Here is a 57,671-nt window from a genome sequence, read left to right as displayed (position 1 = left end):
CTGCTGCGCCAGCCTTTCTTTGGCTCCCTTTGCCTACGCATGAGTCCGCATGAAGACCGTACATGTACCGGAGTATGGACCGATGGTAAAACACTGGCATACAACCCTCATTTCGTGGACAAGCTATCTCATGAAGAGTTGCAGGGAGTGCTGGCCCATACGGTCATGCACCCTGCCTGCCAGCATCACAAACGACGTGGCAACCGAGATGTGCGGCTATGGAACATGGCCTGCGATTATTCTATAAACTGGATTTTGCTGGAAGCTGGCTTCAAACTTCCTGACGGCTTCATGGACGATGAAAAATACCACGGCAAAAGTGCCGAGAATATTTTCACCGACCTGACCAAGGATTTCGATCAGGCCGGAAACCCAGAGATCGGCAAAAAACAGGACGGCCCTAAGCGCATTGATATCGAATATGAAAACGGCAAAGGCGAAGGCAACGACCTTGAATCCGGGGATGACGATGAACGTTCCCAGACCGGAGATGATGGGGAATCTTATGCCGACGGCATGGATTCAGATGAAATAGAAGACTCCGAGGGTGAAACCGAAGAGGAGCAGTCAGCTGATCCCGGAGGAACCGGGGAAGTGCGCGATGCTGACAACGCAGAATCAGGCAGTGGCGACAGTGGAGATGAAACGGATAAAGACTGGCTGCAAGCTATGGCACAAGCGGTTAACCATACCCGCGATTGCGGCGATCTGCCCGGTGGCCTTGAACGGCTGATACAAACCCTGCTCTATCCAAAAGTGGATTGGCGGGAGTTACTGGACCGATACATAAGCGCCCGCGCCCGCCATGACTATGCATGGACTCCGCCCAGTCGCCGCCATCTGCACATGGGCATGTATCTGCCCTCTCTTTCCACCGAGCAACTTCCTGAAGTTGTTCTGGCTGTTGATACTTCCGGCAGCATCGCCCCGGAAGAGCTGGAACAGTTTGCAGCCGAACTTTCATCAATTCTCGAGACCTACGATACAACTATCAGGGTTTTATGGTGCGATCTTGAAATTACCGGCGAGCAGCTTTTCACCCGCGCTGACCTTCCTCTTGAGCTGCAACCGCAGGGAGGAGGCGGGACTGATTTCCGCCCGGTGTTCAACTGGATTGAGCAAAATAATATTGCCCCGGCCTGCCTTGTCTATCTCAGCGATATGGAATGCGGACAATTCCCGGAAAATGAACCGGATTATCCAGTACTCTGGGCCAGAACCGGAGGCAGCGGTTATGCTCCGCCATTCGGTGACATGATTGATGTTTGTTGAAAAATAGCCTCAAGGAGGGTTAAATGATCATTGAATGGAACATAAACAAGAAACGGGGAAACTTCCGCCCGGTGCTGAGCTACAGCATCAAACTAGAAGAATTTGAAAAAGAACTCGGATTGCCGCAGGTCGTTATGGAATCCACCATCCCCGAACCTCCCAATTCGTGGTCCGCGAGCTGTCTGCCCGAAAAATGCGAACGGTCCGGTGAAACCTGCTCCACTTACCGCTTATACACCCCGAACCATAAAAAAGGTGAAGTCGAAGGAAAATTCACCCTGCCATGGCGCACAGACTCCGATTATCCCGAAATTCAGGATTCATTCACCAGATTGCGAGATCACTTCGAAATAATACTCAAAGAAGCATACAACAGCCACCCGGTAGACTTGAACGGCAGGCTTGAACTTTCTGAGGAAACACGGAAATACATTGCCGGCGGACTGATATCACAACGTTTTCTCGAAGCTGTCGGATTTTAATCTTGCGTATTGCAAACTCAATCCCCTCTAACATCAAAAAGGTATGCACTAACATGGTCATACCTTTTTTTTCAGGTTCTTTATGCTTAACAAACGGCCCCACTAAATGTAAGAGTATCCCTCAACACTAATCATAAAGACCGGATACTTATATGCCCTTTTACGAAATTTTCATCATCTCCGTGGCACTTGCCATGGATGCCTTTACCATAGCCGTGGCCTGTGGCCTGTGCATGCCGGAAGTGAACAAACGCCAGAATTTCCGCCTCTCTTTCCACTTTGGCCTTTTTCAAGCACTTATGCCCCTGCTCGGCTGGCTGGCCGGACTTACCGTCAAATCCATGGTCGAAGTCTATGCCCCTTGGATTTCATTTTTCCTTCTGGCCTTCGTAGGTGGCAAGATGATTCAGGAATCATTTGAAACTGACGATTCCTGCGACACACACAAAGATCCGACTAAAGGTTTTTCTCTTGTATTCCTTTCTGTTGCCACAAGTCTGGATGCACTGGCTGTCGGACTTTCCTTTTCAATTATGGACTACCCCATTGTTTTTCCGTGCGTCATGATCGGTATTACCGCCTTGATTTTAACTTCCTTCGGACTATGGCTTGGTAAGTCTTTTGCCAAAGCCTCGCGCTACAGCCATATTGCCGAAAGAGTCGGCGGGGTGGTCCTGATTCTGATAGGGGTTAAGCTGCTGCTACAGTAAACACTTGACTATCCACCGAAGGATCTTAATTACTCTGCACATAACTGTTTTGACAGCAGACCTCTGACGGTATATTCTACTTTTGGTTCTATATTCAAATAATTTAAACAGGCTTCAATTAAGTAAGCCAAAGGACGGATATTTTTACCAAATGCCTTTATTGCAAGCCCCTCCCTATAAACCTAAATTTCCTCTCCAGTCCGGTCATATCCAAACAATATTTCCTCGTCTTTTCAGAAAAGTAAGCCTCCCGCCTGTAGTAAAAAGAAGAATTGAAACTCCTGATGGCGACTTTCTGGATATCGACTGGCATCTCGCAAGCAGTTCTCGCCTTGCAATCATCGCCCACGGCCTTGAAGGTAACTCACGTAGAGCTTATGTTCTTGGTATGGCCCGCGCCCTTGTACTCGCGGGATGGGATTGCATTACCTACACTTTTCGCGGTTGCAGCCGTGAAGCAAACAAAAAGCCCGGCATGTATCACAGTGGAGACACCCGGGACCTGCATACTGTTCTGAAATACGGCCTTGACCACGGTATTTATGAGGACGCGGCCCTTATAGGATTCAGTATGGGCGGAAACCATGTACTTAAATACCTTGGCGAAGATCCTGAAAAAGTTCCGGCCAAAGTAAAAAGAGCAATCGGAATCTCCGTACCCTGTGATCTTGAAGCTTCCGCTATCAGGCTTTGTGATAAATCCAACTTCATATACAGTAATTATTTTTTGCGATCATTAAAGCAGAAAGTAAAAATGAAAAACAAACAATTCCCTGATTTATACCCCCTTGAGAAGCTTTCTTCCATCAAAAACATCATTGATTTCGACAACGCTTATACTGCGCCCATCAACGGTTTTGCAGATGCCGGCGATTACTACCGCCAATCATCCTGCAAGCAGTTTCTAAGCAATATAAAAGTCCCCTCCCTCATCCTGAGTGCTCAGGACGATCCATTTCTGACTCCTGAATGCTATCCGGTGAAAGAAGCAGAAAACAGCCAGATTATATCCTTGCAAATCCCTAAATACGGTGGACACGTCGGATTTGCCGACTTCCCCATGGAAAAACAGCTCTGGTCTGAAAGCAGAACTGTAAGATTTCTGAATACCTAAAAAAAATCCCGGAACAAAGTTCCGGGATTTTTTAATTCTTGGCATAATCAAGCAGTGGCAAAAGATCCCTGCGTAGTCGCATATAATAGCAGCTCAAATACAGAGGGGAAGTGCTGGAAGCCGCTGTTTCTATATTACCGGCAACCATGCTGAGCTCTTCCAGCCCCCCAAGGACAAGCTTCTCTTTAAGCGTCCGGGCACTGGAAACCACTACTTCAAACTGACCTTCTTCGATGGCCTCATCAAGAGTATCCAATAATTCCAGAAGTGATGTTGAAAATTCCGCCAGAAGCTCTGCTCTTTTTTCAGCAGGGACAGTGGAATCTTCAGCCATGTACTCTTCAACAATTTCAACTACTCCTGTTTCCATGAAGCCTCCGGTTAAATTAATTGCAAGGGAGGAAATATCCCCCCTTGCAAAGCACGTTACTCTTCACTGCGCAATTCTTCAACCAGATTCAGAAGAGCCTGTACTTCCGTTGAAAGTGAACGGGTTCCTTCTGCCGCCATCTGACTGTTATGCGCATTCTCTTCAGTCATGGAATCAATCTCACCTACGCTACGGTTGATTTCATCTGAAGTGGCTGACTGCTCTTCAGCTGCCGTTGCAATGGAACGCACCTGATCAGCAGAATTTCTGGCCAACTCGACAATCTCACCCAGCATTTCACCCGAAGAGCGAGACAGGCTGGTTGCATTTTCCACAGCGTCAACCGTAGAATCCATACCCTGAACATTCTCACGGGCAAGCTTCTGAATTGAACTGATGCTGGCCTCAACTTCTTCAGTTGCACCAATAGTCTTTTCAGCAAGCTTACGGACTTCATCTGCTACAACGGCAAATCCGCGTCCGGCATCCCCAGCACGCGCAGCCTCAATGGCCGCATTAAGTGCCAGCAGGTTGGTCTGGTCTGCGATATCATTAATGACACCCAGAACATTACCGATGTCCACAGCCTGAGTATCCAGATGCTCCATGGACTCCTTCAGTCTCGAAGTACGCTCCTGAATATTACCCATAGCATCAATTACATCCTGCACCACCTTGGCTCCCTCACGGGCCTTCGACATGGACTGTGCAGAACTTTCGTTGGTTTCAGTAGCATTCTTTGCAACTTCAAGAACTGTCACGTTCATTTCTTCCATGGCAGTGGCTGTTTCGGTCACGCGCTGCTTCTGGAATTCGCTACCACGCTGAATTTCTTCTGCGTTACTTGATACCTCTGCGGAGATAGTTGAAACACGCTCAACAACACCTTGCAGCTTGTCTGCGGCTGCGAGCATGCCTTCCTTCTTGGCACCTTCAGCCTTGATCTGAGCTTCGCGAGCCTCAGCAGCGGCCTGCTCAGCAATACGGGCCTGATCCTGAGCCTCAGCCTCCTTAACCTTGATACTATCAAGGTTGGTGGCAAGCGTCTTGACCATCGTATTCAAGGCATTCTGCAGGGTAGCAATTTCATTGCGACCTTCAGGGTTGAGTGAAACATCAAGGTTACCCTCGGCAACTTGGGTTGCTGCCTCGGTAGATTCAGTTAGAGGATTGACAATCGAACGGATCAGGTAGATCGACAGCGGAAGAACAATAAGCAACAGAACAGCTCCTGCGCCTATAATTATCTTCATAGTGAAAGCGTTGGCACTTTCGCGCATGGAATCACTCATCTTTCCGGTTTCGACTTCAATATTATCAATATAAACCCCAGTACCGATCCACATATCTGTGCCGGGAATCATCATAGCAAAACTGATCTTAGGCTGAACGCCTGCTCCGGGCTTTTCAAAGTAGTACTTTACGTAGCCACCACCGGAACTGGCAACCTTGCTCAGTTCGCTGATCAGGTACAATCCATTCTTATCCTTCAGCCCGCCAAGATCCGTACCCTGCAAGGACTTCTTGGGCGGCATGACCATATTCACAGTTCCCCGGTAAACAAAAAAGTAACCGGAATTATCCTTTTCAAAACGCACCGGATCAAGTGCCTGCCTGATGAACTCCAAACGTTCGTCAGGGTCGGTGAAGTGCTTTATCTCCTCACCGATAGACAAAGCCATGCTCTTGGTAGCAACCTCAATCTTGTCCTTCTGGTCCTGAAGCATTATCTCAGCGGTATTACTAACCCCATATGCGGTGATATTCTTAATAGCTCCGAGAAAAAACATCCCGGTACCTACAAGAAAAACCACCATTAAAGTCAGCAACAGGAAAAATCTGGCACCTATCGATAAATTCTTTAACATAAACCCTCCCCTTGGTTACGGATTGGGAAAAAACTTCCAGCCTTAATAAAAATATACATCTTTGGTGTAAAATTACAAAGAATTTAGTGAATTTTTTTAAAAAAATAATCGTTAATACATACACTACTGAATTTAAAGTACAAGACAATTTAATCATTTATAATATAATAATCATTAATAAAGAGAACACCAGCAATAAAAAAGGCCGGAGACGAACGCCTCCGGCCTTTTAAAGCAGTTTTTGCTATTACTAGATCACATAATCAATAGCATCACGGGAACTTACTACTTGCTTGATGAAAGCAACACATTCCTGATGCAGGGGATGCACCGCATAAGTATGCAGATCTTCTTTGCTGTCGAATTCAGAGTAAAGCACCATGCCCCACTCCTGTGTAGCCTCAAAAATATCCACACTGACTTCAACATGCTTCAGCTCAGCAATCTTACCGTTCAGAGCTTCAATCATTTCTTTAACTTTAGCTCCGTTTTCAGCTGCAGGTGCACCGGCAGCTTCCTCTTTCAGATTCCACATTACGATATGTTTAATCATTTTCCCTCCATTCCTTAAGTGCATATGAAGAATAGGACAATGGATTCCTTATTCAGGAGATGTATTAAAGCCTATTTTAAGTTGGTGTACAAGTTAAAAACAACTTAACTTCTAAGTTCTTCAACTAAAGAAACAAGTGAGTCAACTTCACGGGAAAGATTTGTTGCAGCCTCTGCTGCAAGCATGCTGTTACGTGCATTATCCTCAGTCATAGAATCAATTTCTGCAATACTACGGTTAATCTCATCGGAAGTAGCGGACTGCTCTTCAGCTGCTGTAGCTATAGACTGAACCTGCCCCGCAGCGTTAGATGCCAACGCAACAATCTCAGCCAGAACTTCACCGGAAGAACGAGAGTGTTCAGTTGCTTCGCCGATAGCTCCGACCGCTGTACGCATGCCCTCAATATTCTGCTTGGCAAGTCCCTGAATTGAACTGATAGACTTATCAACTTCATCAGTAGCCCCGATTGTCTTTTCAGCCAACTTGCGGACCTCATCCGCAACGACAGCAAAACCTCGTCCGGCTTCACCGGCACGGGCAGCTTCAATTGCAGCATTTAGGGCAAGAAGGTTCGTCTGGTCCGCAATATCATTAATTACGCCCATAACGTTTCCAATTTCAATGGACTGGGTGTTGAGCTGATCCATAAGCCTTTCCAGCTCGTTGGTCTGCCCCTGAACACTGACCATGGATTCAATTGTGCCTTGGACCACACTCTGTCCTTCAGTTGCCTTGTTTTTGGTCTGGTCAGTATCTTCATTGGTCTCGGTGGCATTTCTGGCAACTTCGAGAACAGTGGCGTTCATTTCTTCCATGGCTGTTGCTGTTTCAGCAATGCGTTCTTTCTGAAATTCACTACCATTCATAATCTCATTAGTAGATCTCTCAACATCCCGGGAAATCTTCACTATATTATTGAGGACGCTTTCCAGCTTATTCGCAGCTGTGAGCATACCATCACGCTTAGCTCCTTCAGCCTGCTTGCGGGCTTCTTCAGCCTCAGCAGCCATATTCTGGGCAACACGAGCCTGCTCTGCTGATTCAGCTTCCTTGCGTTTAATGTCACTAAGGTTCGTATCAAGAGTGGTAGTCATGGTATTAATAGCGCGTTGCAAAGTGGAAATTTCACTTTTACCGGTAGGATTCAGGCTGATACTAAGATCCCCTTCAGAAACCTGCACCGCTGCATCAGTAGCAGCCTGAATTGGACGCACTATGGAACGAACAATGAATATACACAACGGAGTAAGCGCAAAGATCAAAAGAGCAAGCATGATCAGAATGATTCTGGTTGTGTCGCTGACAACTTCATCATCAATAACATTCTTGACACGCTCTCTCTCAGCTTCAATATTATCGATATATACCCCGGTACCAATCCACATATCAGTTCCGGGAATCATGGTGGCGTAAGCAATCTTCGGCTGGAGACCTTTGCCTGGTTTATCAAAAATATATTCTACAAATCCGCCACCGCTACGGGCTTCTTTATCCAGTTCACGGACAAAATAAACACCATTTTTATCCTTGGCACCGCTCAAGTCTTTACCATGCAGCGACTTCTTAGGAGGAAGAGCGACATTGACTGTTCCTTTATAAACAAAGAAATAACCGGATTTGTCATTCTCAAACCTGAAACTATCAATGGAGTTACGGATGAATGCGATCTTGGCATCATCGCCCTCAACTTCTTTCAACTGAACACCAATAGACTCCGCTGCGGCTCTTGTAGCAACTTCAACCTTGTTCTTTTGGCCCTGAAGCATAACATTTTCAATTTCACTTAGGCCAATATGCTCTACATCGCGAATTTCGACCAGAAACATTGCACCACAGACAACCAAAAATACAAGAACTGAAGCCAATAGTAATACAAAACGTCCAGCAATAGACAGATTTTTCAACATACCTTTCTCCCAAGAGTCAAACCAATTATCCCAGCACACACATAAGCAACCCTGATACAACCATGTGCCATTCCCTAAACCTTACAGATTAAAACATCCTACACATGTATCGACAACATAACAACAAAAGTTAATATTTTATCCTTATACAGATCCACCTATTTCAAATATATACAAGATTACAAAAAAAAAGGCTTTTCCATCGGGCGAGCGAATGGAAAAGCCTTAAATGTGCGGCCTGTAACCGGTGTTTTCAGTTGCGAGGTGAAGGGTACCGGGTTTGGAGGCATTATTACATGCCGCAGCTTAAACCACTGTCCGCGACCGGCAAACAAAGTCGCGGACAGTGAGCGTGTGTCGTATTTTATTTTCTGCGTTCAGCCATATATTCAGCAATGTGCTTGACTTCGAGGTCTGCACCCTGCTTCTTGGCACCACCACGGATCTGCATTACGCAACCAGGGCAGTCGGTCAGCAGCACTTTAGCACCGCTTTCCTTAGCATTATTGATTTTCTTTTCAAGAAGCTGTTCGGAAATCTTGGGGAACTTCACAGAGTAGGTTCCACCGAATCCACAACAAACTTCTTCTTCAGCACTTTCTTTGTAGTCCAGACCGGCTTTGACCATCAGCTCGCGAGGAGCGGCTTTAACATCCAGCCCACGGCAGAGGTGGCAGGGAGCGTGATAAGTCACAGAGTCACCGGCGGAATCAAGGAAGTCCTCTTTTTCAACACCGAGAACATCGTTCATGAAAGAGCTGTAGTCGATGACTTTATCAGCGAAAGTCTTAACACGCATAGCGTATTTGGGATCTTTGCCGAGCATCTTCATATAGTTGTGTTTCAGGTGTGATGCACAGGAAGCACACATGGTAATGATGTAATCGCAATCAACTTCTTCAAAAGCCTTCATGTTCTGAAGAGCAACGTCTCTGGCGCTTTCAACTTCACCCATCATCTGCAGCGGCAGACCGCAGCAGGACTGATCCATGGGGTATTCCATGTCGACACCTTTGTTCTTCATGGACTCAACGGTAGCAACAGACTGTTCAGGGTATACGAAATCCTGAACGCAACCGGAGAACATAGCTACCTTGAACTTGGTTTCCGCAGGCTTAGCAGGCTTAACTTTGGCCCACATGTCGCGGAAAGGCACTTCTGCCACGGTAGGCAGTGCGCGGAAGTCATGATCAGGTGCGAAGATCATCGGCAGGTGGCGCATGAAACCGTCTTTACCTTTCACAGGCTTCTGAGCATGCTTAGCAATGCGCAGGAACTTATGGAAAAGTTTGCGGTTTTTCATCATTTTAGCAAGGAAGGAGGAGTACATAGGATGTCCTTCTTCTTCCAGAATGCGGGCCTGAATGTCTTTAATCAGACCGGGCAGGTCAATTCCACCTGCGCAGATTTCCTTACAAGCACCACAGTTAATGCAGTTCTGTACAAGGTTTTTAGCCTTATCAGTACCGTGGTAGAAGTAGGTAAGGATGAGGCCGATAGCCCCGATATAGATATGGCCCATCTTGTGGCCGCCGACCATACGGTAGACAGGACAAACGTTGGCGCATGCGCCACAGCGTACGCAACGGTGAACCTGAGAGAACACCGGGTCCTTTGCGAGAGCGCGTCTTCCATTGTCCAAAAACACGAAGTGCACTTTCTTCCTGTCATCCTCAGCCGCAGCGCACTCGTTGGACCCGGTGATCCAGGTAACATAAGAAGTGATCGCCTGACCGGTAGCATTACGTGGCAGAGCTTTGATCACACGCAGAGCGTCATGAAGTTTGGGAGTCAATTTATCAAGACCCATGAGAGCAACATGCACTCTGGGCAGAGTGGTAACCAGACGGGCGTTACCTTCGTTGGTAACGAGACCGATGGAACCGGTTTCGGCGATAGCAAAGTTACCGCCGGAGATGCCCATATCAGCATCAACAAATTCCTGACGAAGCTCGCGGCGAGCAACCTTCACGAGAGCCTGAACATCATCACCCTGCTTCTGGCCGGTAACATCGGAAAAGAGGTCGCTGACCTGATGACGGGAAAGGTGAATCGCAGGCATAACCATATGCGAAGGACCTTCCTTACGCATCTGAATAATCCACTCACCGAGGTCGGTTTCAACAACCTTCAGATTCAGATCGTCTTCGAGATGATGGTTGAGCAGAGTCTCTTCCGCAGTCATGGACTTGGATTTGACGATGGTCTTACAGTCTTCCTCTATTGCGATGCGGCCGATAATCTCATTGGCTTCTTTCGCATCCTTGGCAAGGTGGACAACTGCACCGCGCTTTTCTGCTTCTTCTTTAAATTTATCGAAAAGTTCGTCGAGCCTCTGGGCAGAAGCATCTTTAGCTGCGGCGATGTCCGCGATCAGCGCTTTTTCGTCCATATCCTTGAACGCGTTGGCACGGCTGGCACGGTAGGCAACAGCAAAGTTGTCCATTGCAGTTCTGAGGAAGTCGTTATCAAGGGATTCCCTGATCTCTTTTCTGTATTCTTTAAGATTCTTAGCGTCCTGCATGATTAGTCCTCCAGGAGAAGAATATGAAGTTCAAGGGGACCGTGTACGCCGATGGCAAGAACACGCTCGATGTCGGCTGTACGGCTGGCTCCGGTGATGAATGCAGTGTAGTCACCTTTCATCATGTTGCCTTCCATCCATGACTCAATGTCGTAGGAGTTATCCACAAGCTTGGACTTGGGCAGAACTGCTACATGCACTTCACTAATCATGGTGGCCAGTCTCAATTCTTCACTGGGACAGTTGAGGACGATAGTTCCGGTCTCGGCAATGCCGTAATCGGCGTAAGTAAATGCGATATCAATACCGCCAAGGTGGTTACGGACGCTATCTTTAATCAGGGTAAAACCATTATCGTCACACTGCTTTTCGAATGTTGCTGCTTCCTTTTCTCCAAGCGCAGGTGCTACGATAGTTTTGCCGGTTTTGGTTGCACAAAGTTTCTCAGCACCGCTGGAAAGATTCTGTTCACAACCGGAAATGAGCATTTTACAGGCTTCTTTTTTTCCGCAGAGATCCATTGTGTACTTGTAAGCTTCATCCAGAGAAGAAATCTCTGTCACTACAGCAGACACAAGCTCAGCTTTATCGGTAAAAAGCTTTACACTTTCAGGTTTAGCTGTCATTTTTCCCCCAAATACGATGGTCGATGTTATAAATACATCTTCCGTTAATATTTCCGTATTCACCGCCACATCCCTTCCACAAGACTGGCGGTACAGTCTCTTCCTTCAAGACTGTTACGGACCGTTTCCTTCAGACTGTCCTTCCGGTAAAGCGTCTATTGAATTAGTCGTCATACCCAAGCAGGAGGCCTGTCCATTCTTCTACCGGGGTGAAGCCTTCCACACTTCACCCCGGTTTTTTCAATATATACTTTCTACAGTCCGAGAACTGCTACAGTATCGTTTGCGATTTCGAGTTCTTCATTAGTGGCGATAATAGCAACCTTTACAGCGCCTTCATCATCACTGATGTAAGAGGGAGTTCTATCCCAGTTATCGTTCTTTTCTTTGTTGATGGTAATACCGAAGTTTTCGAGGCCGGAGAGGCAATTCTCACGGTAGATTTCGTCGTTTTCACCGATACCTGCGGTGAATACGATAGCATCTACGCGGCCGAGTTCGAAAGCGTATGAGCCGATGAACTGACGTACACGGTGGCAGGCCATGTCCAGAGCGAGTTTAGCTTTTTCATCGCCTTCTTCGATACGGGCGTGGATGTCACGCAAGTCGTTGGAACCGCAGATGCCTTTCAGACCGGATTCGTTGGTCAGGGTTGCTACAACTTCAGCAGCGCTCTGCTTGGTTCTTTCTGCAATAAAACCTACAATTGCGGGGTCAATGTCACCGCAACGGGTACCCATGATGATACCGCCGAGAGGAGTCAGGCCCATGGAAGTGTCGTAGCACTTGCCGTTCTTGACTGCGGAGATGGAAGCACCGTTGCCGAGGTGAACAGTGATGATATTGCACTCTTCAAGGGGCTTGCCGAGAAGTTTAGCGGTCTCACGGGCAACATACTTATGGGAAGTGCCGTGTGCGCCGTATCTTCTGAGGCCCCAGTTTTCGTAGTACTCGTAAGGTACGCCGTACATGTAGGCTTTGGGTTCCATGGTCTGGTGAAAAGAAGTATCGAAAACAGCAACCTGTCTCACACCGGGGAACAGTTCCATGGAAGTTTCAATGCCGATAACGTGACCGGGGTTGTGCAGAGGTGCGAGAGGGATACAATCGCGGATGCCCTGCAGAACTTTTTCGTCGATTTCAACAGGCTCGAAGAAAAGCTCGCCGCCGTGAACGATGCGGTGGCCGATAGCTGCGATTTCAGCTTTGTCTTTTACAACGCCTTTGTCGGCATCGGTGAGCAGGTTGATGACTTCAACCATACCTTCCCTGTGAGTGGGGAAAGGCTGTTCGGCAGTGTATTTTTCGCTGGTTTTGTAGCTGATGCTACCCATTTCTTCACCAATGCGCTCTACAATACCGGATGCGAGATCATTGCCGGAAGCCATGTCCAAAAGCTGATATTTAATAGAAGAGCTACCAGCATTAATTACTAAGATTTTCATTTATAATTGTCCTTTTTCGGCTGCTGCCTGAATTGCTGTGATTGCGACAGTATTAACAATATCCGGAACAGTGCAGCCCCTTGAGAGGTCGTTCACAGGCTTATTAAGACCCTGGAGCACAGGGCCGATCGCAACTGACTGTTCGGCGGAGCGTTGTACAGCTTTGTATGTATTATTACCAGTATTAAGATCAGGGAAAATAAAAACGGTAGCCTGACCCGCTACTTCACTGTCAGGAAGCTTGGTCTTAGCGACAGCAGGATCGATAGCAGCATCGTACTGCAAGGGGCCTTCGAGCTTCAGATCTGGATTACGTTCCTTAGCGATTTTAACAGCTTCCTTAACCTTCTCAACATCTGCACCCTTACCGGACTGACCGGTGGAGTAAGACATGAGAGCCACGCGAGGCTCAATACCGAAGATCTTGGCAGTCTGAGCAGAGTTCAATGCGATCTCGGCAAGCTGTTCGGCGTTGGGGTTGGGGTTAACCGCGCAGTCACCGAAGACCAGTACGCGGTCTTTGAGGCACATCAGGAAGACGCTGGATACAATAGATGCATCAGGCTTGGTCTTAATGAACTCAAATGCAGGGCGAATAGTCTGTGCTGTAGTGGTAACAGATCCGGAAACCATACCGTCGGCATCACCTTTGTGCACCATCATGGATGCAAAGTAAGTGGGGTCGAGCATGCGGTCACGGGCATCGGACATACGAATACCTTTGTGTTCGCGCAGCTTGAAGTAAGTTTCGCAGTAATCGTCAAACTGAGGAGCGGACTCGGGATCGAGGATACGCACATCATTCATCTCAAGACCGAGCTGGGAAATCTTTCCTGCAACTTCGTCAGCTTTACCAAGCAGTACGATGTCAGCTACGCCGCGGCGTGTAAGGATATCAGCTGCACGCAGAACCCTTTCACCTGTACCTTCAGGCAGAACGATGGTCTGTTTGTTGGCTTTAGCTTTCTGAACCAGCTTGTACTCGAACATTTTGGGAGTAACTTTGCTGGACTTGCTGGTGACCAGACGGTGTCTGAGTTCATCAGTTTTAACGTTTGCTTCGAAAGTACCCAGAGCGGAAGCGGTTTTACGCTGATCTTCAGGATCAATTCTTCCGTACAATTCACTCAGCAGCTGTGTAGTGCGGTAAGTGTTAGTGGACACGGAAAGGATGGGAGTGGGAACACCGGTCCAACCTTCGATCAGGCGGTGAACGCTTGCACTGGGCTGCAGGCCACCGGTCAACAGGATACCGGAAATATCCGGAAACGAACTGGAAAGACGGGAAGCCAGTGAGCTGAGAATGATGTCGGAACGGTCACCTGGAGTGATGATCAGGCTGCCGTCTTCAATGTACTCAAGAAAGTTACCGATACGCATTGCTGCGATAACATAGTCATCTACGAGAGTATCGAGTCTTCCATGTCCGTAAAGAACAGATCCGTTCAACCATTTGCGAACGTCGTTCATGCTGGGATTACCCAGACTTTCATTTTCATCAATACCGTAAACGAGGAGTTCCTGGGTGCATCTGGCTTTGCACTTGATGCTGGAAAGGATTTCATTTTTCTCTTCGTCGGTAGCAGTAAGCCTGTTGATTACAGCGGCTACGGTGTCTACGCCTTTATCTTCGAGAGCATCGATAACAAGCTGGGTAGATGCGATGATGTCGTCAGCACTTTTCCCTCTTCCGTTTGCAACGAGAAGCACGGGGCAGCTGAGGTTAGCGGCGATTTCCGCATTGATGTCAAACTCGAAGTTCTGGTCTTTACCCTGAAAGTCGGTTCCTTCGCAAAGCACGAAATCGTACTTCTCTTCAAGCAGGCTGTACTTGTTGAGAATATTTTCCAGCAGCAGGGAGTGTTTGCCGCTGTTGATGAGTTCCCGTGCTTCCTTCAAGGTGTAGGCATAGGTGTCCTCATAATTGATGTCCAGATTGAAGTGCTTCATGATCAGGTTGATGTCGTGATCACGGTCTCCGCTCTGACTATCATTAATGATGGGTCGGAAGATAGCGACGTGTTGCAGGTCTCTCAGCAACAGTTGCATCACGCCCAGAGCAATTGCAGATTTACCGCTCTTCTCTTCGGTGGCAGTGATGTAAAGGTTTTTGGACACTGGGATTATCTCCTGTGTAAAAGCGCGAACGGCTGGAACCTTCAGAGCCGCATTTGAAGAGTCCACGCTATTTCATTAAGTTGATCTTGGGCCGGATCTGACTAAAAAGATCCTACAAACCCGGAAAATTGTTTCCAGCCAATCCCTATTTGAACTGTTTTTAGTGAAGTAGTCCAGAATGAAATCATTCTGGACTACTTTCGTATACTACTTGAGGGAATCGGCGTAGATTTCGAGAACGTGCTTAACCTCTACTCCACCACCAGTCTGGGACAGCATGTCACCAAGCTGCATCATACATGCAGGACAACCGGTTGCAGCAATATCGGCACCAGCATCACGGACATTACCCGCTTTGCGCTCACCGATGCTCTTGGAGAGGTCGTAGTGGTAAAGGTTGAAAGAACCACCGCAGCCGCAGCAACGGTTGGCTTCGTTCATTTCCTTGAATTCCACTTGATCACTATTTTTCAGCAAGGTACGGGGCTGAGCAGTAACGCCAAGGGATTTAGAGAGGTGACAGGGGTCGTGGTAGGTAACGACCTTTCCGCCCTTCTTGGGTTCTGCAGGAGCCTTAACGCCCACGATGTCAACGAGGAATGCGTTAATATCCATAGTCTTAGCTGCGAGATCCTTAACTTTTTCAATAAAAACAGAATCTTCGTTGTCGCACATTTTAGGCCAGGTTTCATGCAGGGTTGCAGTACAGGTAGCACAAGGGGTAACCAGATAGTCAAAAGTTCCGTTTTCGAAAGCTTTGATGTTCTGCTTCATAAGTGCAACCATGGTATCCTGATCACCGGAAGCCAGTGTGGGGATACCGCAGCATGCCTGTCCTTTGGGCAGAAAGATTCCAACGCCGTGGTGTTCAAGAATCTTAATTGCCGCGTGGCCGACATTGGGGAACATTTTGTCCACAACACAACCGGGATAGAAAGCCACTTTCAGACCGCTCTTGCCGCGGGGGGTATCCAGTTCAGGATAATCCTTACGGAAAGGCTTTTTCGCCAGTGGCATGAAGTGACGTTCGCCGAGAAGCGGGTTCAGCATGGCACAGCTCGCTGCACCAGAAGCCTGGTCGGCAATCTTTGCAAACGGCCCCTGAAACTTTGCACTCATCTCGGTCAAAGTGTTGAAGAGTTTGGGACGGGTAAGGAGTCCCTTGAAGATCATCTTCTTAGCCGGGGAAAGACCTTTGTAGGAAGTAACGATAACGCGCGCCTTCATGAAGATATCCATGATCTTCACGCCGGACGGACAGTTAGCTGCGCAGGAGCCGCAAAGCAGGCATCTGTTCAGCTTATCGTTAACCTGATCAGCATCTTTAACCATTTCGTGGGCAAGCTTCTCGAGAAGAGCGATCTTGCCGCGGGTTACGTCTGCTTCCTGCATAGTTTCGGCGAAGACAGGACATACTGCCTGACACATACCGCACTTCATGCAGGCGACCATCTGGTCGTCCAGCTCCATGAGGTTTTGTGCTAATTGCTTGAGATCTTCCATCCTAAACGTCTCCGATGATCTTAGTGGGGTTCAGGATGCCTTTCGGATCGATAGCACGCTTCATTCTCAGGGAGTACTCGAGAGTAGCCTTGGAGGTCTCTTTTTCCATCCACTTGGATTTTGCCATGCCGATGCCGTGCTCGCCGGAAAGGGTTCCTTTGAGGGAAAGGGCAACTTCGAAGATTTCGTTAACAGCTTCCTCAACACGGTGGAACTCTTCTTTGTTACGGTTATCGCAGAGGATGGTGGGGTGAAGGTTACCATCACCGGCGTGACCGAAGGTTCCGATGTCGAGTTTGTACTTGGCAGCGATCTTTTCCAGACCTTCCATCATTGCAGGAATCTGGGAACGGGGAACGGTAGCATCTTCAAGTACGGTAGTCGGTTTTGCACGTGCAAGGGAAGGCAGTGCGTTACGGCGAGCGAACCAGAGAGCGTCACGCTCTTCAGCGGTTTCTGCCATCTTAACTTCGTTAGCGCCGCACTTCTTACAAATGTTAACAACCTTTTCAGCATCTTCAATAACTTCAGCCTGATGGCCATCAACTTCAATAAGCAGGATAGCACCTGCGTCGGTGGGCAGACCGGCTTTGGTGAAGTCTTCAACATAGCGGATAACAGAGTTATCGAGGAATTCCAGAGTACAGGGTACGATGTGGTTGGAAATGATGGAAGCAACGGTTTCGGATGCTTTGTGAACATCGGGGAAAACAGCCATCATCGCTTTGGATGCCTTCGGCGGAGGAACGAGCTTGAGGATGATGTTGGAGAACACACCCAGAGTTCCTTCGGAAGCAACCATGAGGCCGGCAAGGTTGTAGCCGGTTACACATTTAACGGTGCGGGAACCGGATTTGATCAGGTCACCGTTTACATCATAGAAATCCATGCCCATGACGTAGTCTTTGGTAACACCGTATTTAAGGCCACGGAGTCCGCCTGCGTTCTCAGCAACGTTACCACCGATGGTGGAAACTGCCTGGGAACCCGGATCCGGGGGATAGAAAAGTCCTTTTGAGGCAACCTGTGCTGCAAACTGTGCGGTTACAACACCGGGTTCAACAACTGCGTAGAGGTCTTCTTCGTTGATTTCGAGGATTTTGTTCAGACCGTTGGTCAGTACAACAACACCGCCGGGGTGGGGAATGGTTCCACCGGAAAGGTTGGTGCCTGCACCACGTACAGTCATGGGAAGACCGTGTTCGTTACAAAGTGCGGTTACGGGGCCGAGCTGTTCGGTTGAAGTCGGCTTTATTACGAGTGAAGGTACCTGGGGATCAAGTACTGCAGAATCGTAAGAGTATGCATGGAGGTCAGCTTCTTCGTGCATGACATTTCCTGCACCTACAATCTTTTCAAAGTCTTTGGCTAATTTAGCGTTGGACATGTTTTTTTGCTCCTGAATCTAAAAAACAATCTTGGTATATATTAATCCGACTAATTAAAACTCAGGGCCGGAGCCGTCTCCGGCCCTGAGAGGACGTATTTAATTAGAACAGAGTGGGGTACATTACGAAGGAGAGTACGCAGGCTACGATACCTACAACCAGACCGTAGAGCAGGAAGGGCCATACGGTACGCTTGAGGATCTGACCTTCCATACCGGAGAGACCAACAACCGCACATGCCGCAACGATGTTGTGGATGCAGATCATGTTACCCATTGCACCACCAACAGCCTGTGCTGCTACGATGATCTGACGGGGCATGTCGAGTTTAGCGGCTACGCCCCACTGGAATTCAGCGAAGAGCAGGTCGGATACAGTGTTGGAACCGGTGATGAAGGAACCGAGACCACCAACGAAGGATGCGAACATGGGCCAGGTCTGACCGGCGAGACCGGATACAGCTTCAGCCAGTGCCAGAGGCATGGACATGTAGCCGTTGGGGTTCAGGGCTGCATCAGCAATACCGGAACCGCGGAAGATGGATACCAGAGCTACGGAGAAGAACAGTGCGATGGTGGGGTTCTTCATTTTTGCGATTGCTTCTTTCCAAGCGGTCGCTGCTTTATCCATGGGCATGCCGTGGATGAAGATGGTCAGTACTGCAACCAGTGCGAAAGGAATGGTACCGGGCAGGTACAGAATCTTGATGGAGTTGTTAACAGACTCGAAACCGAGGATGTTTTTAAAGGGGATAGCAACGCCTGCGAGCATGCCTTTGAGGCCGAGCTCGGGGATACGGGTAACAACAAGGATGAGACCGATAAGAATGTAAGGGGTCCATGCTTTCAGCTGGCTCATGTGAGCTTTGAATTCACCGGAGTTTTCAGCGGAAACAGTACCGGTCCATTCAGCATCCCAAGTGGAGGGAGCACCGAAGTCCCAAGATTTTTCGGGTACGCAGAAACCGTTTTTAGCACCGAGTACAGCAATACCGAGACCTACGAGACCACCAAGCAGAGAGGGGAACTCAGGTCCAACAAACCATGCGGTGAAGAGGTAAGGTACGGAGAAAGCGGTGGAAGCGAAAAGGGAGAATTTCCATGCGCCGAAACCTTCAGACCAGCTCTTGTTCTCACCGAAGAAACGGGTCATGAAACCAAGCATGAAGATGGGCAGAATGTAGATCATGGGAATGTGCATTACAGTCGCCCACTGACCTACCAGAGCGTCGAAAGCTTCCATGGAATTGAAGTTCAGGCCGGGAACTGCTGCGGCAATAGCCTGATCAACATAAGAAGTCAGGTATTTCATACCGAGAATAACCGGAGTACCAACCGCACCGAAGGTTACCGGGAAGGAGTTGTAAACAAGGCACATTACAACTGCACAGAGAGGGGGGAACCCAAGGCTGAGGAGCAACGGAGCTGCCAGAGCTGCGGGAGTACCGAAACCTGCAGCACCTTCAATGAATGCTGCAAACAGGTAACCGATGATCAGAACCTGTACGCGGCGGTCACGGCTGATACCCTGAAATCCGTACTGGATGGTTTCCATACCGCCGGAATATTGCAGGGTGTAAAGAATGATAATCGCACCGAATACGATGATAAGAACGCCGATAGCGGTAATAAATCCGTGAACAGTAAGAGCTGCTACGTAACTTGCAGGCAAGTTCCATACGGCAATTGCACCTGCGACAGCAGACAGCCATGCAACGGGCATAGCTTTAGTAGCGGGCCAGCGCAGACCGACCATCAGTACCATTGCCAGTACGATCGGGATGATCGCAACAAGGGCTAAAATTCCTACAGACATGTTTCCTCCTTAAGCAAAAGAAATGCTTTTGTTCTTGCCACCCTCTGATGAAAACGCATTCATCATACCACATAAAGGCGACACAGGCTCAACGTTTTTTTAAAAGTCTGTTGAAGGACTTCTACCCTGCCCTCCTCATGCTACGATACACCTTCCAATCGCAGTTAGAGGGGGTGCTGCGGACGGGCCACCTGTGCAGGCCCGTCCGCAGGCGCGGGTGGTGCTATTTGCTTCCGCTGAAATCAGCGTCAGCCATGTATTTCAAGATTTCGTACCTTTCGTTATAATCTTTTTCGATTTTAGCGCGGTACTCTTTGGATGCTTCGGGGTTCATGCGCTCAAGCAGACCGTAGCGGTTTTCGCCGGCCATGAATTCCTGCATGGTTCCGTCAGGAGCTTTGGACTCCAGCACGAAGGGGTTCTTGCCTTCGTCAGCAAGCATGGGGTTGAAGCGGTAGAGCGGCCAGTAACCGGAATCTACTGCCAGCTTCATTTCGAGCTGGGTCTTACCCATACCCTTACGGATACCCTGGTTGATGCAGGGAGCGTAGCAGATTACGAGAGAAGGACCGGGGTAAGCTTCAGCTTCCTGGATTGCCTTCATGAACTGCTGCTTGTTAGCGCCCATGGATACGGAAGCAACGTATACGTAACCGTAGCTCATCATCATGCGGCCGAGGTCTTTCTTACCGGTGTTCTTACCACCAGCTGCGAACTTGGCGATGGAGCCGAGAGGGGTAGCCTTGGAGGACTGACCACCTGTGTTGGAGTATACTTCAGTATCCATTACAAGGATATTAATGTCGCGACCGGAAGCGAGCACGTGGTCAACACCGCCGAAGCCGATGTCGTATGCCCAACCGTCACCACCGAATACCCAGAGGGATTTCTTGGTGAACAGATCTTCCATTTCTGCGATCTCGCCGAGAAGTTCGGTCTGGGGAGCACCGTAGATGCCGTCCACAACTTTCTGACCGTACTCTTCGGAAAGAGCTGCGTTATCTTTGTTTTCCAGCCATGCTTTCATGTCGGCTTCGAGTTCAGCGGGAACGCCTGCTTCGACAGCTTCGCCAACGAGGTCGGCCAGTTTTTCACGGCGATGGGAAATACCCATTTCAATACCGTATCCGAACTCAGCTGCATCTTCGAACAGGGAGTTGCCCCAGGAGGGACCGTGACCGTTCTTGTTGGTGCAGTAAGGAGTAGTCGGAGCGGAAGCACCCCAGATGGAGGAACAACCGGTGGCGTTTGCAATGATCATGCGCTCGCCGAAGAGCTGGGTGATAGCTTTAACGTAGGGAGTCTCACCACAACCGGAACATGCACCGGAGAATTCCATCAGCGGACGCTGGAACTGGGAACCCTTAACAGTGGTTCTGCTCATGAGGCCATCCTTTTCAGGAATAGTCTGGGCAAAATCAAGGTTGGGTACTTCAGAGGTCAGCTGGGAAGCGATGGGCTTCATAACCAGAGCGGACTCTTTAGCGGGGCAGATGTCTGCGCAGTTACCGCAACCGAGGCAGTCCTGTGCGTAAACCTGCATGCGGTACTTGAGACCTTTGAGCTCTTTACCTTTTGCATCAAGAGTTGCGAAGGTATCAGGAGCGTCTTTCAGCTCTTCTTCAGTTACGAGAACGGGACGGATAGCTGCGTGCGGGCAAACGAATGCACACTGGTTACACTGAATGCAGTTTTCAGGCAGCCATTCGGGAACGTTGATAGCAACGCCGCGTTTTTCGAACTGAGCAGTGGAAAGAGGGAAGAGGCCGTCAGGCTCAAAAGCGGAAACAGGCAGGTTGTCACCTTTCTGAGCAAGGATGGGACGGACAACATCGGAGATGAATGCCGGCTCATCAGATACGGCCGCTTCGTCTTCAGTGAGGTTTTTCCAAGATTCGGGAACACTGATTTCAACAAGGTTGGCAACAGCCTGGTCAACAGCTGCGTTGTTCATGTTGACGATCTTGTCGCCTTTCTTGCCGTAAGCCTTTTTGATGGATTCTTTGAGGTACGCAACAGCGTCGTCAAAAGGAATAACATCAGCGAGCTTGAAGAATGCTGTCTGCATTACCATGTTGATGCGACCGCCGAGGCCAACTTCAGCTGCGATTTTAACAGCGTCGATGGTGTAGAACTTGAGGTTCTTCTCAGCGATAGTGCGACGCAGTTCTACGGGAAGTTCCTTCTCCATGTCTTCGGCAGACCAGGGGGAGTTGATAAGGAAGGTTCCGCCTTCTTTAATGCCTTCGAGCAGGTCGTACTGGTGTACGTAGCTGGAGTTGTGGCATGCAATGAAGTCTGCGCTGGTTACGAGGTAAGTAGACTGGATGGGCTCATCACCGAAACGCAGGTGGGACATGGTGATACCGCCGGACTTCTTGGAGTCGTATGCGAAGTATCCCTGTGCGTACATGTCGGTTTTGTCACCGATGATTTTAATAGCCTGCTTGTTTGCGCCAACAGTACCGTCAGCTCCAAGACCCCAGAACTTACACTGAACAGTGCCAGCGGGGGTAGTATCAAGTTCAGCACCAACTGCGAGAGAAGTGTTGGTAACGTCGTCTTCAATACCTACGTTGAAGTGGTTCTTGGGACCGGCTGCCTTCATGTTGTCGAACACGGATTTAACCATGTTAGGACGGAACTCTTTGGAACCGAGACCGTAACGACCAGCAGTAACAACGGGGCTCATGCCGCTTTCAACAAATGCAGTACATACGTCCTGGTACAGGGGATCACCAAGAGCACCAGGCTCTTTAGTGCGGTCCAGAATTGTGATGTTGGTGCAGGTTGCGGGCAGAACATTGAGGAAGTACTCAGTAAGGAAAGGACGGTAGAGACGGACTTTGATCAGACCGACTTTTTCACCGTCAGCTACGAGCTTATTAACTACTTCTTCAATTGCTTCACAACCGGAACCCATTGCTACGATGACTCTTTCAGCTTCTTCGTGACCAACGTAGTCGAAAGGTTTGTAGTAACGACCGGTCAGGTCGCCAACTTTCTTCATGCAGTTGGTAACGATAGCAGGAAGCTGATCGTAGAAACCATTGGCTGCTTCACGAGCCTGGTAGTAAATATCGGGGTTCTGAGCGGTACCGCGGATTGAGGGATTCTCAGGATTCATGCCTCTTGCGCGGAAAGCTGCAACCGCATCCCAATCAACGAGAGACTTCATGTCTTCGTAATCGATAACTTCGATCTTCTGGATTTCGTGGGAGGTGCGGAAACCGTCGAACATGTGCAGGAAAGGCACACTTGATTCGATGGATGCAAGGTGGGAAATGAGAGCGATGTCCATACATTCCTGTACAGAACTGGAAGCCAGCATCGCGAAACCGGTCTGGCGGCAAGCCATTACGTCCTGGTGATCACCGAAGATGGAAAGTGCCTGCGCAGCGATTGCACGGGCGGAAACATGAAAAACGCCGGGAAGGAGTTCACCGGAGATTTTGTACATGTTGGGGATCATAAGCAGGAGACCCTGCGATGCAGTATAAGTAGAAGTAAGAGCGCCAGCTGCGAGAGCACCGTGTACAGCACCTGCAGCACCAGCTTCAGACTGAAGCTGCTTTACGTTGAGGACCTGGCCGAAGATGTTCTTACGGCCCTGCGCTGCCCACTCTTCAGCAACTTCACCCATGGTAGATGAAGGAGTGATGGGGTAGATGGCTGCTGTATCACTCATCGCGTAGGAAACGTGAGCGGTAGCTGTGTTACCATCCATAGTTTTCATGTTCTTAGCCATTAAAAAAGCTCCTTAAGAGAATTAATGTAAAACCTCACCGAGTAATAAAAACCTTGCTGAAACAATCGGAACCCAAGGCGCAAGGTTGAACACTCACATAAGCCTCAGTTTACAATTTGTGTGCCAAACATTATATCGCGGACAAAGAACTGAATATTCAACTAGTTAACGAAGTCTTCCCTTTGCGACCAATATCAACAGTTCAATCTTGTCCGAAATTTAAGACAATACAGATGCCATTAAATATGCACTCTATCGTGAACAAACTGAAACATTGGAGAAAAAGCCCGCATCCCAACGCTTTCGGCCTGCAGCACACAAAAAAAGCCTTGTCTTCAAAAAAAGACAAGGCTTAGTCTTAAAAACCAGACTGAACACTTATTCAATGATTATCTTAAAGAAAACCGCTCACATGAACTACTCACTTGTATTAATCATTGATCCCATGCTTCTTCAAAAGAGCATAGAAATGAGAACGGGAAAGTCCTGAAATTTTTAAGATAGATGCAGTATCTCCTTGATGTCTTAGCAATAGCTCTTCAAGGTATTTTTTCTCGGCCATACCCTTAAAAACTTTTAACGGGGGGAGCTCCCCGGTAAGGATATCTACCACTGCATCGTCAAAGACTGAATCTTGATTCAGTTTGAGTAAGTCTTTTTTTTCAGACACCTTTCCAGATGACAGTGCAGAAGTAGAAGTAGATGCATCCTGCAGAGTCTGCAGAAGATCTTCCCCCTTCTTCAGATTGGATTTTGCCATCTTGATCCGCAGGGCATCAGAGAGATGCATGGCATAGATAGTGTTGCCTGTTCCTGCAGCAACAAACGCCTGCTCCACGACATTGAAAAGCTGACGCACGTTCCCCGGCCACTCGTAGTTGTCCAACACATCATAAAAATCAGAACTCGCAACTTTGGGCGGCACGCCATACTGAGAACTAAGCCGTGAAAGGTGAAACGAAGTCAGCTCGCGGATATCTCCTCCCCTATCACGAAGGGGCGGCAGGTAAATATGGATAGTCTGGATACGGTAAAGCAGATCCTGTCTGAAATCACCACGGCTGACCATGGCTTCGAGATCGCGGTTGGTTGCAGCTACCAGCCTAAAATCACTTTTAAACTCCCTATTCTCGCCTACCGGGCGATAAGTACGCTCCTGCAGCACGCGCAAAAAGGACTTCTGCACGGCCAATGGCATCTCCCCTACTTCATCGAGAAACAGGGTTCCTTTATCAGCCAACGGGATAAGGCCCTTCCGGTCTGCCTGAGCTCCGGTAAATGAACCGCGCTTGTGACCGAAAAGAGTGGATTCCACCAGAGTCTCCGTCAGAGAAGCACAGTCAACGACCACGAAATTATTATTAGCCCGCTTCGAATTCTCGTGGATAGTCTGAGCGAAAAGCTCCTTCCCTGTTCCGGTCTCACCGTTAACCAACACGTTGGCATCTGACCCCGAGGCATGAGCTATAAGATCGTAACAAGTTTTTATTTCTGTACTTTTTCCGACGATATTATCAAGATTCAGGGCTACACAGTGAGCCTTGTTCTGCTTTTCAGCATGGAATTCCAAGGCCCGACGCATGGAGAGGGTAATCTGCTTCACGGATGAAGGCTTAACCAAAAAATCCCAAGCCCCGCCCTGAATAGCAAGCTCAGCCCCGTCTGCATCGCCTTTACCGGTGAGGATGATCACCTCAGGACTACCTGAGGAGTCCTTAACCTGCTGCAGGTAATCCAGCCCATTGCCGTCCGGCAGGGAAATGTCCAGAAAAACGAGGTCATATGCAGCGTTGTTGACTTTGGCAAGGCCATCATTCAAATTGTATGAGCTAACCGCCTCATGTCCTGCACGGGCGATAAGACTCTCAATTGTTTCGCAAACCTGCACATCGTCATCAATAATCAGAATTTTACCCATCTATATTCTCCGTGGAAGCAAGTACTTCCCGAATTGCGTCGGCGATAATTGTTTTATTGTAAGGTTTCATCAAAACTTTGCGGACACTCTTCACATCATATTCGGCATCAGCCACGTAACTGAGCACATTACGCCTGCCGGAAACAACCAGAATTGGTAGATCCGGAGCCACATCCTGAACCATACGGGAGAGTTCCAGACCGTTGGTTTGCGGCATGTCGTAATCTGTTATCATAATATCAAAACGTCCCGGCTCATCCACAATCATATTGAATGCCTTTTCCGGGGAAGCAAGGGCTGTGACGTCATAACCAAGGCTTTCCAAAATGCGCGGTGTGGTTTCAAGCTGATCTTCATCATCCTCTACAAAAAGGATGTTTTCCTGCCCCATAGGCAACCCGCCATAACTTTTGCGAACAACATCACGCAGCTGGCCCTGTACCGGGAGAAATATCTCGAAACAGGTCCGCACATCCGGGGTACTGTTCACAGAAATTCCGCCACCGTGCCCTTTAATCAATCCATGCACAACCGCCAGCCCCAGCCCCGTCCCCTCAGCTTTACCTTTAGTTGTAAAGAAGGGATCAAAAATCTTGTCAAGAATTTCAACGGAAATCCCCGGCCCATTATCAGTAATTTCCAAACGCTGATAAACACCGGGTGCTACCCTCATGAACTGCGCCTGCTCATCTTCTACCTCAACAGTCGTCAGTGAAACATTAATACGCCCTCCCCTGCCCTTCAAGGACTGAAAGGAGTTCGTACAAAGGTTCATAATAACCTGATGAATCTGGGTCGGGTCGGCCATGACCAGCGGCGCACCTTCAGGGACCTTGGCTGATACCCGAATATTTCGCGGCAGGGAAGCTTTAATAAAATCGACAGTTTCCTTCACAACCTCACCGATATCAGTGGGCTTAAACCCTTCCTGTGAAGGACGGCTGAAGGTCAGAATCTGTTTAACTACACGGCTGCCGCGCTGGGCGGCTTTGATGGCCCGGTCCAGATCTTTCCACGTAATGGTGCCTTCTTCGATATCGCTTAATGCCAGCTCCACCGAGTTCATGATAGAAGTCAGGATATTGTTAAAGTCATGGGCAATTCCGCCTGCAAGTGTCCCGATAGCTTCCATTTTCTGAGATTGCAGGAGCTGCTTTTCAAGGTTGACCTTCCGGGTGACATCTTCAGCAGTGGACAGCGTACCGACAACTTCCCCTTTTTCATTGTAAAGCGGAACCTTGTTGATTTCCAGCCAGACCGGATCTTCTCCTTCACGGATAAGAGACCAGTTGATGCCCATACGCGGCTTACCGGTCTGCAAAACCTTCTTATCCCAGACTGCAGCCTGCTCGGCGAATCTTTTGTGAACGTCAATCTCGGAATCCGTCAGCCCTACTAGCGACCACGGAGAACCAAGCCCAAAAAAATCTGTAAAGGAGTGGTTAGCTCCGAGATATTGCTGTTTTTTATCCTTCCAACAAATCAAAAGCGGTATGGTATCCATAAGGATTTCCTGAAAGGATAGCTGGGCCTTGATACGCTTTTCAACTTTGCGGCGCTGGAGAATGGAAATAATCAGCATGACCAGAATCATGCTCAGTCCGAGAATAGAAACTATAATGGTCCAAAAAACCTGCTTATCTAATTTATAGAAATAATCCGGTTCGTTGATGATTACGCTGTCATCGGGAAGCAGGTCACTGTTAATCTTAAATCGCTCCAACACGTTATAATCAAACATGTAATATTCATTGGTGACCTTGATAACCCGCGGATCAGGCATCTGTCCGGTATCAAGTACATGCAGAACCATCTCAGCGGCCTTGCGGCCCTGATCAGTACCGGACAACAGCTTACCACCCACAATACCGTGTCCTAGTAAGAATTCCCAGACGCTGAAAATCATAACAGGAGAATTTTGATAAATAATATTCAACACTTCTTCCGAAGAAAACAATTCGCCATGCGCGCCCTTATAAAAAGGAGTAAAAAGTAAAATCTCATTTTTGCTCATGTTGCGGGAACGGGCCAACAACTCAACCAACGGCAGGTCATTCCAATGTTCAAATTCAAGAACGCCTTTGAAAAGGGGTTCAGCTTTCTTAATCTGTGCCCTGATTGCCCGTGAGGTTACCGACTGGTCACCGACAACTACAACCCTTTTCAGCGAGGGATTAATTTTTAGGGCAATATCCAAGTTATCTTTGGTGCCAGGATTTTCAAGAACCCCGCAATAATTATCCAGCCCTGCAATCAACTCAGGCCGGAAGTCATTGATACCGCAGAAAATAACAGGAACACCGGGGAAAAATGTTTCCCGGTAACGCAGCATGAAATTCAGAGCATTGTTATCCGAAACAACGATAGCCGAGAATTTGTATTTCTGGTACTTGAATACATAATACGAATGTAGAATTTCCATAAATTCTTCATCCTTAAACCTTTTGGTATCCATGTATTCAATGTGCAGGTCGAGATTAAGACCGCTTTCCAGAAAACTATTTCGCAACCCTTCCAGAATATCATCGGACCACTTGTAGCCGTTCTGATACGAGTTTAGGTACAGGATATTGCGTTTTTCACTTTCCGCAAAAGCAAGAGAAGACAAAAATACGCTAATAATAAGTATAGTTACAGCAATTAACTGTTTCACTTTTCAGTAACTCCGGTTTATATGCAAAGCGAATCAGGCGTGCTGCAAATCGGGCGCAATTTGTCTGAAGCAACCAAACCTGTTCGACTATAAGCTATACAAGAAACGTACCGTAGCAACATTTTTCACCTTACTTAAATTCTGATAATTCTAAAAAATTCCACTTAAGGACTGGCTATGAAAAAAATCATACTCTTTATTCTCATCCTTTGCTGCACTCCAATCTCATTTCTATTTGGAGCATCAAGCAAATTGGTCAACCCTGCACAGCCAGAGATCAATCCGGTCCAGACGGCCCTGCTCAGTGAACAGGTCGGACCGGAAAACCCTGAAAAAGTTGTTCTGCCCAATCCCAAACTAAAATACCGGGGAACACTGCTCTTAACCAGCCCTCATCCAGCTTTTGGTGGATTTTCCGACTTCTTGATCAGCAAAGACCGCACTACGTTTCTAGCTGTTTCAGACATGGGCTTCTGGCTAAAAGGAAAACTTAACTACACCCCTTCAGGCTTCCTTAAAAGCGTTGAGCGTGAAGCGGAACTGGGCCAACTGCTCGATACTAAAGGCAAGACATTCAGCATCAAGTATAACGCTGATGCCGAAGGGCTATGCCGTGCCCCGCAACTTAATCACAGCGACACCTCCGATTCAGGATATCTTGTTTCCTTCGAAAGGGTCCACCGCATAAATCACTATAATTCAGGTAAACACCTGGATCTTTCAGGTAAAGCGACTACTGTACCTCTGCCGGAGCTAATCAGGAAATCGCCACTTAACGGAGGCATCGAAAGCATGCTTCTGCTTCCCGACAATACCCTTTTCGTTCTTACCGAAGACGGTAATTCTGATGATGCAATCTCTGCAGGAGCACTGCTTAATAACGGAGAATGGCTTACCTTTAAATATAAGCGTAATTCGGATTTCCGTCCAACTTCCGCCGGCAATCTAAACAATGACAAAATCCTTGTGCTTGAACGCCGCTACAAGGGCCCCGGAACCCTCGGAATCCGAATAAACACCATTGAACGCGATAAGATCGTGCAGGGCAAAACAGTCTTCCCTGACCTTTTTTGCAACATAATCCCGCCCATCCCCCGCGACAACTATGAAGGCATGGATACCGTTATGGGCCCCGGTGAAACCATCTGGATTTACATCATTTCCGACGATAATTTCTCCCCGGCGCAACACACATTGCTAACTCTCTTTGAACTTGATCTCTCGGCAGAAAATTAATCATTATATATCGTATCATTAACTCAGAAAATAAAACAATAAACAATTATTTCAGACATTTAAACAAAAACACAAAATACACTTATAATCCGGATGGATTGCTGTTTTACACATTTTTTTTACCTGTAGCCATTGTTTTGTTTCTCTCCAGAGGTTATATTCTTATTAGGAATAGCCTAACTATAGCCATTGGAGGACCCCATGAAAAAGCAGAAGAAACAAGTAAAAAAGACAGAAAAGAAGACTTGCCCGATCATAAACCTTAAAGACAAGAATGATCTCTTCATGCTCTCTCCTGAAAACTGGAACACTCAGGACCGCAACTTCATCATCAATGCTGATTTTCGCCAGATGGACTCAGCAAGAGACAATAAATAAATGGCATGCTGGTCCCCCCTTTGACCAGATCACAAAGGGGGGTGGGGAAGGCATAAAAAAAAGCACCCTGACCCAGAGGTCAGGATGCTTATGTTTTAATCCGATTTTATAAGAACTAGAAATTATTGTTGATCGCCTTAAGAATCTCGCGGGAAGCCGCCTCATCTCCAAAAAGTCCGTACCTGACCGAAACTTCGGTAACCTTGCTGGAAACATATGTGAGGTCAATATAAACGTCTTTATCAACATCGACAGCTTTTATTGAAGCTTCGCTGAGTCTTTTCTTGTGCTCGACGATCTTCAGACCAAGGCTCTCGGTGCCTTTTAATGCTGCCTTATAAGTGCTGCCCAGATCGGTATTGTATTTCTGTTTGGCCTGTCCGGTTACATAAACGTATGTACCACCTGCAGCTGCACCGCCGAGAACTACTGCCGCACAACCGGATACAGCTATTCCCATAACCAACACGAGGCAGATACTTAATATTTTATTCTTCCACATATCCAAACTCCGATCATTTTTAAAATTACGACTAAGCTAGCAAAATAAAATCAGCACCTGTCCTGTACCGGACATATACTTTTGTATACCGAAATGCACTCCAACGGATATCAGTTTATAAGCAAAAAAGCCGGATAAAACCGGCTAATTGACAAGCAATATTAAAGTATATTGTTCTCGCGCAACTCATTCATGACCTGCACTTTATTGAACGGTTTAACAATATAACAGCTTGCATAGCCCTTGAAAAAAGCCTGGCTGACGTTTTTGGTATCCTTCAGAGAAGTAATCATTACCAGCTTAAATTCGTTAGGGCCGTCAACTTGCATATCCTGCTCCAATTCGCGCAACTTCTTAGTCGCTTCATGACCGTCCATTTCGGGCATAAGAATGTCCATGAAAATGGTATCGAAAGGGTCCTTTTCTTCATGGGCTTTCTTATAAAGTTCAATGGCATCATTTCCGTTGAACACTGTCTCACAACGAGCATATGGAGAGAGCAGTTTACTCAGATACATGTGAACGGTTTCGTCATCGTCAATAATAAGAAACCTCATATCCCCTCACTTGGCACAAGATGCGTTGTTTAAATAGTCAATGACCACAATTTACTTTGATTACTTCATAGTACATTAAAAGAAATGCAAATCCATAGCAACGCAAAATTAAAAAAAATATCAATCACTCTGTATGCCGATTCTGCAAAATCGACATACAGATTATCCTCAAATATAAAAGCGCCGCTTTTCCGAAAAAAAGCGGCGCACAAATTGTCTAATAGAATAAACTAGATATCAACACCAAAAGCTTTAATGACAGCCATACCGCCCTGTGTGTTGTGTACTTCTTTAAATCCAAGAGCATCGAGCATGATCTGGGCTTCATAGGAGCGACCACCGGTATTGCAGACCAGCACCAGCTTCTTATCCTTGGGAAGCTCCTCGAAACGCTTGGGAATCTCACCCTGAGGAATGTTGTGCCAGTGCTCGGGATATTTTTCGAGGAAAGGTTCGGCATCAGCCTTTTCGCGAACGTCAAGGAAGCAGTATTCACCGCTTTCACGTTCAGACCAGTACTCAGCAAAAATATCCGGGCCGTGTCCGTGGTTCATACCTGACAGAGCGTTGTCTGCCATGTTTGCGATGGCGTTGAGAACGTCCATAGCGGAAGCAAACGGCGGGGAGTAAGCAAGCTCAAGGTTGCTGATGTCTTCAATCTTGGGCTGAAACTTCATGAGAGCCGCAACCGCATTGATGCGCCCGACAAGAGCATCGCCGCCTGCGGAAATACCCTGAATACCAAGTACACGGCGGGTTGTTTTATCTACAACCATCTCAAGGGTCATCATATCCCTTTCAGGATAGAAATGAGCGCGGTCAGCCATGATCAGCATAACGCTGACAGCATCGAACCCGGCCTGCTTTGCAGCACCGAGACTCATTCCGGTACCGGACATGGCCCGTTCGAAAATTTTCACGCACCAGGAACCTGCTGCCGGGGGAAAGACTTCATTGCGGCCTGCAAGGTTACCGCCGATTACGCGGCCCTGTCTGTTAGCCATGGACCCCATAGGCAGAAACAGCGGAGATTCATCAACAGCATTCTTAATGATAGCGCAGTCACCACCGGAGAAAATCAGGGGATCGGAAGTACGCATGCCTTCATCAACAAGGATGCCGCCGCGTTCGCTGCAATCAAGGCCGCATTCGCGTGCGAGGCCGTCGTTGGGAATAACACCGGCTGAAATGATTACGATGTCAGCCTCGATCTCGCCGTCTGAGGTGACAACCTTTTCTACAACCTCGTCACCATCAATTTTGGAAACAGTCTGTCCAAGCTTGAAGGTCACACCCTGCTCTTCCATGTGGTTCTGGCCCATCTTTGCAAGCACGGGGCTGCACATACGAGGCAGAATCTGGTCAAAAATTTCTACAACAGTGGTTTCAATGCCCCACATGTCGGAAAAAGCTTCAGCCATTTCAAGGCCGATAAAACCGGCGCCAACTACAACAGCCTTGCCGTACTGCCCGGTAGTGATACCTTTTTTGATCTTTTCGGCATCATGCATGTTACCGACGTAGAATACGTTCTCAAGATCTTCACCGGGAAGTCCGAGTTTGCGAGGAGTAGCACCAGTACCGATAACGAGCTGATCGTAATTGAGCACGCTTTCTTCGCCGCTCTTCAGATTCTTTATGTGAACCTGTTTCTTTTGACGGTCGATCTTGGTGGCCTCGGTGGAGGAAAGCACATCCACACTTTTGATGTCCTGAAAGAAAGGCTCATCACGGACCATATGAAATGCAGTGGTGCGAAGCTGGTGCGCTTCAGAAACATCACCGGAAACATAGTAAGGAATACCGCAACCGCCGTAGGAAAAAATTTCGTCCCTGTCGATAAGGGTTACTTTGGCGTCCTGCCTGATTCTTTTAAAACGGCAGGCAGCCTTGGGGCCAAGTGCGACAGCACCAATGACAACTACATGTTCTGACATGAACCGAACCTCTGTTTTGAGATTTACATAACTACTGGATAGCGTCTAAGCAGTAGGGGAATTGTCTTTGGTCTACGAACTAATCATTTTAATGAATAAACGCAAGTAGCTTGGAAAAAGAAAAGCGGCAGGTCTGATAATTCAGTCCTGCCGCTTTAATTCATATTAAATGAAGTAAGGCTTAATCAGCTACGAACAGTCCGGATTTACCGCCTTCCTTGCGAACAAGACGGACATCGGAAATAATCACATCCTTCTGAACGGCCTTGCACATGTCATAGATGGTGGCACAGGCAACCTGAACAGCTACCAGCGCTTCCATTTCTACTCCGGTTTTACCGGTACAGCGGGCCTCGCCTTCAACTTCGATAGTCAGATCAGCTTCATTAATGGCGAAACGCACGTCAACGTAGCTGAGAGCAATGGGATGGCAGAGCGGGATAAGGCGATGAGTTTCCTTGGCCCCCATGATGCCTGCTATCTTGGCAGAGGCAAGGGCATCACCTTTGGGCAGCGCCTGCTGCTGCAGGAGATTGAAGGTTTCCTCATTGAGGATCACCCTTCCTTTGGCAATTGCAATTCGTTTGGTGTCGGCTTTGGCGGCCACGTCCACCATAGTCGCATTGCCTTCGGCATCGATGTGGGAAAATTCACTCATGCTACTCACCCATCACTTTATCTTTTGCTTTTTTAAAGAGTTTTTTAACCTTTTTCATGGGCTTCTCTTCATCAAGGGCTTCAAACTCCCGAAGCAATTCTTCCTGCCTGCTGTTCAGGCCGGTGGGAGTTTTGACCTTTACTTCCACGAGCAGGTCTCCCTTATGGGAGCTGCCGAGATAGGGCAGTCCAAGTCCGCGAAGCTGGAAAACCTCACCGCTCTGGGTTCCCTTGGGGACATCCATTTCAATGGGATCATCAAGGGTCGGAATTTCCATCTTGTAACCAAGGGCAGCCTGAACAAAAGAGATCTCGGTACTAAGCACCAGATCCTGCCCCTGACGTCTGAAGACCTTATCCGGCTCAACAGTTATAACCACATACAGATCGCCGTGGGGACCGCCGTTCATTCCGGCTTCACCTTCACCGCGCAGACGCAGCCGGGAACCATTATCCACACCAGCAGGGATGCGGACATTCAGGTCCTTCTGCTTACGTACATAACCGGCACCATGACAATCGGAGCAGGGGTTGGTTATTACTTTACCCTTACCATTACAGGCGGGACATGGAACAGAGATACGGAAAAAGCCCTGAGTCTGTTCAACAGCCCCCCTGCCGCCACAGTGGGAACAGGTCTCGGGAGTAGTTCCCGGAGCTGAACCTGAACCGTCGCAGGTATCGCAGGTATCGGTAACCGGAATATTCAATTCAACTTCGGTACCCTTGGCTGCGTCACGGAAGGAAACAGTAAGATTGTACCTCAGGTCTGAACCGGCCTGCATACGGTTTGCACCGCGAGCTCCGCCGCCGAAACCGAAAATGTCTCCAAAGATATCACCGAACGCGCCGAATATATCTTCGGAAGACTGGAATCCGCCGAAACCGCCGTTCATGCCGTTCACGCCGTCATGGCCGAAACGGTCGTAGCGACTTCTTTTTTCAGGATCGCGCAGAATATCATAAGCTTCTGCCGCTTCCTTAAACTTCTCTTCGGCTTCCGCATTACCCGGATTGCGGTCGGGGTGAAATTCCATGGCCTTCTTGCGGTAGGCCCGTTTAATTTCCCCTTCCTGGGACTCTCTGGAAACCTCTAAAACTTCATAATAACAACGTTTTGACATAGCTTATTCACTGCCGGGTTTTTTACCGTCCGGAGTATGGTAGCTCTCGGGAAGAACCTTAGTAGCGGCAATCTCCCTGAGCGCAGTTACAATTTCTTTGTTTTTGGATTCAACAAGAGGAGTGTAACCTTCGCGGTACTGCTTCACTCTTTTAATGGCCATCTGGACAATAAGGAATCTGTTACCAACCTCAGCCAGACAATCTTCAACTGTGATTCTTGCCATGTGATCTCCAACACAATGGTTATGCCGGGATATTCCCGGCTATTTTCTGAGAGGAATCTGTCCCTGCAGATCTTCAAGCAGTTTATCGGATACCGGAAAGTATCCGCTGCCATCATCAAGCGAGAGCCAGCATTGCCCGACAGGAAGTTCGGGATCGGAAAAGAATGAAACCTTAACGACACGTACGCCGCTATCGTCCAGCAATTCCAGATCCATCACCTTTTCGGAAGTATCCGAAAGGTACTCCACCGGTTCCGCCTCGAATTTTAATTCATTAAGTCGCCATAGAGACATGTCAATCCCCAAGAGCGGCTTTTTATCCTCAAAATTGATCCAGCTCTTATCGGATTTGATTCCGGTAAAAGTCTGGTTGCCTTGAACAACCTTGACAGAGCCGAGCTTTCCAGTTGCCACGGAAACGACATTCCGTTGACGCATGACAAAAACATCTCTGTCCAATTGTCCATAATGTTCGGCACTTAAAACAAAATAACCGGCCTGCGCGGAAGAACGGGCCAAATAGTGCTTATCTTCCCCGCCCGGCTCAAAAATTTGCAAAGACTCCACCCTGTTTTTGGGCAAAGAAATTTCAACATTCAAAACAACCCTGCTTTCCTTGCCCGGCCCACGGCTGACAAGCCCCTTGGCCGGAACTTCCAGCAGGGAATGCAGAAAAAGGTCCACATCTCCACCACTCGCAGGCTTACCGCCGAGCAAAGCTGGAAAGGAAAAGGAAAAAGGACCGTCCTTTCTCACAAGTGTCCAGGAAAACGAACCGCCGTGCCCAAGGGAAATTGAGTTCACGTCTTTAGGCTTGCCCGGCAGCATAAATAGGTTGTAATAGTGTTCCGCCGGAAACTCACAGCGATTCACGAAATCTTTATCCAACAGAAAAAGGCTGCCCTTCTCCTTTGAATTCAACGCAAAATATCCTTCACCGGAAGGACTCTCAGCCCCTACGGTCATAGTCAGTTCCTGTCCTCCCCCGGCAGAAATACGCACGCGGGGAAGCTTGAAGCCATATTCAGCAGAAGCTCCCTCTGCCATTTGTCCAAGACAACGAAAAGCCTTATCCTCGGCCAGCCCGCCTAGAAGGGATGCCACTTTTTCGGAATCTGCTTCCACTGTGCCGTTCCAGCCGTGCTGCACTACGCCCCAGCCATCTGTCCGACGAACAAGAGAAAAGCAATCCTTTTCCACCGGACACACGTCAAGCCTGTCCACCTGATCTTTATTGATAACAGGCCAGACAGGCTCAGCACGTTCAACCGGCTTTTTCGGCGAACTCAGATAAAAGGCTCCGCAAACTATGCAGACCAGAGTCAAAAAGACAAAAAACCTTTTCAGCACAAACAGCACCTTGGGATTAATAGACTCAAGAACTATTCAACAAGGGAGCAATTTACTAAAATAAGCGATAAATACTTGCGTGTCAACCTATTTTAAGGCAGAATCCCGATCCCGTCAGCATCATTTACACCACTCTACAATAAATATTAGGATATAAGGCTGACCTTTTCCACAACTTATTAAATAAACCCGGAGCAAACATGGCCAAATGGGGAAAACTGAGCTTTGCCCAAAAAAAATGCGTATCCACAGTGGGCATGCTTATGCAGAAGACCGGAATGATCAAAGACGGCGACCGCATAGGCATTGCCGTATCTGGCGGAGTAGACAGCTTTGTAATGATCCGTACCATGCTCATCCGTCAGGCAATCATTCCGTTTAACATTGAGCTCATGGTGCTGCACGTCAACCCGGGATTCAAACCTGAAAACCACAAACCCCTCTCTGACTGGTGCAGAGAGAACGGAGTGGCTTCACACATTGAACTCACCGACTACGGCCCGAGAGCACATGGCCCTGAAAACAAGAAGAAATCTGCGTGTTTCTATTGCAGCCGTCTACGCCGCAAAAGACTTTTCGAACTCTGCGACCAGTACAACCTGACCCATCTGGCCCTCGGCCACACAGCCGACGACCTCGTAACAACATTTCATATGAATATGATCCAGAGCGGACGCATCCAAGGTCTTTCTGCCAACGAACCTTTCTTTCAGGGAAAACTGAACGTTATCCGTCCAACACTCATGCTTGAGAAAAAATATATTAAAGCTGCAGCCCGCCAGTGGGGACTCCCGATATGGGACAACAAATGCCCTTCCAACGACAACACAAAACGCAGTGAAATCAACGATTGGCTGGAACAGGAATGGCGCAAAATGCCCGGCTCAAGAAACAACACCTTTAATGCTTTGAGGCGCTGGCAGCTTGACTTAAACATGAAAACAACATAGAAAATTCACAAACTTAATTGTGCCTGTTGATCAGCGACAACCTAACGTCATAATAAATCAAGGCCCAAATCGACTATGCTATTAAAAAAATATCACGTAGTAATTTTTAAAAACCCCTGCGATAATGCCCGCAAATTCCAACTTCGCGGCTGGATATTCTTCTTCCTTTTCGCACTGGTTGCAGGACTCGCCGGAGGGAATATATACCTCTGGAAATACTATCAGAATTATTCAGGACTCGAAAACAATCTTGCTCGTGCCGAGAAAGCAGTCCAGGAACAGAAAGCCCAGCTGCTTTCTCTGTCCCAAAAAATGCAAAACATCTCGCAGGACCTTGACCGGGTACGCAACTTCGACTCCAAACTGCGCGTAATGATCAACCTGGATCAAGGTAACGTACAGAATGTGGCTCCCAAAGGCGGTTCCACAGGAGCAGATTTCTCAAACAGCTATCTTCCTCTTTACAGACAGGAACTCCTTGTCCGCAAAATGCACGACTTCCTCGCCCAGCTAAGCACCGAAGCGAAGCTCGAAGAAGTCCGCCAGCAGGAAATCATTCATTCCATGCGCTCCAAACAGGATGCTCTGGATGCAACCCCATCCATTTGGCCCGCAGAAGGATGGGTGACCTCGCCCTTCGGATGGAGAAGTTCTCCTTTCACAGGAAAACGGGAATACCATAAAGGCATTGATATTTCCTGTCCTACCGGGACCCCCATCTATGCCCCGGCCAAAGGAACAGTCTCCTTTTCCGGTACTCAGGGCGGTTACGGTAAGCTGGTTAAAATCAACCACGGGGCTAATCTTGCCACACGTTACGGCCACATGAAACAGCCTATCGTTAAGAAAGGCCAGATCGTAACCCGTGGGGAACTTATCGGTTACGCCGGTAACACCGGACGCTCCACAGGGCCCCATGTCCACTATGAAGTGCGGCTTGGCGGCGTTCCGGTCAACCCCATGCGCTACATACTGAATTAACAAAGCTTAAAAAAAGGCCCTGAAACTAATGTTTCAGGGCCTTTTTCTGTTTTTATGAATAGACCTTAAATTAAGCCTTGCTTAAAAATTCCTTGATTCCTGCGCCAAGACGCTTGATACCTTCTTCAATGTGCTCTTCATCAGAATTGGAGAAGTTAAGACGGAAGGTATTTTCTCCGCTACCATCAACGTAGAAAGGACGCCCCGGAACAAAGGCAACTTTATTCTTGATAGCCTCATCAAACAGATCCATTGAGGACAAATCTTCGGGCAGGGTTACCCAGAGAAACATACCGCCCTCGGGACGGGTTACTTCCACTTCAGCAGGGAAATACTCATCAATTGCCTTAACCATGGCCGCACGCTGATTTCCGTAACATTCGCGAATCTTTTCAATATGATCATCAAGCGAATTGTCGATGACATACTGGTGCATCACACGCTGTGCAAAGGTGCTGGTATGCAGATCGGAAGCCTGTTTGGCGATGATAAGTTTATCACGCACTTCAGTTGGACAGACCATCCAGCCCAGACGGAACCCAGGAGCTGCAACCTTTGAAAAAGAACCAAGCAGTATGCCGTTATCTTCAAGAAAACCACGCACGACAGGCTTGTGAGATTCGCCCATGAAGCGGAGCTCGCCATAGGGATCATCTTCTACGAAAAGAACGGAGCGATCTTTGAGAACTTCTGCAACCCCGGCACGTTTCTCTGCGCTGTAGGTCAACCCGGATGGATTCTGGAAATTAGTAACGGCGTAAAACATCTTTGCTTCATTTTCATCAAGCACTCTTTCCAGCTCAGCAAGGTCCGGCCCGTCTTCTTCAAGACCTACGGTAAGGAAATTTGCTTCAAAAACAGAAAAAGACTGAATCGCACCGAGATAACCGGGACGCTCGATTACAACATTATCACCACTGTTGAGGAATACCTTACCCAACAAATCAAGACACTGTTGTGATCCGGAGGTGATCAGGATCTCATCAGCACTTACTTCGATACCTTTTTTCTCATGGTAGCGGTCGGCAATGTACTGACGCAGTGGCTCAAATCCTTCAGTAGTTGAATACTGCATGGATTGCGGTCCACTTTCACGCATGACTTTGACCGCGGCCTGTTCCAGATCGGAGACCGGAAACAGTTCAGGGTTAGGCAGTCCGCCGGCAAAAGAAATAATGGATGCATCCTGTGTTACTTTAAGTATTTCACGGATAAAAGATCTGTGGACGGTAGACATACGGTCTGCGAATTGAATAGGCATATAGGCCTCCTTGCAAAATCTAGTGTCGAAAAAAGAGTACAGTGGTTCGCCACTGCAAATCACAGTGGGTTCTCGGCAGTTCGTTGCTTATTTTCGGATAGAATAAAGAGATGCGAACGCTGGAATAGGAAAGAGCATACTGATTTTCATTTAGAACACAAGTATCAGAATGCATTTTTTTTGACGATACAGAACCTGAATACACAGACAGTTAATAATAAGCCCGCTCTTAGACACCCAAAAACAGAGGGGGACAGACTCCGAGCCTGCCCCCCAACTGGTTAGATGATAAGGAGATGGGAACTAATTATTCATCTGCGATTCAATCCACTCGCGCACTTCGGTGTTAATCGGGTAATTACCCTTCAGCCCACCGACTGACTTTCTGAACCTTTCAGCAATGTCCTTAGGCAGTTCAATGCTCATCAGTTCACGAGCTTCTTCCGAGTTCCTGCGTACAAAAAGCACTCTGGGCTTTTCGTCCCACAGATAAACGGTGAAATAATTTGTATAGTCATTCTTGGAAGTTACCGGTGCAAACTTGGAATCCCAAGGATGGTTTCCCCACTCAAGGTAGAGAGTTACTGCATCTTCAGGAGTCATATCCCAATCAATATCCCAATTCTTGTAATCTCTGAGGCTTCCCATAGTCATCTCCTTACTTATCTAAAAAAATTTAATTAGTTGGTTTCCCATCAACCTTGATTAAATAATAACAATTCCTATTAGCATGTCAAGCAAGAAACTACTTTAAATTTGAATTTCTGTGCTGTATGAATGGAACAAAGCGATTTATTTGCAAACAAATTCAATCATATCAAAGACTAATTAATCATGGCCAATCAAGCATACCAAATTCCGCTGAGAAAAATTCGCACAGAAGAAACTATCAAAAAAAGCCGTTTTATATGCGACATTAAGCCCGTAAGCAGCCGAATAGAAGCCAAAGAGTTCATCGCTGCCGTTAAGGCTGAATTCCCGGACGCACGGCATCATTGCTCTGCATTTATTGCCGGCCCCCCTCAGACAGGGGATATGGGCATGAGTGATGATGGAGAACCACAGGGAACCGCAGGCAAACCCATGCTACAGGTACTGCAGGGAAGCGGAATCGGGGACATAGCTGCTGTAGTTACGAGATATTTTGGGGGAATCAAACTGGGAACCGGAGGTCTTGTTCGGGCCTATTCCGGGGCAGTGCAACAGGCGTTGGAAGAACTTGAAGTGGTAATGAAGGTCCCCATGCGCATACTGACGCTTGAAATTTCTTATGCACAGGAAGGAATGTTGAGGCGCATGCTTGATAAGTACCGAGCCGAAATCGAAGAACAATCCTTCGGGGCCAGCCTGATGTTCACTCTGATAATGCCCTCGGATCAGGTGGAAATTTTTTGCGGACGGATTGTTGAAGATACTAACGGCACAGCGGAAATCCTAGTAGAAGAAGACGATATCTGGAGATAATTAAAAACCCCGCTCATCTTGATGGGCGGGGTTTATGATTTGTTTTAGGGCTTAACAGTCAGCGTGTATTTGTTGTCCCAGTCGATGTATTTATTAATCAACTCACGGATTTGAGTGGCGTCGATTTTCGAAGCCTGCTCAATTATTTTCTGATCAAGATCCGGCTCAAACCCCTTAACGATCAGGCTGGCAGCTTCCCGGCTGCGAGAAAGCAGACTCTGGTGATCCTGATAGTATTCGCCGCGCAGAATATTACGGGCACGCAGAATTTCAGCTTCGGGAAGGTCATTCTCCTTCAGCATCTTCACGGTCTTATCAAATCCGGCCATGGCCTGATCAAGCTGTTCCGGCTTGGTTCCGATATAAAAGGCCATAAATCCTGTTTTAGGCGCCTGCCACAGAAAAGCCGTTACGGTATACCCGAGTCCCTGCTTGTCGCGCAGGTCGCGGAAAAGAAGACCACTCTGCCCAGCAAGGGAAGCACGAAGCAGGGAAAGACCTGCTGTTGTTTTTTCATCTTCCATGCCCGGAACCGGAAAAATCACCATTAGGTGTGCCTGATTACGGTCCGGCAGGGTCATGGTCAGATCCTTCTCCCCTCCCCAGCTTGAAGCAGGAACGGCGATAGCTTCACTGGCTGTTACCAGCTTACCGTCCAATTCCTTGGCAAATTCCGCCAGAGCCTCACGGTCATAATCACCGCAAATGGAAATTACAAAAGGTCTGGAAGACTGCTTCTGCCAGTATGCCATAACATTCTCACGGGAAAAGTTATCGACAACTTCAGGCATTCCCAAGTGGAAATAGGAGTAACTCCCATCTTTATAGAGGAACGGGAAAATATTTCTGAATGCGAGACTCAATGGACGATCTTCTTTACGCTTGATGGCTGAGATCTGATCCTGTCTGGCACGGTCAAGTTCTTCCGGTGCGAAACGCGGTTTGGAGATTACTTCGGTGATCAAAGGAAGCATGTCCGCAGTAAAACGGGAAGGGAACTTTGCATTGATTGCGAATACTTCACGTCCAGCCGTAGCCCCCAGAGACGCAGCACGGTCGGAAATAAAATCTTCCAGTTCCGTCGCATTCAGGGACTCGGTTCCACGGGTCAGACTCTGGGAGACCATTGCCGCCAGACCCTGCTCTTCTGAAGTAAGATCTGCGTCACCGCCAACCCAGTACATTGACATTGCAGTGTAAGGCAGGGTTGTATCAGGAATGAAAACGAGCTTGCTGCCGTTAGCCAGTTCTATGGTAGCGGCTTCACCCGGACCGGAAACATCAGCCTGTGCGGCTGCTTTGCTCTTCGCGGGCCAGTTTTCGGCAACAGTCTTTTCAAAAACCTGTGCATCGGCATTCACACCTTCGGGCATGAGCATGCAAGCGGCCAGCTTTTCAGGATCGAAGTACTCATCATAGAGCTGCTGTAACTGTTCTCTGGTAACATTGCGCAGATCATAGAGGTAATTTTCCTCTGCCTGCTGACCGTCTTCAAAGAACTGGAAATATCCCAGTTTGGAAGCCAGACCGGAAAGAGTTTCCTTGGTCAGGAACATGGAGTCTTCAAGATTAATGACTACGCGATCCATTTCGCGGTCTGTGAAGTCATTGAAATCAACAGAAGACAGCTCAGCCATGAGCTCCTTCCAGAATTCATCAACCTTATCCGCATCCAGTGTGGCGAAAACGTAAAGCATCCCCGCCCGCTCAAGGGTCAGGGAAGAAACAGAGATGCTGTCCACCATACGCTTTTCGTATTTAAATTTACGGTACAAGCGGGAAGTTTCACTACCGCCGAGAAGCTCGCACATGGTTTCAAGACCGGCGATCTTAGCAGAATCAAGACCTGGAATGGGGAATGCCGCACCGATGTATGCCTTATTCCACTTACCGGGAACAACCTTAACAGTGGTTTTACCGCTGGCAGGAACTTCAAAAGAAGTGGGCGGTACAACCGGAGCTACAGACTTGCGGCTGCCGCAAAGCTTTTCAGCTTCCTTGACCACTGCTTCAGGATCGATCTTACCGACAACTGTCAGCAGCATGGACTGCGGCTGATAAAGACGGTCGATGTAGGCATGAATATCTTCGGAGGAAATTCCTTTTACGGTGTCGCGGTAACCGATGATGGGCCACTGGTAGCTGGTGTCTTTCCAGACAATCGACTGCAGGGTCTTAAAAATCCTGCTGCCGGGATTATCTTCTCCGCGCTCCAGCTCAGAAAGTACAACCTCACGCTCGGATTTCAACTCTTCGGAGTCAATCTTCGCGTTGAAAGTCATGTCGGCGACTATGTCCATGCCCAGCTTCCATTCGCTTTCAGGCACTTCCACATAATATACAGTGTAGTCAAAGCTGGTTGCGGCATTCATGTCACCGCCGACAGACTCAATCTCACGGGCGGTTTCACCGGGACCGCGAGTCTCGGTTCCTTTGAATACCATATGCTCCAGCAGGTGGCTTATGCCTGCCTGATCCGGTTCTTCATAAGCAGATCCGGCATGCACAAAAAGACGCACATTGACCAACGGGAAACGGTCATCTTCCTTAATAAGGACAGACATGCCGTTTTTAAGCTTGATAACGTGCGGACCTTCACCCGAAGCAAGGGCATTTTTGATCTCGTCGCTGAGTTCTGCTGCTGCTTTACGGGCAGCATCTTCAACTACAGGAGCTACGGCAGGAGCGGCAGCTGACGCAGAGGCAGGTGCTTCAGACCCTTGCGTTACAACTCCGCCAGCGGCCTCTTTTTGCTCGGCATCTATTCTTTCAACTTTGCATCCGGTACTCATTAAAAGCACCCCGCAAAGCAGCATGAAAATACATAATTTCTCAAAGTCAAATCCTTTAACGGCTGCAACAGCCTTCACATTTTGTTGTGGGACCATGTCTTTTAAACTCCGGTATGTCAATCTGGTTTGAACTACAAATTATCGTAAAAATAGAGGGCGACTAACAATATCCCATAAATACAGAAAAATAAAATTAAGCACGGCTTTCGTTCAGGTCAACGGAAGGATACAAAAAGTTCGTAAAAACAGCTTTGCCGCAGCTACTTTTGCGAAAAAAGTCAAATCCACCCCCACGCCCGCTATTCCAAAGGGTTATCGTCACAAAAGTATGTATATGTTGATTGACAAAACAACTTACGCCGGACATTATCACCGGCGCGGAAAATACCAGTTGCGAGGTATTTTATTTCAATTATTATACGGAGGTGCTGATGTCTTTTAAAGCTACTGTTGCTCCCACCAGGCGTGGACGGAGCGACGCTATTCTGGATTGGCTCCAGATGTTCTCTGGGGTTGCTCTTATCATTTTTGTATTTATGCATATGAGCCTTGTTTCAAGTGTAATTTTCAGTCCTAAAATCATGGACACAATTGCTCACACTTATGAGGAAAACTACATGGCCCAGATCGGCGGGCCGCTCCTTTTCCTGCTTTTTCTTTTTCATTTCTACCTTGCGGCGCGTAAGATCCCCTTCCGCCTTGAGGGTCAGAAAACCATCTGGAAACACGCAAAAATGCTTAAGCACCGCGATACATGGCTTTGGGTCGTGCAGGTGGTGTCCGCCATGCTCATCCTTGTTATGGGGGCAATCCACATGTGGGCTGTGCTCAGCGATCTGCCCATCACCGCAGCCCGTTCAGCGGAACGCATCCAGTCCGGACCTTGGATTTTCTTCTACCTCGTGCTTGCACCGCTAGTGGTGATGCACGTTGTAGCAGGACTTTACCGCATTGCCGTGAAATGGGGATTCGTTAAAGACTACCAGCGTGGCAAACTCAATAAGTTCGCCACCGGACTTGCTGTATTCTTTATCTGCATCGGTCTGGCAACTCTGGCCAGATTCATGACTTTGAGTGCATAATATAAAATTGATGCGCTGCGCGCTTTGGGATTATTTCATTTCGCCTCCGGCGGAACCAAAGGAGCTAAGCCCCCTTGGAATCTTTGATAGTTAGCCTAGCTAATTAATTTCAAAAAGCTGCTTATCTGAATGATAGGCAGCTTTTTTTGTACCCTCCGCTATTGCTTGATTTACCAATCAATGCTATTGGTCAGACCAATTGTTCAAAAACAAAAATTGGTAGGACCCATTATGGATTCAAAAAATCCAACAAAAACAGTGCAGCAGGCAGTTTCCCGGCAGATTGCCGAGCTGATTGAATCCGGCAACCTGAAAAAAGGTGACAAACTTCCTGCAGAAAGGACTTTAGCGGAACGATTCAAAGTCTCCAGAAGTTCGATTCGGGAAGCCATCAAGTCACTGGCGCAAAAAAATCTGGTGGAAAGCCGCCGTGGGGATGGGACATACATTCTGACGGACATGGATGCCGATATTTTCGATGCTTTCACAACCGCTTTCAGCGACCAGAAAAAACGCATCAGTGATATTTTCCAATTCCGCAAAGTAATTGAGCCTGAGATTGCTGCTTTGGCAGCTGCCTCAATGAATGATGAAGCCCTGAACCGCATGAAAGTCATTGTCTGCGATCAGCAGATGAAAGCCCAAAGCGGCAAAAACAGCAGCGACCTCGATGCCAGCCTGCACCTTGAAATCGCAAAAGCGACCGGAAACTCAATATTCCCGGAAATGATGCAGGCCCTTGACCGAATCATGAAAGAAAGCCGCAGTGAAATCCTGCAGCCCCCTGCAAGGCAGAAAGCATCCATAGAGGCCCATTTCAGAATTCTTGAGGCACTAGAACAGCGCAATCCGACGCAGGCCCGTGAAGCCATGCGTCAGCACATAGTTGAAGTCGAGGAAGCGGCAACAGGCCGTAATTCATCCGATTAACCTGTAGCTAAAAGCAGAGGAGGAACGAATGTTCTCCACCTTACTGATTTTTATTGTACTTGGTGTTTTTGCCGGAATTCTGGCCGGCCTGCTCGGCATCGGAGGGGGGCTGGTAATTGTACCCATCCTCGTTTTCACCCTGCCGCCGCTCGGCATCCCGGAAGTGCATCTGATGCACATAGCACTGGGAACATCCCTTGCGAGCATCATTTTCACCTCCCTCTCAAGCATGCGTTCGCACAATAAACGCGGAGCCGTCCGCTGGGACATTTTCAAGACCATCACCCCGGGCATCATTCTGGGTACATTTCTCGGCTCCCTGTCCACCTCATTTATGAATACCAATTTCCTGAAAGGAATTTTTGTTGTCTTTCTCTACTATGTAGCCTCACAGATGCTCTTCGGACTTAAGCCGAAAGCCTCGCGGCAGGTCCCCGGCTTCCAAGGCTTGTTTGTGGCCGGTAACGTCATTGGTATTTTTTCCAGTCTGGTCGGTATCGGCGGAGGAACACTTTCCGTACCCTTCCTGACTATGTGCAACATCGTCATCCACACCGCCATCGGAACCGCTGCTGCCATCGGTCTGCCAATCGCTATTGCAGGTACTGCCGGATATGTCTGGACAGGTCTTGGTGTGCAGGGATTACCTGACTATTGTTTCGGATATGTTTACCTGCCAGCATTGATCGGCATTGTTTCCGCAAGTATGCTTACCGCTCCGCTTGGTGTACGCCTCGCGCACAGCCTGCCCGTTGGTAAGTTGAAAAAGATTTTTGCCGTGCTGCTGATCATTGTAGCAACCCGTATGCTGGTTACTATTTTCTAATATGTATTAAGGAGAAATTTCATGAAAGAAGTACGCGATAACGCACGTGATTTGATGAAAGGCTACTGCAAAGTCTGTCCTGTTTGTAACGGTAAAGCCTGCGTGGGCGAAGTTCCCGGCATGGGCGGGCTCGGCACTGCTGCCAGCTTCAAAAACAACGTGAAAGCCCTCGAAGACCTTAAACTGAATATGCGCACCATCCATGAATTCAGCGAACCGGACACCTCCGTCAACGTCATGGGCATTGATCTTGATATTCCTGTAATTGCTGCCCCCATCGGCGGAGTGGAATTCAACATGGGCGGCAAGATCAGCGAGCTGGACTACATCACCAACAAGCTCAAAGGCTGTAAGGAAAAAGGCATCATCGGTTGTACCGGTGACGGTGTTCCGGCTTTTATCCACGAAAGCGGATTTGCTGCCATTAAAGAGGTAGATGGACACGGCATACCTTTCATCAAGCCTTGGGAAGACAAAGAACTTAATGAAAAGCTGCAAAAGGCCGAAGAAACCGGCTGTAAAATCATCGGTATGGATATTGATGCTGCCGGCCTGATCACCCTCAAAAAAATGGGCCGCCCTGTTACTCCCAAATGCATGCGCAAGCTGCGTGAGATCATCGAATCAGTAAACGCGGACTTCATCCTTAAGGGCATCATGACCCCGGACGAAGCACGCATGGCAATTGATGCCGGCGCAAAAGGAATCGTAGTTTCCAACCACGGCGGACGTGTTCTGGATTCCTGCCCTGGAACTGCGGAAGTGCTCTTCGAAATTTCCCGGGCTGTAGCCGGACAATGCAGCGTGATGGTCGATGGCGGAGTGCGCACCGGAATTGACGTGCTCAAGATGCTGGCCCTCGGCGCTGATGCAGTCATGATTGGACGCCCTTTCTCCATTGCCACCGTAGGAGGATTGCAGGAAGGAGCGGAAAAATACATCGATCAACTCAAAACCGAACTGACAGCAGCCATGGTGCTTACCGGAACTGAAAAAGCAAGCTTCGTAGACATTCGAGCATTGTATCGCTAGTAAAAAAAACTTTTGCTACAGATTTGAAAGGCAGCCCCGCAGCAATGCGGGGCTTTTCTATTATAAACAATAAAAGCTTATTGCATTTCGTTGTGACCTAACAATAAATAAAAATATCACTTTTTATTCATAAAAAAATGCTTTTGATGTTGACGAGACTCATTACCAGAGTTATCTTTTAATCAAAGGCAGAGGTAGTTGTTAAAAATGCAACTCGCAACCAACCCTCAGGACGGGAGTGAAATCAATTTGATGTCACTTTCTAAAGGCGAGTCTCAGAGCGAGGCTCAATTCGAGGGGAGCCTACCGCGAGAGTTCTTTTAAGACCTCCACCGGGCCCACGGAGAGATTGGAAATAGCCGGTTATTCCGGCAAATGCGAAAATGGACCCCCTCTTCAAAGGCAAAACGGATTTATTGAAACTTTGTAACCAACCATCAAATCGGTTTAGACGCGTTGAGAATAATTTCATAACAACCGCTAATCTTGGTTGATACGCGTAATTTAGGTTAAACTAAAAGCAGACCGTCAACTTGTGGTTAGGACACTGTACCTATTAATCTGCAGAACATGATTACAAGCCCCCGGCTGGAACTAGCGTTCCAGCCGGGGTTTTCTTTTTTATTGAACAACATAAATACAGCTGAAAAGATGATACAAAAAAATATTCCTAATGAGACTACTAGATGATACATAACAAACTGTTTTAGACAGTCTTGTGTATGTATAATAACTAAACTTGCGTTAGGTTAGGTATGTTAAATAAGCTTAGCATTATTGCTTTCTTCAGAAAATACGCCTTACTATTTTTTGCCATCAGCTCTATCCTCATCTTCAATGGGAATACAGGCTGCAGCTCTACTAATGAGCAAAAAATTTTCAAGAAATTAGAAACACAGGATTTCAGCAATGATGCAATGCTGGATGCTTATGATAAATTTCATGCTTTCATGGTCAAAACATATGCCTTTGGACACTGGAAAAGCATTGACTGGGTAGCCCTGAATAACGAAATCCGCCCCCAGATAGTGGTCGCTGAAAACACCAATGACACAGATGCCTACATTACCGCGCTGCTTAAGTATACAAGATCTATCCCGGATGGACATGTGACATGGGAAAACACCATTCTTCCTTTTCTCAACCAATTCCATGAAGGGTCATATGGATTTGGCATAGCAGAACTTGATGATGGCCGGGTTATCGCCACAACTGTAACCACAAATGGCCCTGCTGCCCGGGCCGGAATAATCGTAGGCGATGAAATACTGGAGTGGAATGATGTTACCATTACCACAGCAGCAGCAGAAAAATCCATACTATGGCGTCCGAACCCGGCATCAATAGCTACAAATGAATTGAAGAAGTATGAACAATACAGAGCACTTACCCTTGCTCCGGTCAACACATCAAGCAGAATAAAATTTTCCCGTCCGGACGGGTCCGCAGTGACAACCGTGATGCTTACCGCCGTAAATGATAACACAACTATCCAGCAGAAAACGGAATTTTGGAAAAAAATTGATGATAACGACCCTATCAAATACAAAATACTTCCCAGCGGATACGGTTACATCCAGCTCGGGACTCTGGAAAGCAAGACAATATCTTTTGACCAGCTCTTTGATAAATTCAAAGAGGCTATGAACTTTCTGACTTCCAGAAATGTTCCGGGACTGATCATTGATTTAAGGGCAAACGGCGGTGGATCTGATGATCTGGCCGCTAAGATATCCGGATTTTTTTATTCAGAAACAACATTTTATGAATATCAAAACCTTTACAACACATACAATGATCAACGCCAGATCCTCCTGCCAAGTCAGGACGACTCATATATAATTGGATGGGGAATCCCGCTCAACATCACTCCGCAATCCCCCCAGTTCACCAGACCAATTGTTGCTCTTGTGAACCCGGACACCACCAGCTCTGCGGAAGGTGTGGCTATGGCCATACGGAATTTACCTAACGGATATGTTGTGGGATTATACGGGACCAACGGTTCGTTCGGCATGACCGGTGGCGAAATCGAAATGCCGTACCACTTGCAAGCGAACTTCCCTACAGGGCAGTCATTGGACCAATTCAGGGTGATCCAACTCGACAGTAAAAACGGAATTGGCGGCATTGCACCGACAAACCGCGTTCCCCGCACAAGCGAAAACATGATCAAATATGTAAAAAGAATCGATGTAGAATTAGACTTTGCTATCAACTTTCTACAGTCGCTGGAGACAAAATAGATCCTAAGTCAATTTTTCCCGCAGACCCAGCAATAATATTTCCGGCTGGATAGACATTTTTAAGTACGTATGGCACTATTATGAAGTTCTACTAAAAATATAATTAACATGGCTTGTTTTTCAGTTTCAATATTCTAGCTGGGGATTGAACGAAACATGCTCAAGCGCCTTCTTGCCGCAATAAGCTGTATAGCAATTACTTTATCCACACTGTTTATCCTGCGCAGTGTTGCCAGCGCAGAACATCTGACAATCGGCTACATAGAACTTCCGCCGTACTATTTTACCAATGCGCAACAAAAGCCAACCGGTTTTTTACTTGAACTGACCCGGAAGATTATGGTGCAGGCAGGACATCAGTGCTGCTACAAAAGTATGCCCTCTAAAAGAATCCTGCATACTATCCAGAAAGACAGCACATTTGTCTCCATAGGCTGGTTTAAAACCAAAGAACGGTTGAAATATGCAAAATTTTCGCAGCCAATCTATCAGAATGCCCCCATCGTAGCCTTGATCAGACTCGACAACTACAACAAATTTAAGCACTTCAAGACATTACAGGAAATTTTAGCTCAAGAAAAATTCAAGACAGGATTTATAGCCGGACATTCCATGGGCGAATATATTGATAATCTGATCAGCAGATATCCGCATTCAGCCCATGCCTTATCAGTAACAACGGAACAACTGGTGAAGATGCTTCACTCGGCTCACATTGACTTCTGTCTTCTTGCGCCTGAAGAAATAGCCTCAATAATCGAGAAGTCCAATCTCAACAAAAATGAATTCTACTCTTTACCCATGGCGGATATCACCACCGGCAACAAACGACACCTGATGTTTTCAAAGAATATCTCAGATGAAGTGATCCAACTCATAAACAAGGCTATCGCTGATTTAAAAAACGAAGCCTTTGCTACTAACTAGCTCAAAGACTCTACCGCCGCTTACGCGGCATGGCCGCAGTGCAGACCCAGTCAAGGACCAACGGCGGATTCACATTGTAATTGAGCGACTCCTGAGCCTTACCCAGAATGAGGTCCAGGCGGCGCATTCCTTTAGCATCGAACAGGCCGGATATGGTGTTCGCAATTGGTGTGGACTGGGGATTAATGAGCGCATTCCTTAGTTCCCGCTGACAGCCAAGAACCACCTGCAATCCCATCTCTTTATCCAGTGCCCCTTTAGCAGAGGTTCGCGCAAACCAGCCCTGCCCAGAGCGCCAGAAATGGCACATGGCATTAACCCATGCTGCAACTTCCGGTGTGTTCTGCTGATCGGTAGGCCAAGCGAGTGTGATCACCCAACTGCGCGAAACGAGAGTTTCCAACAGTCGTTCACGTTGCGGCGCAGTAAGGACAAAGACATTGCCCGGACGTGGTTCTTCAAGAGTTTTGAGCAGCGCGTTGGCAGAGTTGCCGTTGAGGTGCTGCGCCTCACGGACCACGGTAACACGGGTTCCACCGCCATTCGGAGGCTGCCCCCAGACCGGAAGGAGTTCGCGGATTGAATCGACAGAGATATCTTGCTTAAGCCCGGTCCCGCTTTCATTCTCTTCGCGGTCAATGAGCAAAAAGTCATTGAAGGCATTGCCCGCTATCTGTTGGCAGTTTTGGCATCTGCCGCAAGGCTCCTGACCATTCTCGCAGTTGAGCACACAAGCCCAGTAACGAGCCATATCCATGCGTTCGTCTGCGCTGCCGCCTTCAATCAGCAGGCACTGCGGAGGCTTCTGCGCCAGCTTTGCAAAGCGGGGCAGAACCAGATTCTGTCTGGATGCTGTTTCCTGAATAGATGTGAACATATGATGCCTTCGGCGACCCTGCCGGGGGCCTTAAACCCTTTTTGTAAAAAGGGTTTAAGAATCCCAAAAACTTTTATTATGCTTCGCGTCCTTTTTCCAAAGAACATCCAAGCCTCAAAAACGCCAAAACCCACGCAAAATTTACGTGGGAAAGAAATGTCAAAATACTCAGCACTCCGTATGGTCCCCTGCAGCGAAGCTTAGTAAAAGGTTCTGAAGGGGATGGAGTCTGGGGAAGGGGAAACTCTTGCAAGAGTTTCCCCTTCCCCAGCCGCCGGAGGCATCAATTATCTTACAATAGTCTGGGCGCGGTCGGGACCGACGGAGACTATGCCGACTTTTACGCCGGAGAGTTCTTCAATGCGTGCGATATAATTACGCGCGGCTTCGGGCAGATCTTCATAGGATGCTGCCTTGGTGATATCTTCATCCCAGCCGGGCATGGATTCGTAAACGGGCTTGACGTGAGCCATGCCGTTCTGTTCCTGCGGGGGATAATCAACCTTTTCACCGCGGTACTCGTAAGCAACGCAGACTTTAATTTCTTTGAGGCCGGAAAGCACGTCCAGCTTGGTCAGGGCGAACTCGGTGAGATCGCAGAGTCTTGCGGTTTCACGCAGAACGACCATGTCCAGCCAGCCGCAGCGGCGCTTGCGTCCGGTGGTAGCACCGAATTCGTGGCCGTTTTTCTGCAGGATGTCGCCGATTTCATCGAACAGCTCGGTAGCGAAAGGACCGGCACCAACGCGGGTTGTGTATGCCTTACAGATACCGATGATGCGTTCCAGCTGACGGGGACCACAACCGGAACCGGCTGCTGCGTTACCGGAAACAACGTTGGAAGAGGTAACAAAAGGATAGGTTCCGTGGTCGATATCGAGGTGCACGCCTTGTGCTCCTTCGAAAAGCACGTCCTGACCTGCTTTGTTAACATCCTGAATTACGGAAGAAACATCCGCAAGGTAGGGTACTACCCTTTCTGCTATAGGCAGGATTTCCTGATATACCTTTTCAGCATCAAGAGGCTCGACATTGAAAAGTTTTTCAAAAAGAACGTTCTTTTCCTGAAGTCCGGCAACGATCTTTTCGCGCAGCAGTTCAGGATCAGCGAGGTCGGCGGCACGAATACCGCAACGGTTCATTTTGTCTTCGTAGCAGGGACCGATACCGCGACCGGTAGTGCCGATTTTATTGTCGGCAGACTTAAGAGACTCGCGGCAGTTATCCATCAGCTTGTGGTAAGGCATGATGATCTGGGTTTTCTTACTGATCATCAAACGCTCGGAAGATACGTCCACGCCTTTCTCGGCAAGTCCGTCAATCTCCTTGAGAAAAACCTCGGGGTCGAGTACTACACCATTACCGATGAGGCACTTTTTACCCTGATGGAGAACCCCGGACGGGATGAGATGCAGGATACACTGCTCTCCTTCCACAACAAGGGTGTGACCTGCGTTATTTCCACCTTGGAAACGTACAATCGCACCAGCTTGTTCGGCGAGCATATCAACGATTTTGCCCTTGCCTTCGTCCCCCCACTGGGTTCCCACAATTACGGTATTAGCCATTACTAATGTGCTCCTTCTACAGTATTTACGCATACCTTTGACTTAAGGCATGGAATTCTTGCTGTAATTTGATTACTTGATAGCGGCGCTGCGTCTGACGTATAATAACAGGAACAGGCCTGTTGCTGCATTAAAAATCCGTAAAGGCCGCTCAAGAAGATCCGCTTTACCTGCTGGTAATACCTTCTTTAAAAGAGGTATGCCAGCACTAAGCACGGCAGACGGGTTTTAATGCGTAAAAAAAGTTTCGGGGATATGTCAATACATCAAAGTAAATTAAATCACCCCAAAAAGGGCATTTTGACACTTTTTTCACAACATATTTTCAATATTGTTGTGTACTTGGCAATATTATCCCTTTTTTATTACATTTTTTCCATAAAACACGATATTCCCCTGCCGAAAACAATCCGGGTTGCCGCGGTAGATATCGAAAGGGTCTTTCCGAAACTTTCGCCATGGGGTCCTGGATTCGAGCAGGAACTGGTGCATGAATTCATTGCCTATGCCGGGACCGACCTCGAGATTAAGGGCTATCCCACCCATGATCAGGCATTTGAAGCTCTGGTTAAAGGCAAGGCCGACATCATGTTGGCCACGGGATACAATCCCGAGCTGAGCTCGACCACTACCCCGCTGTTTAAAGGCCCGGTCTATGAACAAAATCCGGCGTCCATGCTGCACCACATCCGCAGGTTTGAGCTGCGCACTCCATTTGAGCTATGTGATCAGGATGTGTTTATACCTGAGCACTCAGGATTAATAAGAACATTCGAAGATCTCAGCCAACAACTGGCCTGTTCGCCTAACGTTGTCAGCGGAGGAAATTCCACTCATCTGGGACCGCTGCTGAAATACAACAACGACAAGTCAGTGCGTTTCCAGCTGGTAGAATCCGGCGCACTTAAGCCGATCAGACCATTTCTGCACAAACTCAGGGTAACCGACTATTTCGGTGATGATCTTGAGTATAGATGGTATGCGCGTAAAGACGTGCACGGCCTCGACCAGACCACAGAAGACTACTGGCATCTGGTAACATCCAACGGCACATTGGATGACCTGCGCGAAAAATATTTCGGTTTCATCCCCGAGGAAACGGATTTTTACGATGTATATTCCCTGCGTAAAGACATCCGTACAAAACTGCCACTCTACCACAAAAACATAATCAAGGCCTCGAAAAAATACGACATTGACCCGCTGCTGCTCACTGCGGTCATGTATCAGGAGTCCCGCTTTGACCCCCTTGCCAGAAGCAAAACCGGGGTTCGCGGACTGATGCAGCTGACCAATGATACGGCCCAGCTTCTGGGGCTGACCAGTAGACTGGACCCGAAACAGGCTATCAACGGCGGCGCTCGTTACCTCAGATTTTTATGGGATAAACTTGAAAGTCGTGATGTAGATGGCTGGGATCGCTGGCTATTTACACTTGCGGCCTACAATCAGGGACTTGGGCATGTCTATGATGCCATTGATATTGCCAAATATACGAGCAGACATCCTGGTACATGGCGCTCACTTAAGCAGGTATTTCCCCTGCTGACCCGGCCCAAATACCATTCAAAAACAAAACACGGCTACACACGTGGGTATGAAGCCGTGGATTATGTCGACAGCGTTCGCTATTACTATTACATTATGAATGGGTTAGCTATCCTTCCGGGGCTGGAGGCGAATTACCTTACTCCCCTTACCGGTGCCGGAACTGCTTCCCGTTGACGCGCTTCCGGACCCTTTAGGTTTTCCACCGAACAGCTCATCCTCTCCCTTGCCGGGTACAAAATCCGGACGTGGTGACATTGATTCCGGTCCTGCTGTCTGGGCCCAATGATAATTAAAAAGCTGGTTTTTAAGCCTTACAGCCTGTATCATTCCAAACACAACTGCGGCTTCCTCCCATTTACGGGTAGGTTCGAAATTAGCGACTTCAGCTTCATATTTATTCCACAATTCAGTGAGTGATGCCTCGTCATAGGCATTAAGCTGCTTTGCCAATTTCAACAGGGCCTTTTCCATATAACCTTCTGACATATATTCTCCCAATAAACTGCTGGCGTCGGTACTCACGAAAAATGTTGAGCTTTTCCCACGCACTTGATCAAAATCAACCTACAAAAAGATTGCTGGGACCGCAATTCAAAATTGCCCGCCGGAAAAGGGTGTGCTATGAGCGGCTTACCACAAGGCAACAACTCACGGAGAACAACTATGAGTGATCTTAAAAAAATGTACAAAACCCTGCAGCAGGACCCATTTCCCGCTGATATGACCGTTACCCTCGGCGAACAGAAGCTGACCTTCAAAAAACGCACCTGGGAAATCGACGGTGAAACCAAAGGCCTTCGTTACGGCGAGAACCCCGACCAGCCTGCAGCACTTTATGAGCTGGTTTCCGGCGGTCTGGAATACGACGGCATCAAATTTCGCGGAGAAGGACAGGGACTTGTTTCCGCCCTCACCGAAGAACACATGATTCAGGCAGGTAAGCATCCCGGTAAAACCAACCTGACTGATGTGGACAACGCCCTAAATATCCTGCAGTACCTCACCTCCAAACCCGCAGCTGTTATCCTCAAACATAACAACCCCTGCGGTGCAGCATGGTCCGAAGAAGGCGTTGGAACTGCCCTGCACAATGCTTTTCAGGCTGACCGTATCGCTGCTTTCGGCGGTGCTATCGTCGTCAACCGTCCTTTCACCATGGAAGCGGCTGAAGTTGTCGACAGTGCATATTTCGAAGTTGTTGCGGCTCCCTCTTTTGAAGAAGGTACTCTTGAAGTACTCAAAAAGCGTAAGAACCTGCGCATTCTCCAGATTCCCGGCATTGCCGATCTGGAAAACATGCTCGGTCAGCCCTTCCTCGATGTGAAATCCCTCATGGATGGCGGAATGGTTGTGCAGTTCTCTTTCCGTAACCGCATCCTCGACGCAGAAGACTTCATCCCAGCCAGCGTAGAAAAAGACGGTTCCACCTTCTCCTCCCGTGCACCTTCTAAGCAGGAAGCTGACGATCTGCTCTTCGCATGGGCTGTTGAAGCCGGTGTTACCTCCAACTCCGTAATTTTTGCCAAAGACGGCGTAACCACTGCCATCGGTACCGGTGAGCAGGACCGCGTCGGTTGCGTTGAGCTGGCTGTGACTAAAGCCCGCACCAAATACGCAGACGGACTCTGCTTTGAAAAATTCCAGATGTCCCTCTTCGAACTGAAGCTCAAAGCCCTCAAAGATGAACAGGCTGCTAAAGATCTAGCTGAAATCGAAGCTGCTGCTGTTGAAGCCAAAGGCGGACTCAAAGGTTCCGTACTGGTTTCCGACGGTTTCTTCCCCTTCCGCGACGGCGTAGACCTGTGCATGGCTCAGGGTATCACCGCAATCGCACAGCCCGGCGGTTCTATCCGCGACCACGAAGTAATTCAGGCTACCAACGAAGCCGCTCCTCAGGTCGCCATGGTTTTCACCGGCCAGCGTTCTTTTAAGCACTAATTTGATGCCTCCGGCGGCTGGGAAAAGGGAAACTCTTTTAAGAGTTTCCCTTTTCCCAGACCCCATCTCCTTCAGAACCTTTCAGTATGGCTTCGCCGCTCCGCAGTGGAAGATTTGCCAGGACTTATAAATCCTCCGGTCAAACACACAAAGGCATATGAAAACAGGGCCTGATCGCCATAGCACCATGGACAATTCCTCACCCAAAATATCCGTAATCCTGCCGACCTATAATCGGCCCATTCAATTAAAAGGGGCTTTGCAGAGTCTGCTCACGCAAAGTTATCAGAATATTGAGGTGGTGGTGATTAATGACGGCCATGAAGACGTGAGGGAAATTGTCCGGACTTCGGGCTTAAAAGAATCAAAAAGAACTGTTTTGTACCTAGACGGACATAGCGACACCGGACCTTCGGCTGCCCGCAACAGAGGGCTTCAGGCTGCAACGGGTGAAGTAATCGCCTATCTGGATGACGATGATGTCTTTCATCCCGAACACATTTCCCTGCATATGAAACAGTATGCATCGCCTGATATCCACGTTGTTTACTCCGATGCGATGCGCTGTAGAATGACTAAAAACGATCTGGGCAAAATTGAGACTACACATGATCTGATTCATTCCGAAGATTTTGACCCTGACAAACTGCTGGTCATTAACTACATCCCCATGATCTGCATCAGCCATCGCCGTGAGTGTATTGATCAATCCGGCATGTTTGATGAGTCGCTTTATTTTTTAGAAGATTGGGACCTGTTCATCCGGTTATCTGAAACATATGAATTTATTCATGTGCCAGAAGTTACCGCCACATATTTCGAGCTGACTACCGGCAAAAGCGTCCAAGACCTAAACAAAAACAAATTCGCTGAAAATCTTTTTACTATTTACCAAAAAAACGCTCCGGCATTGGAAAAAGACAGCCAACGAAATGAACGAGTCTGGAAAATGCGTAACGCCCGCCTCGGACAGATCATTTTCGACACCGGTTCTTTCCATGAAAAGCAGGGAAATGATTCTGAGGCACTGTCTAACTACTCCAGTGCTGCTGAGATTAACCCTACCGCCACATTTTTTCTCGCAATGGCCCGCATTCAGAAAAAAATGGGACTGAAAAAAGAAGCGCTCATCTCCATGCACAGTGCGCAATTCTGTCAGGAACAAAGCGCGAAAGATTAAGACTAGGATGGCTGGCAATTCAATTACTAATTTTAAAAGATCTTATTCCCCAATTAAGCCTCAAAAGCGCCATTTCAATAATT

45 protein-coding genes (1 of these 45 cut by a window edge) are annotated in these 57,671 nt (G+C 48.0%); 18 read left to right on the top strand and 27 right to left on the bottom strand.

Going from position 1 to position 57,671, the window contains the following annotated elements; genetic code table 11:
* The 4 genes from ACNI29_RS14360 to ACNI29_RS14345 form a co-directional block, all read left to right on the top strand.
* A protein-coding gene (locus tag ACNI29_RS14360; protein WP_419779052.1) for a vWA domain-containing protein crosses the window boundary here: on the top strand, window positions 1-1,272 show its 3' portion. The gene continues 42 nt to the left of window position 1, outside the view; only the last 1,272 of its 1,314 coding nucleotides appear in the window; its start codon lies beyond the left edge, outside the window; the stop codon is at window positions 1,270-1,272.
* 23 nt (window positions 1,273-1,295) lie between these two features.
* On the top strand, window positions 1,296-1,754 hold the full coding sequence (locus ACNI29_RS14355) for a hypothetical protein (protein WP_419779051.1): 459 nt from the start codon (window positions 1,296-1,298) through the stop codon (window positions 1,752-1,754).
* 152 nt (window positions 1,755-1,906) lie between these two features.
* The gene (locus ACNI29_RS14350) at window positions 1,907-2,464 is read left to right on the top strand and encodes a manganese efflux pump MntP (RefSeq protein WP_419779050.1); all 558 of its coding nucleotides are present in this window, start codon (window positions 1,907-1,909) and stop codon (window positions 2,462-2,464) included.
* A 151-nt stretch (window positions 2,465-2,615) separates the two neighbouring features.
* Complete coding sequence (locus ACNI29_RS14345; protein ID WP_419779049.1) at window positions 2,616-3,578, top strand: YheT family hydrolase; 963 nt, start codon at window positions 2,616-2,618, stop codon at window positions 3,576-3,578.
* A gap of 31 nt (window positions 3,579-3,609) precedes the next feature.
* On the opposite strand, the gene ACNI29_RS14340 is transcribed toward ACNI29_RS14345, so the two are convergent.
* The 14 genes from ACNI29_RS14340 to ACNI29_RS14275 form a co-directional block, all read right to left on the bottom strand.
* Complete coding sequence (locus ACNI29_RS14340) at window positions 3,610-3,948, bottom strand: phosphotransferase (protein ID WP_419779048.1); 339 nt, start codon at window positions 3,946-3,948, stop codon at window positions 3,610-3,612.
* A 56-nt stretch (window positions 3,949-4,004) separates the two neighbouring features.
* Window positions 4,005-5,816: a methyl-accepting chemotaxis protein gene (locus ACNI29_RS14335; RefSeq protein ID WP_419779047.1), complete on the bottom strand. Its 1,812-nt coding sequence runs from the start codon at window positions 5,814-5,816 to the stop codon at window positions 4,005-4,007.
* Between the two features lie 250 nt (window positions 5,817-6,066).
* A complete protein-coding gene (locus ACNI29_RS14330) occupies window positions 6,067-6,369 on the bottom strand; it encodes a Dabb family protein (RefSeq protein WP_419779046.1) in 303 nt (100 codons plus the stop codon).
* 104 nt (window positions 6,370-6,473) lie between these two features.
* Entirely contained in the window at window positions 6,474-8,279 is a 1,806-nt protein-coding gene (locus tag ACNI29_RS14325) for a methyl-accepting chemotaxis protein (protein ID WP_419779045.1), read from the bottom strand.
* Between the two features lie 364 nt (window positions 8,280-8,643).
* Window positions 8,644-10,803, bottom strand: coding sequence for an L-lactate dehydrogenase (quinone) large subunit LdhH (gene ldhH, locus ACNI29_RS14320; RefSeq protein WP_419779044.1), 2,160 nt, complete (start codon window positions 10,801-10,803; stop codon window positions 8,644-8,646).
* Between the two features lie 2 nt (window positions 10,804-10,805).
* Window positions 10,806-11,429 (bottom strand): LutC/YkgG family protein, encoded by a 624-nt coding sequence (locus tag ACNI29_RS14315; protein ID WP_419779043.1) that lies wholly within the window; start codon window positions 11,427-11,429, stop codon window positions 10,806-10,808.
* A 254-nt stretch (window positions 11,430-11,683) separates the two neighbouring features.
* Window positions 11,684-12,874 carry an acetate kinase gene (locus ACNI29_RS14310; protein WP_419779042.1) on the bottom strand — a complete coding sequence of 397 codons (1,191 nt, stop codon included), beginning with the start codon at window positions 12,872-12,874 and terminating at the stop codon, window positions 11,684-11,686.
* On the bottom strand, window positions 12,875-14,992 hold the full coding sequence (pta, locus tag ACNI29_RS14305; RefSeq protein WP_419779041.1) for a phosphate acetyltransferase: 2,118 nt from the start codon (window positions 14,990-14,992) through the stop codon (window positions 12,875-12,877).
* A gap of 207 nt (window positions 14,993-15,199) precedes the next feature.
* Window positions 15,200-16,495, bottom strand: a complete 1,296-nt coding sequence (locus ACNI29_RS14300; protein ID WP_419779040.1) for a (Fe-S)-binding protein — start codon at window positions 16,493-16,495, stop codon at window positions 15,200-15,202.
* A gap of 1 nt (window position 16,496) precedes the next feature.
* Window positions 16,497-17,882, bottom strand: a complete 1,386-nt coding sequence (locus tag ACNI29_RS14295) for an FAD-binding oxidoreductase (RefSeq protein WP_419779039.1) — start codon at window positions 17,880-17,882, stop codon at window positions 16,497-16,499.
* Between the two features lie 103 nt (window positions 17,883-17,985).
* Window positions 17,986-19,698, bottom strand: a complete 1,713-nt coding sequence (locus tag ACNI29_RS14290; RefSeq protein WP_419779038.1) for an L-lactate permease — start codon at window positions 19,696-19,698, stop codon at window positions 17,986-17,988.
* 223 nt (window positions 19,699-19,921) lie between these two features.
* Window positions 19,922-23,446 carry a pyruvate:ferredoxin (flavodoxin) oxidoreductase gene (nifJ, locus tag ACNI29_RS14285; RefSeq protein WP_419779037.1) on the bottom strand — a complete coding sequence of 1,175 codons (3,525 nt, stop codon included), beginning with the start codon at window positions 23,444-23,446 and terminating at the stop codon, window positions 19,922-19,924.
* 430 nt (window positions 23,447-23,876) lie between these two features.
* Window positions 23,877-25,364: a sigma-54-dependent transcriptional regulator gene (locus tag ACNI29_RS14280; protein ID WP_419779036.1), complete on the bottom strand. Its 1,488-nt coding sequence runs from the start codon at window positions 25,362-25,364 to the stop codon at window positions 23,877-23,879.
* Window positions 25,357-28,017, bottom strand: a complete 2,661-nt coding sequence (locus ACNI29_RS14275; RefSeq protein ID WP_419779035.1) for a hybrid sensor histidine kinase/response regulator — start codon at window positions 28,015-28,017, stop codon at window positions 25,357-25,359. Before ACNI29_RS14275 ends, ACNI29_RS14280 begins: the two co-directional genes overlap by 8 nt.
* A 177-nt stretch (window positions 28,018-28,194) precedes the next feature.
* Between ACNI29_RS14275 and ACNI29_RS14270 the strand changes: the two genes are divergently transcribed.
* Entirely contained in the window at window positions 28,195-29,253 is a 1,059-nt protein-coding gene (locus ACNI29_RS14270) for an esterase-like activity of phytase family protein (protein ID WP_419779034.1), read from the top strand.
* A gap of 201 nt (window positions 29,254-29,454) precedes the next feature.
* Complete coding sequence (locus ACNI29_RS14265) at window positions 29,455-29,631, top strand: hypothetical protein (protein ID WP_419779033.1); 177 nt, start codon at window positions 29,455-29,457, stop codon at window positions 29,629-29,631.
* Between the two features lie 115 nt (window positions 29,632-29,746).
* Here the strand turns inward: ACNI29_RS14265 and ACNI29_RS14260 are convergent, their stop codons facing one another.
* From ACNI29_RS14260 to ACNI29_RS14230, 7 genes are all read right to left on the bottom strand, one after another.
* Complete coding sequence (locus ACNI29_RS14260) at window positions 29,747-30,133, bottom strand: DUF3568 family protein (protein WP_419779032.1); 387 nt, start codon at window positions 30,131-30,133, stop codon at window positions 29,747-29,749.
* Window positions 30,134-30,294: 161 nt separating this feature from the next.
* Entirely contained in the window at window positions 30,295-30,690 is a 396-nt protein-coding gene (locus ACNI29_RS14255; RefSeq protein ID WP_419779031.1) for a response regulator, read from the bottom strand.
* Window positions 30,691-30,920: 230 nt separating this feature from the next.
* The gene (locus ACNI29_RS14250; RefSeq protein WP_419779030.1) at window positions 30,921-32,627 is read right to left on the bottom strand and encodes an FAD-dependent oxidoreductase; all 1,707 of its coding nucleotides are present in this window, start codon (window positions 32,625-32,627) and stop codon (window positions 30,921-30,923) included.
* 181 nt (window positions 32,628-32,808) lie between these two features.
* Window positions 32,809-33,285: a cyclic pyranopterin monophosphate synthase MoaC gene (moaC, locus tag ACNI29_RS14245; RefSeq protein ID WP_419779029.1), complete on the bottom strand. Its 477-nt coding sequence runs from the start codon at window positions 33,283-33,285 to the stop codon at window positions 32,809-32,811.
* Between the two features lies 1 nt (window position 33,286).
* Window positions 33,287-34,408, bottom strand: a complete 1,122-nt coding sequence (gene dnaJ / locus ACNI29_RS14240) for a molecular chaperone DnaJ (RefSeq protein WP_419779028.1) — start codon at window positions 34,406-34,408, stop codon at window positions 33,287-33,289.
* 3 nt (window positions 34,409-34,411) lie between these two features.
* Entirely contained in the window at window positions 34,412-34,633 is a 222-nt protein-coding gene (gene rpoZ / locus ACNI29_RS14235) for a DNA-directed RNA polymerase subunit omega (protein ID WP_419779027.1), read from the bottom strand.
* A 39-nt stretch (window positions 34,634-34,672) separates the two neighbouring features.
* The gene (locus ACNI29_RS14230; protein ID WP_419779026.1) at window positions 34,673-35,983 is read right to left on the bottom strand and encodes a DUF4340 domain-containing protein; all 1,311 of its coding nucleotides are present in this window, start codon (window positions 35,981-35,983) and stop codon (window positions 34,673-34,675) included.
* 200 nt (window positions 35,984-36,183) lie between these two features.
* Between ACNI29_RS14230 and ACNI29_RS14225 the strand changes: the two genes are divergently transcribed.
* Together ACNI29_RS14225 and ACNI29_RS14220 are read left to right on the top strand one after the other, a co-directional pair.
* Window positions 36,184-36,933, top strand: a complete 750-nt coding sequence (locus tag ACNI29_RS14225) for a tRNA lysidine(34) synthetase (RefSeq protein WP_419779025.1) — start codon at window positions 36,184-36,186, stop codon at window positions 36,931-36,933.
* A 75-nt stretch (window positions 36,934-37,008) separates the two neighbouring features.
* Window positions 37,009-37,914: a peptidoglycan DD-metalloendopeptidase family protein gene (locus ACNI29_RS14220; RefSeq protein ID WP_419779024.1), complete on the top strand. Its 906-nt coding sequence runs from the start codon at window positions 37,009-37,011 to the stop codon at window positions 37,912-37,914.
* A 70-nt stretch (window positions 37,915-37,984) separates the two neighbouring features.
* Here the strand turns inward: ACNI29_RS14220 and ACNI29_RS14215 are convergent, their stop codons facing one another.
* Both ACNI29_RS14215 and ACNI29_RS14210 read right to left on the bottom strand, forming a co-directional pair.
* Window positions 37,985-39,175 carry an aminotransferase-like domain-containing protein gene (locus ACNI29_RS14215; protein ID WP_419779023.1) on the bottom strand — a complete coding sequence of 397 codons (1,191 nt, stop codon included), beginning with the start codon at window positions 39,173-39,175 and terminating at the stop codon, window positions 37,985-37,987.
* A 303-nt stretch (window positions 39,176-39,478) separates the two neighbouring features.
* The gene (locus ACNI29_RS14210) at window positions 39,479-39,823 is read right to left on the bottom strand and encodes a DVU0772 family protein (RefSeq protein ID WP_419779022.1); all 345 of its coding nucleotides are present in this window, start codon (window positions 39,821-39,823) and stop codon (window positions 39,479-39,481) included.
* Between the two features lie 186 nt (window positions 39,824-40,009).
* On the opposite strand from ACNI29_RS14210, the gene ACNI29_RS14205 reads away from it, so the two are divergent.
* Window positions 40,010-40,639, top strand: coding sequence for a YigZ family protein (locus ACNI29_RS14205; RefSeq protein ID WP_419779021.1), 630 nt, complete (start codon window positions 40,010-40,012; stop codon window positions 40,637-40,639).
* A 44-nt stretch (window positions 40,640-40,683) separates the two neighbouring features.
* Here ACNI29_RS14205 and ACNI29_RS14200 read toward each other — a convergent pair whose 3' ends face one another.
* Entirely contained in the window at window positions 40,684-43,527 is a 2,844-nt protein-coding gene (locus ACNI29_RS14200) for a M16 family metallopeptidase (protein WP_419779020.1), read from the bottom strand.
* A 335-nt stretch (window positions 43,528-43,862) separates the two neighbouring features.
* Here ACNI29_RS14200 and ACNI29_RS14195 point away from each other — a divergent pair, with 335 nt between their 5' ends.
* From ACNI29_RS14195 to ACNI29_RS14170, 6 genes are all read left to right on the top strand, one after another.
* On the top strand, window positions 43,863-44,513 hold the full coding sequence (locus ACNI29_RS14195) for a succinate dehydrogenase/fumarate reductase transmembrane subunit (RefSeq protein WP_419779019.1): 651 nt from the start codon (window positions 43,863-43,865) through the stop codon (window positions 44,511-44,513).
* A 231-nt stretch (window positions 44,514-44,744) separates the two neighbouring features.
* The gene (locus tag ACNI29_RS14190; RefSeq protein ID WP_419779018.1) at window positions 44,745-45,443 is read left to right on the top strand and encodes a FadR/GntR family transcriptional regulator; all 699 of its coding nucleotides are present in this window, start codon (window positions 44,745-44,747) and stop codon (window positions 45,441-45,443) included.
* Between the two features lie 28 nt (window positions 45,444-45,471).
* Window positions 45,472-46,269, top strand: coding sequence for a sulfite exporter TauE/SafE family protein (locus ACNI29_RS14185; protein ID WP_419779017.1), 798 nt, complete (start codon window positions 45,472-45,474; stop codon window positions 46,267-46,269).
* Between the two features lie 21 nt (window positions 46,270-46,290).
* A complete protein-coding gene (locus ACNI29_RS14180) occupies window positions 46,291-47,301 on the top strand; it encodes an alpha-hydroxy-acid oxidizing protein (RefSeq protein ID WP_419779016.1) in 1,011 nt (336 codons plus the stop codon).
* Window positions 47,302-48,056: 755 nt separating this feature from the next.
* Window positions 48,057-49,547, top strand: a complete 1,491-nt coding sequence (locus ACNI29_RS14175) for a S41 family peptidase (protein WP_419779015.1) — start codon at window positions 48,057-48,059, stop codon at window positions 49,545-49,547.
* A 156-nt stretch (window positions 49,548-49,703) separates the two neighbouring features.
* The gene (locus ACNI29_RS14170; RefSeq protein ID WP_419779014.1) at window positions 49,704-50,474 is read left to right on the top strand and encodes a substrate-binding periplasmic protein; all 771 of its coding nucleotides are present in this window, start codon (window positions 49,704-49,706) and stop codon (window positions 50,472-50,474) included.
* 10 nt (window positions 50,475-50,484) lie between these two features.
* On the opposite strand, the gene ACNI29_RS14165 is transcribed toward ACNI29_RS14170, so the two are convergent.
* Together ACNI29_RS14165 and ACNI29_RS14160 are read right to left on the bottom strand one after the other, a co-directional pair.
* A complete protein-coding gene (locus ACNI29_RS14165; RefSeq protein WP_419779013.1) occupies window positions 50,485-51,351 on the bottom strand; it encodes a DNA polymerase III delta subunit-related protein in 867 nt (288 codons plus the stop codon).
* A 287-nt stretch (window positions 51,352-51,638) separates the two neighbouring features.
* Window positions 51,639-52,919, bottom strand: coding sequence for an adenylosuccinate synthase (locus ACNI29_RS14160; protein ID WP_419779012.1), 1,281 nt, complete (start codon window positions 52,917-52,919; stop codon window positions 51,639-51,641).
* Window positions 52,920-53,255: 336 nt separating this feature from the next.
* On the opposite strand from ACNI29_RS14160, the gene ACNI29_RS14155 reads away from it, so the two are divergent.
* Window positions 53,256-54,644, top strand: coding sequence for a transglycosylase SLT domain-containing protein (locus ACNI29_RS14155; RefSeq protein ID WP_419779011.1), 1,389 nt, complete (start codon window positions 53,256-53,258; stop codon window positions 54,642-54,644).
* Here ACNI29_RS14155 and ACNI29_RS14150 read toward each other — a convergent pair.
* Window positions 54,573-54,956, bottom strand: coding sequence for a hypothetical protein (locus tag ACNI29_RS14150; protein WP_419779010.1), 384 nt, complete (start codon window positions 54,954-54,956; stop codon window positions 54,573-54,575). The genes ACNI29_RS14155 and ACNI29_RS14150 overlap by 72 nt on opposite strands.
* Before the next feature lie 177 nt (window positions 54,957-55,133).
* Here ACNI29_RS14150 and ACNI29_RS14145 point away from each other — a divergent pair, with 177 nt between their 5' ends.
* Both ACNI29_RS14145 and ACNI29_RS14140 read left to right on the top strand, forming a co-directional pair.
* The gene (locus ACNI29_RS14145; protein WP_419779009.1) at window positions 55,134-56,408 is read left to right on the top strand and encodes an IMP cyclohydrolase; all 1,275 of its coding nucleotides are present in this window, start codon (window positions 55,134-55,136) and stop codon (window positions 56,406-56,408) included.
* A gap of 187 nt (window positions 56,409-56,595) precedes the next feature.
* A complete protein-coding gene (locus ACNI29_RS14140; protein WP_419779008.1) occupies window positions 56,596-57,588 on the top strand; it encodes a glycosyltransferase family 2 protein in 993 nt (330 codons plus the stop codon).
* Window positions 57,589-57,671: the final 83 nt, after the last annotated feature.

Origin of the sequence: Maridesulfovibrio spiralis (SeqCode) (genome assembly GCF_048571135.1) — a bacterium.
Taxonomy (GTDB): Bacteria; Desulfobacterota; Desulfovibrionia; order Desulfovibrionales; family Desulfovibrionaceae; genus Maridesulfovibrio; species Maridesulfovibrio spiralis.
The sequence above is the reverse complement of the archived record's forward strand: the minus strand, read 5'-3'. Positions and strand labels throughout refer to the sequence as shown.

Bases quoted from the DNA above. Each gene is read 5' to 3' on its own strand.
- ACNI29_RS14355 (WP_419779051.1), top strand. From the start codon at position 1,296: ATGATCATTGAATGGAACATAAACAAGAAACGGGGAAACTTCCGCCCG.
- ACNI29_RS14350 (WP_419779050.1), top strand. From the start codon at position 1,907: ATGCCCTTTTACGAAATTTTCATCATCTCCGTGGCACTTGCCATGGAT.
- ACNI29_RS14345 (WP_419779049.1), top strand. From the start codon at position 2,616: ATGCCTTTATTGCAAGCCCCTCCCTATAAACCTAAATTTCCTCTCCAG.
- ACNI29_RS14340 (WP_419779048.1), bottom strand. From the start codon at position 3,948: ATGGAAACAGGAGTAGTTGAAATTGTTGAAGAGTACATGGCTGAAGAT.
- ACNI29_RS14335 (WP_419779047.1), bottom strand. From the start codon at position 5,816: ATGTTAAAGAATTTATCGATAGGTGCCAGATTTTTCCTGTTGCTGACT.
- ACNI29_RS14330 (WP_419779046.1), bottom strand. From the start codon at position 6,369: ATGATTAAACATATCGTAATGTGGAATCTGAAAGAGGAAGCTGCCGGT.
- ACNI29_RS14325 (WP_419779045.1), bottom strand. From the start codon at position 8,279: ATGTTGAAAAATCTGTCTATTGCTGGACGTTTTGTATTACTATTGGCT.
- ldhH (WP_419779044.1), bottom strand. From the start codon at position 10,803: ATGCAGGACGCTAAGAATCTTAAAGAATACAGAAAAGAGATCAGGGAA.
- ACNI29_RS14315 (WP_419779043.1), bottom strand. From the start codon at position 11,429: ATGACAGCTAAACCTGAAAGTGTAAAGCTTTTTACCGATAAAGCTGAG.
- ACNI29_RS14310 (WP_419779042.1), bottom strand. From the start codon at position 12,874: ATGAAAATCTTAGTAATTAATGCTGGTAGCTCTTCTATTAAATATCAG.
- ACNI29_RS14300 (WP_419779040.1), bottom strand. From the start codon at position 16,495: ATGGAAGATCTCAAGCAATTAGCACAAAACCTCATGGAGCTGGACGAC.
- ACNI29_RS14295 (WP_419779039.1), bottom strand. From the start codon at position 17,882: ATGTCCAACGCTAAATTAGCCAAAGACTTTGAAAAGATTGTAGGTGCA.
- ACNI29_RS14290 (WP_419779038.1), bottom strand. From the start codon at position 19,698: ATGTCTGTAGGAATTTTAGCCCTTGTTGCGATCATCCCGATCGTACTG.
- nifJ (WP_419779037.1), bottom strand. From the start codon at position 23,446: ATGGCTAAGAACATGAAAACTATGGATGGTAACACAGCTACCGCTCAC.
- ACNI29_RS14280 (WP_419779036.1), bottom strand. From the start codon at position 25,364: ATGGGTAAAATTCTGATTATTGATGACGATGTGCAGGTTTGCGAAACA.
- ACNI29_RS14270 (WP_419779034.1), top strand. From the start codon at position 28,195: ATGAAAAAAATCATACTCTTTATTCTCATCCTTTGCTGCACTCCAATC.
- ACNI29_RS14265 (WP_419779033.1), top strand. From the start codon at position 29,455: ATGAAAAAGCAGAAGAAACAAGTAAAAAAGACAGAAAAGAAGACTTGC.
- ACNI29_RS14260 (WP_419779032.1), bottom strand. From the start codon at position 30,133: ATGTGGAAGAATAAAATATTAAGTATCTGCCTCGTGTTGGTTATGGGA.
- ACNI29_RS14255 (WP_419779031.1), bottom strand. From the start codon at position 30,690: ATGAGGTTTCTTATTATTGACGATGACGAAACCGTTCACATGTATCTG.
- ACNI29_RS14250 (WP_419779030.1), bottom strand. From the start codon at position 32,627: ATGTCAGAACATGTAGTTGTCATTGGTGCTGTCGCACTTGGCCCCAAG.
- moaC (WP_419779029.1), bottom strand. From the start codon at position 33,285: ATGAGTGAATTTTCCCACATCGATGCCGAAGGCAATGCGACTATGGTG.
- dnaJ (WP_419779028.1), bottom strand. From the start codon at position 34,408: ATGTCAAAACGTTGTTATTATGAAGTTTTAGAGGTTTCCAGAGAGTCC.
- rpoZ (WP_419779027.1), bottom strand. From the start codon at position 34,633: ATGGCAAGAATCACAGTTGAAGATTGTCTGGCTGAGGTTGGTAACAGA.
- ACNI29_RS14225 (WP_419779025.1), top strand. From the start codon at position 36,184: ATGGCCAAATGGGGAAAACTGAGCTTTGCCCAAAAAAAATGCGTATCC.
- ACNI29_RS14220 (WP_419779024.1), top strand. From the start codon at position 37,009: ATGCTATTAAAAAAATATCACGTAGTAATTTTTAAAAACCCCTGCGAT.
- ACNI29_RS14215 (WP_419779023.1), bottom strand. From the start codon at position 39,175: ATGCCTATTCAATTCGCAGACCGTATGTCTACCGTCCACAGATCTTTT.
- ACNI29_RS14210 (WP_419779022.1), bottom strand. From the start codon at position 39,823: ATGGGAAGCCTCAGAGATTACAAGAATTGGGATATTGATTGGGATATG.
- ACNI29_RS14205 (WP_419779021.1), top strand. From the start codon at position 40,010: ATGGCCAATCAAGCATACCAAATTCCGCTGAGAAAAATTCGCACAGAA.
- ACNI29_RS14200 (WP_419779020.1), bottom strand. From the start codon at position 43,527: ATGGTCCCACAACAAAATGTGAAGGCTGTTGCAGCCGTTAAAGGATTT.
- ACNI29_RS14195 (WP_419779019.1), top strand. From the start codon at position 43,863: ATGTCTTTTAAAGCTACTGTTGCTCCCACCAGGCGTGGACGGAGCGAC.
- ACNI29_RS14190 (WP_419779018.1), top strand. From the start codon at position 44,745: ATGGATTCAAAAAATCCAACAAAAACAGTGCAGCAGGCAGTTTCCCGG.
- ACNI29_RS14185 (WP_419779017.1), top strand. From the start codon at position 45,472: ATGTTCTCCACCTTACTGATTTTTATTGTACTTGGTGTTTTTGCCGGA.
- ACNI29_RS14180 (WP_419779016.1), top strand. From the start codon at position 46,291: ATGAAAGAAGTACGCGATAACGCACGTGATTTGATGAAAGGCTACTGC.
- ACNI29_RS14175 (WP_419779015.1), top strand. From the start codon at position 48,057: ATGTTAAATAAGCTTAGCATTATTGCTTTCTTCAGAAAATACGCCTTA.
- ACNI29_RS14170 (WP_419779014.1), top strand. From the start codon at position 49,704: ATGCTCAAGCGCCTTCTTGCCGCAATAAGCTGTATAGCAATTACTTTA.
- ACNI29_RS14165 (WP_419779013.1), bottom strand. From the start codon at position 51,351: ATGTTCACATCTATTCAGGAAACAGCATCCAGACAGAATCTGGTTCTG.
- ACNI29_RS14160 (WP_419779012.1), bottom strand. From the start codon at position 52,919: ATGGCTAATACCGTAATTGTGGGAACCCAGTGGGGGGACGAAGGCAAG.
- ACNI29_RS14150 (WP_419779010.1), bottom strand. From the start codon at position 54,956: ATGTCAGAAGGTTATATGGAAAAGGCCCTGTTGAAATTGGCAAAGCAG.
- ACNI29_RS14145 (WP_419779009.1), top strand. From the start codon at position 55,134: ATGAGTGATCTTAAAAAAATGTACAAAACCCTGCAGCAGGACCCATTT.
- ACNI29_RS14140 (WP_419779008.1), top strand. From the start codon at position 56,596: ATGGACAATTCCTCACCCAAAATATCCGTAATCCTGCCGACCTATAAT.